A 52,184-nucleotide genomic window follows, 5' to 3' on the forward strand; every position below is an offset into this window, starting at 1 on the left:
TTCCGATTTCCAGTGGATTTCGTCTTCCCGTTCCGTCCTCTTCGGGCCGGTCACCGGGGCAACTCGATCGACTGTACGCGACCGTGGCCGCAGATCCAAATCAGCGCCCGGCCAGCGCGTCGAGCGCCTTGCGGTCGAGGCCCGCGGCCTTCTCGACCTCGGCGGCGTCGACCGCGCCGCAGTCGAGCCCGCGCAGCAGGTAGCCGCTGAGGGCCTTCGCGGTCGCGGGCTCGTCCATGACGTCGCCCGCGGTACGGGCGACGTACGCGGCGAGGCGGGCGGCCGCCGCGTCGAGGCCCTCGCGGTAGAAGGCGTAGACGGCGGCGTACCGGGTGGGCAGATGGCCGGGGTGCATGTCCCAGCCCTGGTAGTACGCGCGCTCCAGCGAGCGGCGGACGAGACGGTGGTGCAGTTGCCACGCGGCGTGGACCTGCTCGGTCGGGCCGGTGGGGATGACGTTCGTCGACCCGTCGGACAGGCGGACGCCGGTGCCGGCCGCCGCGACCTGCATGACGGCCTTCGCGTGGTCGGCGACGGGGTGTTCCATGCTCTGGTACGCCGCGCTCACGCCGCACGAGGCGCTGTAGTCGAACGTGCCGTAGTGCAGGCTGGTCGCGCGGCCGCCGGCGGCCTCGATCATGCGGGCCACGGTGGCCCGGCCGTCCGCGCCGAGGATGGCCTGGGTGGTCTCGATCTGGATCTCGAACCCGATCCTGCCCTCCGGAAGGTCGGTGGCCTGCTCGAAGCCGTCGAGGAGTCGCGCCATCGCGGCGACCTGCTCCGGGTAGGTCACCTTGGGGAGGGTGAGCACCAGGCCCTCGGGCAGGGCGCCGTCGCCCGCGTCGAGCAGTCCGGTGAGGAAGAGGTCGAGGGTGCGCACGCCGCGGGCGCGCACGGCGGACTCCATGCACTTCATGCGGATGCCGACGAACGGGGGCGCGGTCCCGTCGGCGACGGCCTCGGCGACGAGGCGGGCGGCGCGCTCGGCCGCGGCGTCCTCCTCGGCGTCGGGGCGCGGGCCGTAGCCGTCCTCGAAGTCGATGCGCAGGTCCTCGACGGGCTCGCGCTGGAGCTTGGCGCGGACGCGGTCGTGGACGTCGGCCGCGAGCGCGGCATCGGTCTGGCCGACCACGGCGGCGAGGGAGGCGGCGTCGGGGGCGTGCCGGTCGAGGAGGTCGAGGGCCTGGCCGCCCCAGTCGCGGACCAGGTCGCCGACGCCGCGCTCGGCGAGCGCGTCGGCGGGGACGTAGACCGTGTGGACGGGCTGCCGGGTGCCGGGGTCGCCCGGGTAGCGGGCGGCGAGGTCGGCGTCGACGCCGGCGAGGTCGGCTTCGATGCCCTCCCGCAGCGTGCTGGAGAACGTGGTTCGCGCGGCCATGACTTCCCCTTCGCCCGACCTCGGATGAGTACCTCGGCGGAGTCAACAGATTGTTGACGTGACGCTATCCCCGCGCCACACCCGCGTCAACAGTTTGTTGCAACGGTCGGGAGTCGCCGCGGTAAACGGATTGCTGTGCGATCACCCACCTCGATGGGGATGCCCGGTGACCACAGCCCTCGCACCCCTCCGACTCGCGGCGCCGGGCTGGGCGGCGTCGTGGTCGGCGTGTTCGGGCCCGGCTGGGGCCTCGCGATCGACGCCGCCGCGTTCGCCTGCGCGGGCCTGCTCTTCGCGCTGGTCCGCGTCCCCACCGCGACCACCCGACATGCCGTCAACGCGTCGGGCGGTTCTCCTTGCGCCATACGAAGGCGAGGCCGGACCAGTCCTCTCCGACCGCCGCGACCTTCACGTCCACGACGCCCAACGGCAGCATCAGCTCGCGCAGGTCGTTGTCGGTGATGTCGCTCGTGTGCCCCGCCGCCCGGCGCGGCCACAGCAGCCAGAGGCAGGACTGCGGCAGCAGCCGGGCGACCAGCCCGTCCATGTCGGCCCGCAGGTCGGCCGCCGTCCGGTAGAAGGCGAGGACCACGTCCGCCTCCTCCGGTCGCGCGTCCAGGCGCACGCCCTCGGGCACGGCGGGCGTCGGCCAGTCCGCGGGGGCGCGCCACAGCGCGACGCGTGAGCCGGGCTTGATGCGCAGCTTCTTGGCCAGCGGGGTGCCGGAGTAGCCGGAGTCCGTCATGGCTCAGATCATGGCGCAGATCCTGGCGCGGTTCCTCGCATTCGGTCCCTCCCGGGGGCCGGCGGTGCGCCGCCGAACGCGCGCTGTCACCCGTCCAGGTGCGTGAGGACCTCGGTGAGGAACGCCTCCGGCTCCTCGTGCCAGAGCCGGTGACCGGCGTCGGGGAGCACCACGAGGCGGCTTTCCGGGTGCAGTTCGGCGGCGAGGCGGGCCGGTGCGGTGCCGGCGATGCCGTCCCGGCCGCCGGCCAGGACGAGCGGACGGGCTCCGGACGCGGCCAGCCGCTCGAGCCGGGCGGCCCGGTCGGCAGGGGCCGGGGAACCGGAGTAGAAGACGTCGCGGTACCAGTCGGGCGCGTCCTGCGTCGGCTCGCGGTAGAGGGCGAGGTACTCCTCGCGCCACCGGCCCCAGACGAACGGCACGGTGCGCAGCGTCAAGTCGTCCGCCCGCTCCGGCTCGACGCCTCCGGCGGCGAGTTCCCGCTGGGCGGCGACGGCCGCCGGGTACCAGGGTTCGTCGGCGCGTGCGGCGCGGATCGCGGCGACCTCGTCCTCGTCGGGTTCGCGCGCGACGACGCCCGCGGGCGTCACCAGGACGAGTCGGCGGACCCGCCCGGGGTAGGCGGCGGCGTACTCCTGTGCGGTCAGGCAGGCGGCCGAGTGGGCCAGCACGTCGACGGTCTCCAGGCCGAGGTGGCGCCGCAGCGCCTCCAGGTCGTGGGCCTGGGCGGGGTACGTGCAGCGGGACCGGTCGTCAGGGACGGGTGAGCGGCCCGTCGCCCGCTGGTCGACGAGGACGAGGGTGCGGTGCTCGTCGAGGCCGCCCAGTCCGCCGAGGTAGCGCACGTCGGCGCCCGGGCCGCCGGGCAGGCAGATGATCCGGCTCCCGGACCCGCGCTCCAGGTACCCGAGTTCGGCGCCGTCGTCGGCGGTGTAACGGTGTTCGGTGCTCGCGTGAGGCATCCCCGCATCCTCACACGACGTCGGCCGTCGGGTCGCGCGAAATCCCGTGCGGGCGTGTGCTCAGGCGGCTCTAGGGTGACGGGGTGACAACTCAGGTGATCGTGCTCAACGGCGGCTCCAGCTCCGGCAAGTCGAGCATCGTCCGGTCGCTTCAGACGGTCCTGCCCGATCCGTGGCTGGCCGTCGCGGTCGACGCGTTCGTGGAGATGCTGCCGCCCTCCCTGCTGGCGTCCGATGCCGGCTTCGCGGTGGCGGCGGACGGCGCGGTGAGCGTCGGGCCCGAGTTCCGGGCGCTGGAGGCGGCGTGGAGGGAGGCCGTCGCCGCGATGGTGCGCGCGGGCGCACGGGTCGTCGTCGACGACGTCTTCCTCGGCGGCGCGGCCTCGCAACAGCGGTGGCAGCAGGCGCTCGCCGGACTGGGCGTGCTGTGGGTCGGTGTGCGCTGCGACAGCGCGGTCGCCGCACGGCGCGAGGCGGCGCGGGGCGACCGCGCCGAGGGGATGGCCGCCTCGCAGGCGGAGGTGGTCCACGTGGGCGTCAGCTACGACACGCAGGTGGACACCACCCGCGCCGATCCCCTGACGTGCGCGCGGACGATCGCCGCGCGTCTCCGCTGAGACGGGGCGGCCTCCCCATGCTCGGGGCGGCCTCGCCTTGCCCGGGCGGTCTGGCCCTGCTCGGGGCGCTCTGGCCCGGCTCGGGCCGGCCTCACCCGGCCGGCGCGGAGCGCCGGTAGCCCTCCCACAGCGGACCGCCCGCCCGCTGAAGCGCCTCCCCCACGGCGGCCGCCAGATGCTCCGTGCCGTCCGCCGCGCCGCGGACGACGGCCGCGACGCCCTCGGCGAGACGGCCGTGGAGGCCCGGATCGGCCTCGGCGAGGCGTCGCGAGAGCCACTTGCCGGCGCCGAGCCAACGCCCGTCGGCGAGCAGCACCAGCTCGGCCGCCCGTTCCAGCAGGTGGGCGGCGAGGAAGATCCGCTCCTGCGGGTCGGTGCAGCCGCGCAGATCGTCGAGGGTGTCGGTCAACGCGTAGCGGGCGCTTTCCAGTTGAGGAATCGGGACGGGTGGGGGTCCGTCAGCGAGCCGCCGGCGGGCCTCGGCCTGGAGCCGGACGCCGAGCCCGTCCGCGTCGATGAGCAGACGCCCTGCGGCGGTCATGTGCAGCAGCGGGGAGCGACGGGCGGCGGCCTCGCTCGCGACGAACCCGTGCCAGTCCTGCTCGCTCTGCACGAACAGCTCCACGGGCCAGCCCGCGTGACGAAGGCTCTCGCGGAAGCGCGGCGCCTCCTCGCCCACCAGCACGAGGATGTCCAGGTCGGACGTGGGGGTGCGGCGCGGCGTCAGCACGCTCCCGGTGAGGAGGGCGGCGCGGGCGGCGGGGAACCGGTCGGTGACCAGTTCCGCCGCCGCGGCCTCCGGTTCGGGACGCGTCATCGTCACTCCTCCGGCCAGTCCGCGCCGGCCTCCGCCGCCAGGCGGCGCAGCAGGGCCGGGAGGCTGGTGCCGGTGGGCTCACGGACGACCTCGGCGGCCATGTCGTCGTAGGGGGTCGGGTCGGCGTTGACGATGACGACGCGGGCGCCGCCCGCGAGGGCGATGTCGACGAGGCCGGCGGCGGGGTGCACCTGGAGCGTGGTGCCGACGGCGAGCAGGATGTCGCAGGCGGCGGCGATGGCCCGGGCCTGGCCGAGGACCTCGGGGTCGAGGTGCTCGCCGAAGAAGACGGTGGCCGGCTTGAGCACGCCGCCGCACACGCCGCAGGGCGGATCGGCCTCGCCCGCACGGACGCGGTCGAGCGCCTCGGCGAGGTCGCCGCGCGCGTGGCAGCGGACGCACTCGGTGCGGCGGGCGGTGCCGTGCAGCTCCAGCACCTTGCGCGGGGTGACGCCGCCGAGCTGGTGGAGCCCGTCGACGTTCTGGGTCAGCACGCGCAGCGGCAGGCCGGTGCGCTCGTAGGCGGCGAGGGCGCGGTGGGCGGCGTTCGGACGGACGTCGAGGACGCCGGTGTCGAGCCGCATCCGCCAGCTGCGGACGCGGACGTCAGGGTCGGCGAGGTAGCTGCCGATGGTGACGAGGCGTTCGTTGTCGGGGTCGTCGCGCCACAGCCCCTGGGGGCCGCGGTAGTCGCGCAGGCCGGAGTCGGTGGAGACGCCGGCGCCCGTGAGCGCGGCGACGAGGGGGCGGGCGGTGTCGCTCATGGGAGGAAACGTAGCGAGAGCACGGTCCGTGGGCGACCGGGTTTTCCGTGCTGACGGCCGTCCGAGGGAGCCCCGGAAAACTCCGCGCCGACACCTGTTGCGCCGACCTGACCGAGCAGTATGTTGACACCATGTCTAATAAGCAGCCGGCCTGGGCGCCGGAGGATCTGGACCGCTTCCGCGCCGTCCAGCAGCTCGCCTACCGCTGCGCGGAGGCCGTCGCTGCGACCCTGGAACCCGGCGTGACAGAGAAGCAGGCGGCGCAGCGGATGCGGCACTGGCTGATGGAGAACGGCGCCGACGACTGGTTCCACGTGCCGTTCGCCTGGTTCGGCGACCGCACCACCTTCCACCGGTTCCGCACGCCGCTGCAGTTCTTCCCCACCGACAAGCGGCTGGAGGAGGGCATGCCGTTCATCCTCGACTGCGCGCCCGTGGCCGACGGCTACACCGCCGACATCGGCTACGCGGGCAGCCTCGGCGGCAACGCCGTGCAGGCGCAGATCCTGGAGGACCTTCAGGAGTACCGCGCGCTGATCCTCGCCGAGGTCCGCGAGCGCAAGCCGCTCAACGAGATCTACCGCTCGGTCGACGCGCTGATCGCCCGGCACGGCTACGACAACCGCCACCGCGTCTACCCCGGCCGGGTCCTCGCGCACCAGGTCACCCGCCTGAAGGTGCGCGGGCCGCGCGCCATCGTCGCCGGATTCGGCGTGCGCAGCCTCCAGACGCTCGGCCGCGAGCTGGTCGCCGAGCGCATCGTGGGCCGCTCGCCGCTGTGGGCCGACGGCAAGTCCTCCGGCCACGCACCCACCCCGGGCCTGTGGGCCGTCGAGCCGCACCTCGGGCTGCGCCGGGTCGGCGCGAAGTTCGAGGAGCTGCTCGTCGTCACCGAGGACGACGCGTACTGGCTGGACGACGACCTGCCGCACGTGCGCGCCTGGGGCGCCGGCGCGGCGGGCGCGACGGAGCCCGAGACGCAGCCCGAGGCCCAGGCCGGGACCGACGAGACCGGCGTGGCCGACACCGCGACCCCGGGCAAGGCCCGGACCAGGAGCCGTACCAGGACGACGAGCAAGGAGAGCGCCGCGTGAAGGAGTTGCAGTCCTACGTCACCGCGCCCGACGGCGTGCGGCTCGCGGTGTTCGAGTGGGGCGAGCGCTCCGCCGCCACCACCGTCGTGCTGGTGCACGGGTACCCGGACACCCACGCCGTGTGGCGGCCCATCGCCGAACAGCTGGCCGAACGCCACCACGTCGTCGCCTACGACGTGCGCGGGGCCGGGCACTCCGACGCGCCGCGCCGTGTGCGCTCCTACACGCTCGCCACGCTGGAGGCGGACCTCGGCGCGGTGCTGGCGGAGGTCAGTCCGGACAAGCCGGTGCACCTGGTCGGGCACGACTGGGGGTCGATCCAGTCCTGGGAGTCGGTGACCGGCACCGCCCTCGCCGACCGCATCGCCTCGTTCACCTCCGTCTCCGGCCCGTGCCTGGACCACGTCGGACAGTGGTTCCGCAGCAGACTGCGCCGGCCGAGCCCGCGCGCGCTCGGCCAACTGGCCTGGCAGGGCGTGCACTCCTGGTACATCGGCTACTTCCATCTGCCGCTGCTGCCGCCGCTGCTGTGGCGCACCGCCATGGTCAAGGCCTGGCCCGCGCTGCTGCACGCGATCGAGGGCGTGCCGCACGGCAGCGGCGCGCCGACGTTCCCCACCGACGCGGTGCGCGGCCTCGCGCTCTACCGGGCCAACATGATCCCCCGGCTCACCCGGCCCCGGAAGCGGCCCACCGAGATCCCGGTGCAGGTCGTGCTGCCGCAGAAGGACCTCTACGTCACCCCGGCGATGGCCGGGCAGGCGCCGCAGCCGTTCGTCGGGCGGCTCTGGCGGCGTCCGCTGCGCGCCGGGCACTGGGCTCCGCTGACGCACGAGACGGTGCTGGCGGGCTGGATCGACGAGTTCGTCGACCACATCGAGGGAGCTCCGGCCGCGCCGGCACTGGACCGCGCCCAGGTGCGCCGGGGCAACGACGACGGGGCCGAATCCTCGCCGCACGCGGGCAGGTTGGTGGTGGTGACCGGTGCCGGCAGCGGCATCGGCCGGGCCACCGCGCTGGCCTTCGCGGACGCGGGAGCCAGCGTGGTCGCCGCCGACCTGAACGCCGCGTCGGCGGCACGCACCGCCCAGTTGGCCTCGCTGCTCGGCTCGCCGCGGACCGGCTGGCACGCGGTCGACGTCTCCGACCCGGCCGCGATGGAGGAGTTCGCCAAGGCGGTGCACGCCGAGCACGGCGTGCCGGACGTCGTCGTCAACAACGCCGGGATCGGCCTCGGCGGCGCGTTCCTGGACACCACGACCTCCGACTGGGACGCGGTGCTGGGGGTCAACCTGATGGGCGTCGTCCACGGGTGCCGCCTCTTCGGCGCCATGATGAAGGAGCGCGGCGAGGGCGGTCACCTCGTCAACATCGCCTCGGCCGCCGCCTATCTGCCCTCGCGCACGCTGTCCGCCTACGCGACCAGCAAGGCGGCGGTGCTGATGCTCACCGAGTGCCTGCGGGCCGAACTGGCCGACCAGGGCATCGGCGTCAGCGCCGTCTGCCCCGGCTTCGTCAACACCGCCATCGCCAAGGCCACCCGCTACGTCGGCGTGAGCGCGAGCGAGCAGGAGCAGTTGCGCGGCAAGGCCGACCGCCTCTACCGGCTGCGCAACCTGCCGCCGGAGCGCGTCGCCGAAGCGGTGCTGCGCGCGGTGCGGGAGAACCGGCCGGTGGTACTGGTGGCCGCCGAGGCGCGAATCGGTCGGGCGCTCAGCCGCCTCTCCCCCGGCACGCTGCGCTTCGTCGCCCGCCGCGACCTGACCCCGCGCTGAGCGCGACCGTCCCTCGAACGACCGTGAACCACGAGGAGCCCCCACCGTGACCGCACTCGAGGTCAGCACCGAGCACGCGCCGCTGCAGGCGCGCCGCGTCAGCTTCGACTGGGCCCAGACGCCGCTGCACTGGGTTCCGAACGACCCCTTCGCCACCCACATGATCAACGTCCTGCACCTGCTGCTGCCGGCCGGCGAGCGCTGGTTCGTGGACGTCTACAAGCAGGCCCTGCCGCTGGTCCGCGACCCGGGACTGCGCGAGGACATGATCGGGTTCATCGGCCAGGAGGCCGTGCACTCCCAGGCGCACTCCACCGTCCTGGACCACATGATCGCCCAGGGGCTGGACCCGTCCCCCTACACCGCCCAGATGGACTGGTTCTTCGAGCACCTCCTCGGCGACCACACCGCGCCCCCGGCCGCGACGGCCTGGTGGCTGAAGGAGCGGGTCGCGTTCATCGCGGCCATCGAGCACTTCACGGCCGTGCTCGGCAAGTGGGTGCTGGACGCCGAGGGCTTCGAGCGCTTCGGCGCGGACCCGGTGATGGTGGACCTGCTGCGCTGGCACGGGGCGGAGGAGGTCGAGCACCGCTCCGTCGCGTTCGACGTCTTCCAGCACCTCGACGGCCGCTACGGCCGCCGGATGCGGGCGATGACGACGGTCTTCCCGACCATGGCATGGCTGTGGATCCGCGGCGTGAAGTTCTTCATCGCCAACGACCCGGAGCTGACGCCGGCTCAGCGCCGCGCGCTGGAGCCGAAGATGAAGGACTGGGTGCGCGCCGCCAAGGCCGACCTGGTGCCGACGCCGAAGGACATCTTCAGCGCGGTGCCGCGGTTCATGCGCAAGCGCTACCACCCGACGCAGGAGGGTTCGACCGCCAAGGCGCTGGCCTACCTGGCGGGTTCGCCCGCCGCGCGGGCCGCGGCCGAGCAGGCGGAGGCGGCGACACGGCCGCTGGAACTCGTCGTCGCGGAGCGGCGCGAACCCGCCGAGGGCGTGGCGGAACTGGTGCTCTCGTCCGCGAGCGGCGCTCCGCTGCCGGTCTGGGAGCCGGGCGCGCACCTGGACCTGCTGCTGCCCTCGGGCCTGGTCCGCCAGTACTCGCTGTGCGGGGACCCGGCCGACCGCGCCTCCTACCGAATCGGCGTGCGCCTGACGCAGGACACCCGCGGCGGCTCGAAGGAGGTGCACGAGACGCTGACCGCCGGCGCTCGCGTGCAGGCGCACCGCCCGCGCAACCGCTTCCCGCTCGCTCCCGGCGGCGGCCCGCGCTCCTTCGTGGCGGGCGGCATCGGGATCACCCCGATCCTCCCGATGGTCCGCGAGAGCGCTGCTCGCGGAAGTGACTGGCGTCTGCTGTACGTCGGGCGCTCGCGTGCGAGCATGCCGTTCCTCGACGAGATCAGTGCTCTCCCGGACGCGGAGACGCGCCTGACCGTCGTCGAGACGGACGTCGAGGGCCTGCCCGACCTGTCCGTGGCACTGGAGTCGGCACCACACGGGGCGATCGTCCACGTCTGCGGCCCGGAACCGCTGATGGACGCGGTGGTCGACACCCTCGGCGCGCTCCGCCCCGGCGTCGAGGCCCGCCTCGAGCGCTTCCATCCCGCCGACGGCGCGGCCCACGGCGACACCGTCGCGGTCGAACTGCGCCGCACCGGTGCGACCTTGACCGTCCCGGCGGACCGCAGCGTGCTGAGCGCGGTGCGCGAGCGGGTGCCGGACGTCGCCTACAGCTGCGAACAGGGCTTCTGCGGCACCTGCAAGGTCCGCGTCCTCGGCGGCACCCCGGAGCACCGCGACGACCTGCTGACCGTCGAGGAGCGCGCCGACTCGATGCTCATCTGCGTCTCCCGCAGCCAGGACGGGAAGCTCGTGCTGGATCTCTGATCCGCGCCTGTTCCGCCGTAATGGCCCTGACATGTCGTCAACTGTGTGAAACTGACTGAAATTCGATGGAGGCCCAACAGATCCGACATCCCAGGGACAGGCTGTGGACACCGAATCGCTGACCGACTCGGCCGTCGACGACATGACGACGGCCACCCGCTACCTCTGCGCGGGCGCCCACCTCAACGAGGGCTTCGCCCACGCGGTGATCCGCGAGATCGAGGAGGAGCACCATCGCGCACCGGCCCCGAGCCACGGGGTCAACATCATGATCGTGCACCAGCACGCCCGCCGCGCCGCGCAGCGCCTGAGCCTGCGCAACCGCAGACTCGCGACGTGCCTGCTGGTGTCGCTGCTACTGCAGCCGGCCGCCACCCTGGTGTTCTGGCCGATCGCGGCGATGGCCGGGGGCGACGGGGTGCGCTCGCTCGACCCCCGGTCCTCGCGGATCGCCGCCGGCACCGGTCGGCGCCCCGGCTCCGCGCGGCGCGGGGTCATCGTGGGCGCGGTCACGCGCGCGCTCGTGATGCTGGCGGTCGCCTGGGTCCTGACCGGCATCCTGCAGATCCTCCCGGCGCCGCTGGTCTATCTCCGCAGCGAGGCGGTCGACACCCTGCTGCTCGTCGTCGCGCTGGTGCTCGCGCCGTGGCTGGTGTGCTGGCAGGAGCGCACCGAGGCCTGGCAGACCATCAGCCGCGAGTTGACCGCGGAGGGGTTCTCGGCCAAGTACCCGGACGCCTCCGACGGGGCCCCGCTGACCGACGGCAACATCACCGTCTACAGCGGCTACTCGCCCTTCGTCGGCACCGGCGTGGAACGCCAGACCTGGTCGCTGACCATGCACCTCGCCCCCGCCCGCGGCCTGACCGGAACGGTTCCGCCGCAGCGTGAGCCGTGGTCGGTGCCGATCGACGCCGACGACCTCGTCGAGGGCCTCGCCGCACGGCTCGCCGCCCTCGGTGCGGCAGCCCCGGGCGCGGCGGACGGCATCGCGAACCTCGAGGTGACCGAGAAACTCTTCGTCAACGGCGCCGAGTTGAGGCAGCGAGGGGTCCGTGGCAGCGGCCTGACGGCCGCGGTGCTCCCGGACGAGAAGCGCCCGCCCGTCACCGAGGTGCCCGAGCAACTGGTGCACGCCCACCGCGGACGCGACCACGGTCCGGTCCGGCACTGCCTGCGGGTGGAGGTCGCCGCCTGGGGCTCCGACCTGGTGCTCTCCCTGTTCGTGCAGGTCGTGCTGAGCGGCGGGCTGCTCTCGCTGTCCACCACGACGCTGCTGCTGCCCCCGGTCCGGGCCGCCTACCGGGTCGCCGACTCCGTTCTCGAACGCGGCGCGCGCGGCGCGTCGTCCGGCGGCGCGTCGGGCGCGCTGCCGTCCGGCGGGGACGACACGGAACCGGTGATCGCGGCGCAGTCGCTGAAGGCCGGGCTGAAGGACCTGGGCGCGGCTCCGGCCGCGGTCTACCGCGAGCTGCGGGAGCCGGGCCGCCGCGCCCGGCGCAACGCGGACCTGCTGCGCGCCATCGCGGAGGACCGGACCTTCGACTACGGCGCCCGGCTGAGCCTGCGGGAGCTCGCCGCCGACGCGGTCTACCGCAACTACTTCCAGCGCGCGGACGTCACCCGCATCTCCCAGCAGCTGGACATGCGCCTGGTCGACTACCTGGCGCAGATCCTCGAGGCGAACGGGCTGGACACCACCGAGCTGGACGACAGCCGGGCCCAGCTGCTCAACGCCGGCGTCATCATCACCGGCGGCTCCATGAGCGGCACCATCGTCGCCGGCCAGGGCAACACCGTGAGCACCCCGTCCGCGAAGCGCGGCTGACGAAAGGCGACAACGACCGTGTCCAGGCACGACAGCGGCAGCGGCCACCAGGGCAGTCCGGGGAGTCGGGGCAGTCAGGGAAGTCAGGGAAGTCCGGGCAACAAGGGCATCATCATCAGCGGCGGCACGGTGAGCGACTCGGCGCTCGTGGCCGGCGAGAACAACCGGGTGACCATCCGCCAGCGGCACGACGACGCCGGGGCCGGCCAGGCCCTGGCGCAGGCGCGGGCGGACACGGCCCGGCTCGTCGAGCTGCTCGCCTCGGCCCGCTACGACGTCCCCGACGCGCCGACCGCGCACGCCGCGGCGCTCGGTCTGAAGGACGAGCTCGACGAGGAGGAGCCCGACCAGTCCCGGCTGCGCAAGTGGCTGGGCAGGCTGCGCGGCCTGGTCGCCGGCGTCGCGCCGCTGGCGGAGCTCGTCGTGGCCGTCGAGGAGAGCGTGCGCATGCTCGCCGGCGGCTGACCCCGAACCGCTCCCCGCGTGGTGGTCAGCGCTTTCAGAGCGCTTCCCGCTTCTGCAGGTACAGGAAGGAGAGCCAGCCCGGGATCAGCGGAAGCCAGAAGGTGCACAGGCGGTAGACCAGCACCACCGGCACCCAGGTTGCCACGGCGACGCCGGTGGTGACCTGGAGGGAGTACGCCTGGGCGGCGTCGGAGGAGCCGATGCCGCCCGGCATGGGGATCGCGGAGCCGACCGCCGAGCCGACGAGCTGGGCGAAGCCGACCTCCGGGAAGCTCGCCGCCTGGCCGAAGGCCCGGGAGCAGAAGTACAGGCTCGCCACGGCCATCAGCGTGACCGACAGCTGACCGAGGACGCCGACGGTGAGCTTGCCGGGCTGCGCCATCAGCTCCCGCAGCCGCGGTCCCGCCTCGCGCAGGCGGGCCGCGAGCCAGCGGCGCAGACGCGGCACGCCGACGCAGACACCGACGCAGGCGGCCAGGGAGCCGGCCGTGATGAGCAGGGTGGCCCCGGTCGGCAGCGAGGCGGCGTAGTTCGCGCCGATCCAGGTGCCGAAGGCGACGAGCAGCGCCAGGTGGAGCACGAAGCCGACGATCTGGCCGAGCGCGACGCTGGCCAGGGCCTGCGTCTGGCGGATGCCGGAGCGGGTGAGGAAGCGGGTGTTCACGGCGGCGCTGCCGAGTCCGCCGGGGGTGGCGAGGTTGACGAAGAAGCCGGAGAGCTGCGCGAGCAGTGCTCTCCTCAGTGACACCCGCTCCGGAACGAAACCGATGATCGCGAAGGTCGCCCCGAGCGAGCCGAGCGCCGCGGTGGCCAGCGCCGGCACGAGCCAGACCGCGTTCGCGCGTTCCAGCGCCGGGAGGGGGTTCGCGTCGTGCCGCAGCACCTGCAACAGCACGACGTAGACGACGATCGCGCAGAGCACGAGCGTCACCACGCGCCGCATCCGCAGCCGCTTCGGCGGGCCTCCCGCCCCCGCGAGGCTCCCCGTCGCCCCAGCGAGTTCCGCGTCGGCGCCGTCCGTGCTCTCCGCCTCCGCGCCACCCGCGCCACCCGCGCCTGCGGCGGACGCCTCCTCCTCGGGTGCGAGCTCAGGCCCGGAGGTCATGACGCAGCACGCTCCGCTTCCTCCCCGGTGGGGTGACGTCGACGAACCCCTCCCGCTCGAAGAGGCCACGCGGCCCCATGTGCGAGTAGGAGCCGTTCCCGACCGCAGGCTCTCCTTGCCTGCTCCTGCCTCCGGCAGGGTATGCCTCCACGACTGCTGCCCCCTCCTCCCGGGCGTAGGCCAGCGCGCCGCGCAGCAGCGTGCCCGTCACCCCGCGGCGACGCCAGGCGCCCGGGACGTAGAAGCAGACCAGGGACCACACGGGCACGTCGTCGACCGGCGCGAGGACGCGGGAGCGCGCCAGCGCGCGGTAACACGCGCGGGGCGCGACCGAGCACCAGCCGACCGGCTCGTCGTCCGCGAAGGCGAGCACGCCGACCGGTCCGCCGCCCTGCGCCTCGTCCGCGAGGGCCTTGACGCGGCCGGGAACGTCGCTCGCCCGGAACTCCGCGCTCGTCATCCGCCAGCGCTGGCAGGAGCACCAGCGAAAGGTTCCGTGCGCCGCGGAGAAGCGGTCGAGGGCCTGCCTCCCGGCGTCGTCGGCGCGCACCGGACGTACCGAGAGCTCCGCCCGTGACATGCTTTTCCCGTTCCCGAGCGGTCACCCGACAAACCTCAAACTTCTCGAGCCGCACACCTCCCGGCAACACGCGCCGGAAAGACTCACAGTGGAGCTGCACACGCGGTGACCACCGCGAAAGCAGCGCAGAGCAAAGCAGCGCGGGAGCGCCCACGGGCGCACCGCGCACGGCACCGCAGCAAGACCGTAGAGGGGACGCCCATGACACCCAGGCTCAGCCCGTTGGACCACGCCTTCTGGAGCCTGGAGTCACCCGATGCCCCGATGCACATCGGCGCCCTCGCCGTCTTCGGCAGCGGACCGGCCGGACCGGTCGACGCCTACGCCGTCGCCGCGCTGCTGGCCCAGCGGGCGCAGCGGATCCCGCGGCTGCGCCGGCGCGTGCGGCCCTCGCGCAACCCGCTCGAAGGCCCGGTCTGGGAGGACCAGCCGGACTTCGACGCCGCCGCGCAGATCGTGCGGCACGAACTGCCCGCCGAGGTGACCGCGGACCCGTCCGACGCGCGGCTGTGCCGGATCGTGGGCGAGCTGATGGCGCGCCCGGTCCCCCGCGAGGCGCCGCCGTGGGAGATGCACCTGCTCGGCCCCACGGCAGGCGGGGCGGACGACGAGCCCGTGCTCTTCCTGCTGCTGAAGGTGCACCACGCCGTCGTCGACGGTCTGCGCGCGCTGGAACTCGGCATCCGCCTGCTCGACGGCCACTCCGACGCGGACGCGCAGGCGCCGCGGGCTCCGGAGACCCCGGCCGCGCCGACGCCGCGCGCCACCGCGCAGCGCAGCGTCGTCGAACTGGCGGCGGCGACGGGACCGGCCTCGCTGCGGCTGCTGCGTTCGCTGCCGGTCGAGGCGCGCCGGACCCTGCGCGCGACCGAGATCGCGGGCAGCGCGCTGGTGGCCGCCGTCGACGGCGTGGAGCGGGCGCTGCTGCATCCGTCGCCGATGCGGCCCTCCCTGCTCCGTGCCGCGGCGCAGCGCCCGGCGTCCGCCGCGTCCGGTCTCGGGCTGGCGCTGCCGACGGTCGCGGTGGACGACGTCCGCCTCATCCGCAAGGCCCACGGCGGCACGGCCAACGACGTGGTGCTGGCCGTCCTCGCGGGCGCGCTGCGGGGCGCGGGTGAGCGCGCGGACGTGCGGGTGATGGTGCCGGTGAGCCAGCGCGGACGCCGCTCGGCGGCGGGCGTGCCGGCCCCCGGGAACCGGCTCTCGGGCTTCCTGGTGGACCTGCCCGTCTCCGAGCCCGACCCCGTCTCCCGCCTGCACCGCGTTCGCGAGGCGATGGACGCGCGCAAGGCCGCGGGCCCGCGCCGGGGCGCGGGCGCGGTCGCCCTGCTTGCCGACCTGGTCCCGGCGGCGGCCCACCCGTTCGCCGCACCGCTGCTGCGCCCGTCGGCGGGCCTGCTGTTCGACGCCCTGGTCACCAACGTGCCGCTGCCGGACCGTCCCTTCACCCTGGCCGGGATGCCGCTGACGGGTCTCCACCCGTTGGCCCCGCTCGCCCGCCACCAGGCCCTCTCCGTCGCGGTCAGCTCCTTCCGCGGCCGCCTCCACCTCGGCCTCCGCGGCCGCTTCGCCACCGCGGACCTCTCCGCCGCGGTCGACGCCTCAGCGGCGGAGCTCCTCGCCACCTGCTGAGCCCCACCGGACCCCGCGCCGCAGCCCGGCCTCCTCACCCCCGACCCCGAGCCGTGCCCTCGCCTCGGACCAGTCGACCCTCCGCCAGCCCGCCACCCCCAGGGCGGTCCCCTGCCGAAGACCCCGGCCTCGACCCACGCCCCCGGGCACTGCCCCACACCGCCCGGCCTCAGACACGCCCGCCACGCCCCCCCGGGGCCAGGCGCGGGTCGGGAAGTGCCGTGCGCGACCGCGTCCGCGAAGCGCTCCGGCCCGTGGCGTCCGCAGGATCCGGTCCCGGTGTGCGCGGCCGCGTACCGGTGGCGGCTTGTGGGAGCCCGGGTCGGGGGACCCGGGAAGCACTAGGCTGCCGTGCATGACCGCTGTCACGGGGACCAACGGGGCCGCCGCGGCGCGGCCGCGGCGTCGGCTGAGCGTCGAACAGCGGCGGGAGCAGCTGATCGCCGTCGCGCTGGACATGTTCGCGCGGCACCCGCCTGAGGAGGTGTCGATCGACGACATCGCCGCGGCGGCCGGCGCCTCACGGCCGCTGGTGTACCACTACTTCCCCGGCAAGCAGGCCCTGTACGAGGAGGCGATCCGGCGGGCCGGCGAGCAGTTGGCCGCGTTGTTCGAGGAGCCGCAGGAGGGGCCGCTCTCCGATCGCCTGTACCGGGTGATGGGCCGCTACCTGGACTTCGTCCAGCACCACGGCCCCGGCTTCGCCGCCCTGCTGCGCAACGCGTCCCCGGCCGCGAGCCCGGGGACGGGCGCGGTCGTGGACCAGGTCCGACACACCGCCGAGCGGTGCGTGCTGGACCATCTGGAGCTGGCCGAGCCGAGCCCGCGGATGCGGCTCGCCGTGCGCACCTGGATCGGCAACGCCGAGATCACCGCGCTGGCCTGGCTCGCCGACCAGGAGCGCGAGCGACGTCTGCACCGCGACGAGCTGCAGCTGAAGCTGGTGCAGGAGTTCGTGGTGCAGTTGCTGGTGGCGCAGATCCACGAGCCGGGGCTGCGGCCGCGGCTGCGCGGCTATCTGGCGCAGGAGCGTCCGGACGGTCCCGCGGGGCAGCTGTTGCAGCAGCTGACGGCGCTGCTGTCGGACGGGGAGCTGGCCGACGAGGTGCTGCGACTGGCCTCGGGCGGTCATGAGATATGAATGATTGTTCATTCGTTCCGGTATAGTTCCCTCTGGGAGCGCCGTTCGGCGCGCCCACGACCACCGAGCGCGAGGAGCGAACCGTGAGCCACGACCACGAGCACGGCCACGCTCACGACGACCACAGCAGCGAGCACGCCCACGACCACGGTCACGACGGCGCGCACGGCCCGCACGGCGGGCACGCGGGCCACAGCCACGGCGTCTCCGCCGACGCCGACCGCCGGTACCTCATCGGGGCGCTCTCGCTGATCGCCGCCTTCATGGTCGGCGAGGTCGCGGTCGGCCTGCTGGCCCACTCCCTCGCACTGATCTCCGACGCCGGCCACATGCTGACCGACGCGGCCTCGATCGTGCTGGCGCTGATCGCCATGCGCCTGGCCGCCCGCCCGGCCAAGGGCTCGCTGACCTACGGCCTCAAACGCGCCGAGATCCTCTCCGCCCAGGCGAACGGGATCACCCTGCTCGCGCTGGCCGCGCTCTTCTTCTACGAGGCGATCCGCCGCCTGATCTCGCCGCCGGACGTCGAGGGCGGCGTGGTCCTGGTGACCGCCCTGGTCGGCATCGTCGTCAACGTGGTGGCGGCGTGGCTGATCTCCCGGGCCAACCGGACCAGTCTCAATGTCGAGGGCGCCTACCAGCACATCCTCAACGACGCCTGGGCCTTCATCGCCACGGCCATCTCCGGCCTGGTCGTGCTGCTGACCGGCTTCAACCGGGCGGACGCCCTCGCGACGCTGGTCGTCGCGGGGCTGATGCTGAAGGCCGGCTACGGCCTGGTCCGCGAGTCCGGCCGGATCTTCCTGGAGGCGGCGCCCACGGGCCTCGACCCGGACACCGTCGGCGCCCGCCTCGCCGCCGTGACGGGCGTGGTGGAGATCCACGACCTGCACATCTGGACCATCACCTCCGGCTATCCGGCGCTCTCCGCCCACGTCCTGGTCCGCGACGACCTCGACTGCCACGCCGTCCGGCTCAACCTGGAGCACGAGCTGCGCGAGCGCTACGGGATCGACCACACCACGCTCCAGGTCGACCACGCCTCCCCTGAGACGCTCCAGCTCGGCAGCGCCCCGGCGCGGGCGGAGGACGCGGCCCACTGCCGCGACCCGCACGGCAGCCCGCACCGCGCCGCACACGGAGCAGGCGCCCCGTCCGGGGAGTCCCGAACTGAGCGGTCACTGGGGACCCACTGAGCGGTCACTGAGCGATCAGCCACCCCTCCGGGTGGCCGTTATCAAGCTGTGACGCTCTGATTTGCCTCAAACCGGACAAACCCTGATCGCTGCTCTCCCCAGCCAGCCCGATCTTACGAAACGCTTAGCCGACCGCGCACTAACGTGACGCACGCGGAGGCGCGACGCGCCCTCGCCACCGAGCAGCAACCGAGGACCGATGACCCAGAACAAGCCGTCGCAGGCCGAGCGCCGCCGCATAGCCCAGGAGAAGATCGCCGCCCAGCGCGCCGCCGAGGCCCGGCGCCAGCGGACGATCAACATCTCCATGATCGTCGGCGGTGCCGTCCTGCTCGCCGGTGTCGGCGTCCTGGCCACCTGGGCCATCAACAGCACGAACAAGTCCAATGCGAAGGCCGCGGCCAACGCGGCCGCGAGCGCCGCCGCCAACGACCCGGCCCTCGACAAGAGCGCCAACCTGCTCGCGTCCACCGTCCACCAGGCCGACGGCCAGGACATCGACGGCATCGTCAAGAGCAACGAGATGGAGCAGACGGTCTACCACATCCACACGCACCTCCAGGTGTTCGTGGACGGCAAGCAGATGACCATCCCCTACGGCATCGGCATCGTCTCGCCCCTCCAGCTCCAGCAGGCCCAGGACGGCACCGCGTTCGTCGCCGGCGGCAGCAAGTTCTACTTCCTGCACACGCACGACGAGACCGGCATCATCCACGTCGAGTCGCCGAGCCAGCAGCAGTACAACCTGGGCAACCTCTTCGACCTGTGGAAGCAGCCGCTGACCAGCGGCAACGTCGCCGGCCACCAGGGCAAGCTCACCATCTTCGTCGACGGCAAGCCGTACACCGGCGACCCGCGCGCCATCATGTTCAAGAACCTGGAGAAGGTCCAGATCGACGTGGGCACGGTCGTCCCTTACAAGGACTGGACCTGGCCCTCGGGCTACTAGGCCGACACCGTGGAGCGGACCGACGACTCGCTGGAGTCCCTTGAGGCGCTCGAGGCCGAGGCCGCCGCGCTGGAGGCTGCCGCCGCCGGTCGCGGCGGCCTCCCCGGGGCGCGGCGCGCCCTGCTGATCCAGGGCCCGCTCGTGGCCCTGCTCGCGGTGGTCCTGATGCTCGCCGGGCACGGCGGGTCCGGGGCCGCCGCTTCCGCGGCGACCCCGTCCGCGCCCCCGGCGAAGCTGGCGCTGCTCTCCGCGCACCTGGACCCGCCCGCGCAGCCGTCGGGCCCGGTCGAGGCGTACGTGACCATCCGCAACGGCGGCGGCTCGGCGGACCGCCTGCTGGACGTGACGACGCCCTGGGCGACGACGGTCCGGCTGGTCGACGCGGCGGGCCGTACCCAGCCCTGGATCAGCGTCCCGGCCGGATCCTCGGTCACGCTCCGCCCCGGCGGACTCCACCTGGAGCTCACGGGCCTGCGGCGCACCCCGAAGCTGCACGACGTGATCCAGCTCGACCTGACCTTCGCGCAGTCCGGCACGGTCCACTCGTGGGCCCCGGTCGGCCCGGCGAACACCCTCACGGTCGAGGACGTCATGCACGCCATGGACTCCATGGACCGCCTGCCGCCCGAGACACCCGCGGCACCCGAAACACCCACGACGCCCGCGGCGCCTGCCAAGTAGACCCGGTCACACGCGGCGTCGCGGTCCCGCGAGGCCCAGGGCCTGTCTTCAGACCCCCGCCGGGCCCGGTCCGCCTCCAGTGCCCCCGCTGCGTTGTCGGCACGCCCGAGTACATCCAGGGCTGATCCCGCGCGAGTTCGACGGCAGGCGAGCGCTCACCGCGTCGGCAGGGCCTGCTCAGCCCAGATGGTCTTGCCGTCCGCGCTGTGGCGGGTGCCCCAGCGGGTCGCGCACTGGGCGACGAGCATGAGGCCGCGGCCGCCCTCCTCCATCGTGCGGGCCCGCCGCAGGTGCGGCGCGGTGCTGCTGGAGTCCGAGACCTCGCAGGTCAGCGCCGAGTCGCGGATCAGGCGCAGCCGGATCGGCGGGCGACCGTGCCGGATCGCGTTGGTGACCAGCTCGCTGACCACGAGTTCCGTCACGAACACCAGCTCGTCCAGGCCCCACCGGGCCAGCTGCCGCGCCGCGAGGCGACGCGCGTCGGCGACGTACGCGGGATCGGGGCTGATCTCCCAGTCGGCGACCTGGTCGCCGCCCAGGGCGCGGGTGCGGGCCAGCAGGAGGGCGACGTCGTCCTCGGGGCGGTGCCGGGTGAGCGCGCCGAGGACGCGCTCGCTCACGGCGAGCAGGTCGGGGCCCGCCTCGGCCAGCGCGGCGGCCAGCAGGCGCAGGCTCTCGTCCAGGTCGCGGTGGCGCGACTCGATCAGTCCGTCCGTGAAGAGAGCCAGCAGGCTGTCCGCGGGCAGTTCCACCTCCACGGTCTCGAAGGCCAGGCCGCCGAGGCCCAGCGGCGGTCCGGCCGGGACCTCGAGGAACTCCACGGTGCCGTCCGGCAGCCGCACGGCCGGGACGGGGTGACCGGCGCGGGCGAGCGCGGCACGGCAGGCGATCGGGTCGTAGACGACGTACAGGCAGGTGGCGCCGATGTCGCCGAAGACCTGTCCGTCGAAGAAGGCGGAGGGGCCGAGCACGGAGGCGCCGGGCGGCGGGTCCGTTCCGGGGCCCGCGCCGCCGAAGCCGCTGTCCTCCGGACCGTACGCGCCGGCCTCCGCGTTAAGGCTGATGACCAGGTCGTCGAGGTGGGAGAGGAGCTCGTCGGGGGGCAGGTCGACGTCGGCCAGGGTGCGCACGGCGGTGCGCAGGCGAGCCATCGTGACGGAGGCCTGCAGCCCGTGGCCGGTGACGTCGCCGACGACGAGGGCGACCCGGGTACCGGAGAGCGGGATCACGTCGTACCAGTCGCCGCCGACGCCCGCCTGGCCGCTGGCCGGGACGTAGCGGGTGGCGACGTCGACGGCGGCCTGCCGCGGGGGCCGCTGCTGGAGCAGGCTGTGCTGGAGGGTGAGGGCGGTGGTGCGCTCGCGGGTGTAGCGGCGGGCGTTGTCGAGGCAGATCGCGGCGTGCGCGACGAGCTCCTCGGCGATGGACTGCTCGTCGGCGGTGAAGGGCGCGGCGGCGGCTCCCAGGCGGCACAGGATGACCACCCCGAGCGTCGTCTCCCGTGCGGTGACGGGCACCGTCAGCAACGAGACCAGCCCGTGGCGGCGCGCCCAGGCCCCGCGCGCGGGGTCGGCGGCGAACCAGGAGTCCAGCTCGGGATCGCCGGCGACGTAGCGGCCGGAGTGGCCGGTGGCCAGGGAGCGCGCGGGCGGGGAGTCCAGCGGGTAGCTGCCGCGTTCGCCCTCCTCCACGACGCCGGGCGTGTAGCGCTCCCGCGTCGCGACCGTGTCGCCCGCCTGCGACGCCCGTGGATCGGCGCCGCTGCGCGCCTGGGCGGCGCGGCGCAGCAGGACCGGTCCCGGCAGCGGGCCCGCGGCCGGCTCCTCGCCGTGGAAGACGCCGTCGAGCAGGTCGACGCTGACGAAGTCCGCGAAGACCGGGACGGTGACGTCGACCAGGTCGCGCGCGGTTCGGGTGACGTCCAGGGAGGCGCCGATGCCGGTGGTGGCCGCGTTGAGCAGGCCGAGCCGCTGACGGGCGGCGAACTGCTCGGTGAAGTTGACGGCGGTGATGGCGACCGCCTCCAGCCCGCCGTCCGCGCCCCGCACGGGCGTGTAGCGGACCTCCCAGGCCCGGGTCTCCACCTCGCCGGGGGCCCGTACGTACGTCTCCAGGGTCTGCGGGACGCCGGTGGAGGCGACCTCCCGGATCAGGCGGGTGGACTCCTCGAAGACAGAGGAGTCCACGCGGTCGATCGGCGCGTCGTCCCCCTGCGCGAGTTCGGTCGGGAAGCGCCCGCTCAGTTCCCGGTCCCAGAGGCCCGCGAGCTCCTTCATCGCCTCGTTGATCCGCAGCAGCCGTCCGTCGGGCGCGCAGAGCATCCACGGCACCGGTGACTGCTCGAAGGCTCGCTCGCTCAGCGAGCCCGGCCAGGACGGACCGTCGCCGGGGGGCTCCTCGGAGCGCGCTGCGGACATGATCCGATCATCACGCGGGCGGACGCCGGACGCCACTGTTCGGCGGCCCCGTCACTCCAGGGCCGAAACCGTCCACCGCAGCCGCACCGATCACCCGCCGCGACACCGCCCGATTCGTACGCCGGTTCCCGCACCGATCACCCGACCGGGGACTTGCGCTCCCGCTTCGTGACGCCCCTGGCAGGCACGGGCTCCCTCGTTCAGCGGCCCCGGGATGCAGCGGCGGCGCGCGGGCCGCTGGATGGAGGAGGGACGCCGATCTGACGGTTGCTCAGCTGGCCCGCCGACGGCCGTCCCCGTGGGCCGTTCCGATGGCGGCCGACGTCCCGTCCCACGCCGTAGCAGCCGTAGAGGCACGAACGCAGATGCAAGAAGAGGGGTCGTTGTGAGCAATGCCGTCAGCCGCGCCGTGGCCGACCGTCTGATCGCCCTTGACCTTGGCACCTCCCGGGTGCGTGTGTGGCGGCCCCGCCAGGGCGTCGTCTTCGACGAGCCGTCCGTGGTCGCCTACGACCTGAACCGCGGTGTCGCCTTCGCCTTCGGCGAGAACGCCCAGAAGATGACCGGCCGCACCCCGCCGGGCATGAATACCGTCAGCCCGATCCACTCCGGTGCGGTCACCGACTTCGAGGCGGCCCGGGTGCTGGCCCGGCACGCCATCGACACCGCCCGGCCGAGCCGCTTCGCGCTGCGCCCGACGGTGGCGACGGCCGTGCCCGTGGAGAGCCACGGCATCCATCTGAAGGCGCTGGAGCAGGCGGTGGTGCAGGCGGGCGCCGCCCGGACCGTCACCGTCCCCGCGCCGCTGGCGGCGGCGGTCGGCGCGGGCGTCGAGATCGGGCGGGAGAGCGGCAGCATGGTCGTCGACCTCGGCGCCGGCACCACCGACATGGCCGTCTTCGCGTTCGGACGGATCGTCAGCGCCCTCTCGCTCCCGGTCGCCGGCCTGGCCCTGGACCGCGCGCTGACCAACTGGGCACGCCGGAACCGGCGGGTCGACCTCGGCCCGGTGGCCGCCGAGCAGTTGCGGATCGCGGCCGGGCACCCCGAGGCCGACTCGGTCGAGGTCAAGGGACGGCGCACCGAGTTCGGGACGCCGGTGCTGGCTCGGTTCAGCGCCGCCGAGGTGCACGGGGCCGTCATGCCGGTGGTCGAGGCGATCGTGCAGGGCATGGGCAGCCTGCTGACCCGCTGCCCCACGGAGCTGAGCGCGGACATCACCGACCAGGGCGTGGTGCTGACCGGCGGGGCGGCCCGGGACCTGTGGCTGCGCGCCCAGCTGGAGGAGTTGCTCGGGCTCCCGGTCCAGGCGGCGGACTCCCCGGAGAACTGCACCGCCCGAGGGCTCGGCGAGCTCGCGATGTCGGCGCGCGGCAGCGGCCACGTCGAGGCGCTCAGCCTGGTGTGACCCCGCCCCGGACGTAGTCCGGAACCAGTCCTTTCATATCCCTCTGTCACGTTCCGGCTGTGGGAGACTGTTCCGTCCCCTTCAAACTGGAAAGTGAGTGAGTCGACCGTGGGCGGGAACTGGCGGCCGATATCGGATGATGTGCGCGGCAACTCCCGGCGGCTGACCGAGGAGTTGCGCGCCATCAAGGACCGCAGCGGGCTGTCGCTCACTCAGATCGGGGCGCGCACGCACTACAGCAAGGCGTCCTGGGAGCGCTGGTTCAACGGCAAGCGGCTCATCACCGAACAGGCGCTGGAGAGCCTGGCCGTCGCGGTCGACGAGAACGCGCGCCTGCTCAAGCCGCTGCTGGAACAGGCACTGCGCGAGGCGGAGTCCGACGCGCCCATCGACGCCGAGGAGCCGGAGCCGGAGCTGGAGCCGGCCCCGACTGCGCCGCAGGCCGCCTCGCCGACGGGCGACGAGGCCGCCCCCGAGCCGGTGCGCGCCGTGGTGTCCGCACCGGCCGACCCCGCCGTGGTGACCGCGCGCAAGCCTGTTCCGGCCCGCGCCGCTGGGTGGCGGCGTCACCTGCGCACCGCGCTCGTCTCCGCCTCCTCGGCACTGATCGGCGCGGCCGTCGGCACCTACCTCATCGCACCGGACGCGTCGGGCGCGCACTCACCGGCCGCGTCCTCCACCCTGGCCCCGTGCACGGGATCCGGCTGCTCCGGCAAGGACCCGCAGTCGACGGGCTGTGTGAAGGACGACAGGACGCTGATCACCGGCCATGTCGGGACGATCATCATCTATCTCCACTACAGCGCGCGCTGCCGTGCCGCCTGGGGAGCCCTGACCAACGCCGAGCCGACCGACTTCGCCACCATCATCACGACCACCGGGGAGAAGCAGCAGGCGCTGGTCCACTGGGGTTACGACAACTACTCGATGATGGTCGACGCCAGCGACCCGACGATCGGCCTCAAGGTCTGCGGCACCGCGGGAGCCCACCTCGGTGTCGCCGTCTGCACGCCGGAGTTCAACGCGCCCACGTCGTGAGAAGCGGGCGCCGTGAAGCGCGGCGCCCGGGCAGTACCCCCGTGCTGCCCGGACGTCTCGCGTCGGGGACCACTCTGCACGAGTTTCGAGGCCGCTCCCGCCGCCGAAGGCCGAATGAGACGGCCAGGCGACCGTCTCACGCCTGTGACCTGCGGTTTGAGACATCGATCGGAAACAGGAGGGGACGCTCCGCGGCGCTCAGCGACCAGCCAGCGCGCGAAGCGCCCGGGTGAAGGCGTCCGGGGCGCCGTCACCCTGCTCCCCCAGCACGGCGAAGAACTCCGCGTCGCAGGCCTCGACCGCCGCGACGGCCCGGTTGGCGAGCGCACGGCCTTCGTCGGTGACCTCCAGGGCGCGCGCCCGCTTGTCGTGGGGGTGGGGCAGTCGGCGCACGAGCCCCTGCCCCTCCAGGGCGCGGAGCACCTGCGAGGTCATCATCGGGTCGGTCGCGGCCTGGTCCGCCAGCGCCTTCTGGGTCACCGGCCCCTCGGCCGCCAGGTAGGTCAGCGCCGCCAGCAGCACGAACTGCACGTGCGTGAGTCCGTAGGGCTTGAGCGCCGCGCGCTGGGCCGCCTGCCACCGGTTGGTCACCTGCCACAGCAGCAGCCCGGGGCTCTCCTCCGCCGATCCGAACCGAGTCTGGAGGCGCTCGCGGCTCACGCCGCGTCCACCCGGCGGGCCCCTGCGCTCTCCGCGGCGCGGGCGAGCGCGGCGAGGTCCCGGTCGAGGGACTGCGCGATGCCCTTGCCGAGGACCAGGTTCCACACCCGGGCCAACGGCCCGGACAGGGTCACCGTCACGCTGACCTCGCTGCCTCCGTCGCGCGTGGGCTCGATCGCGTGACGGAAGGTCAGCCGCGCCCCGACCAGCAGCGAGACGTCGACGAAGACGCGGTCGGTCAGCTCGGTGATGACGAACTTCGTCCTCGGCCCGCCCTTGGGCTTGAGCACGCCCGTGCCGCCGGGCGCGAACGGCCCGTCGAGGCGGACCCACTCCGTGTCGGCGTTCCACTCGGGCCAGGTGGCCATGTCGGCCCAGCGGCCGAAGAAAGCGGCCGGAGCCGCGCTCGACACCTGCTTCGCGTTCCCAAGATTCAGCATGCATTTAGTATGCGCGCTTAGTTGTTGGCCGTCAACGTCTCCCGCCGGTAGACCCCGGGGGCCCGTCCGAACTCCCGCTTGAACGCCTTGCCGAAGGCGAACTCGCTGCCGTACCCGGTCCGCGCCGCCACCGCGCTGAGCGGCAGGTCGCCCTCCCGCAGCAGGGCGGCCGCGCGGGTCATCCGCCAGCGGGTCAGGTACGCGAGCGGCGGCTCGCCGACCAGGGTGGTGAAACGGCGGGCGAAGGCGGCCCGGGAGAGCCCGGCGACCTCGGCGAGCGACGCGACCGTCCACCCCTCCGCCGGGTCGCCGTGCATCGCGGCGAGGACCGGGGCCACGCCGGGGTCGGAGAGCGCCGCGATCCAGCCGCGCGCCTCCGCCGGGGGCTGCTCGTCCAGCCAGGCCCGCAGGATGTAGAGCAGCAGCGAGTCGATCAGCGCGGGCACGATGCCGTCCGAGCCGATCCGCGGCTGCTCCAGCTCCGCCGAGAGCAGCTGCACGGCGGCGGCCAACTCCCGGTGGCGACCCGGCCTGGCCGGCAGGTGGATCACCTCGGGGAAGTGCGCGAGCATCGGGTGCGGCCGTACCTGGTCCAGGTGGTAGTTGCCGCACAACAGGCTGGCCTCAGCCCCGTCCCCGCCGAGCCGCACCCTCCCGATGGGTGTGGACTCCTCGACCTGCGCCGGTGTCGGGGTGACGGGCGCCGTCGCGGGGTCGTCCGCGAGCACGTGCGCGCGCCCGTCCCGCAGGAAGATAACATCCCCCGGGCCGAGCGGGACCGGCGGGTACGCGCTGCGGCTGTCGTCGGCCGGCAGCAGCCAGCAGGTGCCGTGCAGCACCACGTGGAAACCGGCCCCGGCCACGGGCGGCAGACGCAGCGCCCAGGGCGCCCGGCCGTCCGTCCGCACGGACGCGGGGCTCGCGGTCCGCATGGAGGCGAGCGCCTCGGTGAGGATGTCCATCGGGTTGCTCCTGGTTCGAGGTCGCAGCGCCGCAGGTCGCACGGTCCAGGACGTCGGGCTCCGTCGGCCCGCGGGCGTCCGGCGTCCCTGGGAGCGGCGCGGCTCAGACCGTCAGGACGATCTTGCCCTGGACGTGTCCGGTGGCGACAGCCTCGTGCGCCTTGGCCGCCTCCTCGAGTGGGAACGTCTGCTGGACGAACGGCCGCAGGCGCCCGGCGTCCACCAGGGCGGCGACGGCCTCCAGCGAGGCGTAGTCCGGCTCCACCGAGACGCCCTTGAAGCGGTATCCGGCCGCCTTGACCCGCTCGGCCAGAGCGGCGTCGCCGTGCTCCAGGATGCTGACCAGCGTGCCGCCGGGACGCAGCACGGCCAGCGAGCGCTCGCCCTGCGCGGTGGAGTCGAAGACCACGTCCACGTCGCGGACCGCCTCGGTGAAGTCGACCGAGCGGTAGTCGACCACCTCGTCCGCGCCCAGCCCGGTCAGGAACTCCCGCCGCTCCTCGCTGCCGAGGGCGATGACGTGCGCGCCGCGCGCCTTGGCGATCTGGACCGCGAGATGCCCGACGCCGCCCGCCGCGCGGTGGATCAGGACCCGGTCGCCCTGCGCCAACCCGGCGCCGTCGACCAGGCCCTGCCAGGCCGTCAGCACGGCCAGCGGCAGGGCTGCCGCGTGGACGTGGTCGACGGTGGCCGGCTTGCGGGCGAAGTGCCGGGAGGGGGCGGCGACGTACTCGGCGTAGCCGGTCGCGGCGCGGGGGAAGTACGGCATCCCGTAGACCTCCTCGCCCACCTCGTAGCGGGCGCCGGGTCCGGCCTCGACGACCTCGCCGGAGATGTCCCAGCCGACGCCGAACGGCGGCTCGCCGAGCAGCGGGAAGGCCCCCGAGCGGACCGCGAGGTCGACGGGGTTGACGGCGCTGGCCCGTACCCGCACCAGGACCTCGCCCGATCGCGGCTTCGGGCGCTCGGTCTCCACCACCCGGAGCACCTCGGGACCGCCGAAGGACCGCTGGATCACTGCACGCATCGTTCTCTCCCCAGGAGTCGGTCGACGGTCCGTTCCGTCGACGGGATCCACGCTAGGGAGCCGAGGGGAGACTCTGAATGATCCAGAGTCTCCCCTCCATGTCCGTGCGTCCACGCGGATGCGCGTGGGGTGGGTCAGCCCTTGGTCACGCAGGCGTTGGCCTTGTTCGACCACAGGCCCTGGAGGTCGAAGCTGCCGGTGCTGAGCGGGACGAAGGCGTCCATGTTCTCGCACTCGTCGCCGACCTCGCCGTTCCGGCCGTTCCAGCCGATGCTGGGCCAGAAGTCGGTCACGGTCTCCGCGTACTCGTGGGTCTCGGTCGACTCGATGCCCGAGAGCATGCGGCCGTCGGTGAGCGTGGTGCACGCGTCGACGCCCAGGTCGGGCACGTAGGGGAGGTTGGTGTAGGCGAGGTTGCCGTAGCTGCTGGACGTCTTGTCGTGCCAGGCGCAGAAGCCGGAGTTCGGGAAGCCGTCCGGGTGCGTCCCGGTCGGCGAGACGACGACGTACTGCGCGTTGAGGTTCGGCGTCTGCGTCGTGTTGCCGAAGTGCGCGGCGGCCTTGGCGGCCTCGGCGGCGATCTGCGTGGCGGTCGCGCTGGACGGCTCGGCGCTCGCGTTGTCGAACCAGACGCCCGCGAGCGGGCTGGTCGCGGGGTGGGTGATGTGCGTGCCGCTGCTGCCGCAGGTGGCGGTGCCCCTGGCGACGCCCTCGCAGTACTGGGTGAGGATCGTCCCCCAGGTGTCGGCGCTCCCGTAGAGGCCCTTGAACATCGCCTGGAGGTCCGGCGCGACGCCCGCCGGGTCGCTGGCCCACTGGGAACCCCAGAAGACCAGGTACACCTGCGGCGTCGGGGAGACCACGCCCTGGGTGCCGGCGGAGCGCACGGTGAGGGTGTTCGAGCTGCTCGCCTTGGCGGCGAGGTGCACGGATCCCTTGGCGATGGGCTTCATGCCGAGGTGCGGAGCGACGACGGAGGCCGCCGGGGCGGGCGCGGCGTCGGCCCCGGTCGCGAGACCGGCAGCGCCGAGTGCGGCGAGCGAGACGGCGACGAGGGTGCGGGCGACGTTTCCGGGCATGCGTATGTGCACAGTGATCCCCTCGGGGGTCAGTCACCTGGAGTTCAGCCACGACGTGGCCAAACGGGAAACTAACGGCCCGACAGGTGTCATGTCTACGGCACAGACGGCCTTCCACCGGAGATTCTGCGGCTGATGACGCCTCGTGAGAGAAAATCTGGCGGACTGTCAGCCGTCGACGCCGACTCCCCCGCTCCCCTTCCTCACTCCCCGCCCTGGTGCTCCCGCCCCGTGTCGAAGAAGGCGTCGAGGTACTGCTCGGGTCCGAGTTCGCTGTCCCGCAGCAGCGAGAAGACCTCGGCCCCGCTGGCGATCCGGTCCGCTGGGATCGCGTAGGCCTGCGCCAGCCCCAGAGGGACGAGGCCGTTCCCGCCCGCGTAGGCCGCCGCCTCCTCCTCGGCCAGGGCGATCGCCTCGCCCAGGGAGCCGGCGCGCCACAGGGTGATCCGCTCCTCGTACGGCGCACCCTCCCAGGACTCCCACCGGTAGACGCACCGGACGCCGTACCAGCTCTGTTCGATCCGCTCTTCGCTCATCGGACGGGTCCCCCCAGGTCGGCGATTACTCCAAACGGAGGAATCATGCCCCGTGTCCGGGCGTGTCCGGACGGGCCCTCGCGCGCGCGAGGCTTTGAATCGGAAGGCCGTACTGCGTTTTCGAATTCGATCCAGCAGTCCGTCCCAGGAAGGCCGTCACGTGAACAAGCACCCTCTTATGCGCGCCGCCACCGCGACCGCTGCCGTCTCGCTGGTCCTGGCCGCGGCAGCGTGCGGAAAGGCGGGGAGTTCCTCCTCTTCCTCCTCCGCGTCCGCGAGCGGCGGGGGCTCGGCGGCCAGCGCGACCGGAAGCATCGGCCTGCTGCTGCCGGAGAACACCACGACCCGCTACGAGCAGTTCGACAAGCCGCTGTTCGAGGCGGAGGTCAAGGCCCTCGCGCCCAACGTCACCGTCAAGTACGCCAACGCGGGCGGCAGCGCCCAGACCCAGGCGCAGCAGGCCACCACCATGATCAACTCTGGCATCAAGGTGCTCGTCGTCGACGCGCAGGACTCCGCGCAGATCAAGTCGTCCGTCGACGCCGCCAAGGCCAAGGGCATCAAGGTCGTCGCCTACGACCGCCTGGCGCAGGGCCCGGTCGACGCCTACGTGTCGTTCGACAACGTCGCGGTCGGCCACCTCCAGGGCACCGGCCTGCTCGCCGTCATGGGCTCCAAGGCCACGCCGTCCGCGAAGATCGTCGAGATCGACGGCGACTCGGCCGACCCGAACGCCGCCGACTTCAAGGCCGGCTTCCAGAACGCGGTCAAGGGCCATGTCGACATCGCCTACGACGCCTCGGGCCTGTGGAAGCCGGACGTCGCCGCCCAGAAGGCCACCGCCGCGATCAACCAACTCGGCGCGTCGAACATCACGGCCTTCTACTCCGCCAACGACGGCATGGCCGCCGGTATCGCGACCTCGATGAAGAACGCCGGGCTCAGCCACCTGCCGCTCACCGGCCAGGACGCCCAGCTCGACGCGATCCAGCGGATCGTGGCCGGCACCCAGTCCTTCACGATCTACAAGGCCTACAAGCCCGAGGCCGACGCCGCGGCCCAGATCGCCGTCAACCTGCTCACCGGGCAGCCGGTCACGACGATCGCGAAGTCGACCAAGGTGAACGGCTCCGGCAACACCGTCTCGTCCGACCTGCTGACCCCGGTCCTGGTCAACACGAGCAACATCAAGCAGACCGTCGTCGCCGACGGCCTCTACACGGTCGCGCAGATCTGCACCCCGCAGTACGAGGCGGCCTGCAAGTCCGCGGGGCTGACGTGACCGACCCAGTCTCCGGTTCCTACGCCCCGGCCCTGGCCGACGGCGAACCGGTCCTGGCCCTGCGCGGCGTCTCCAAGCGATTCGGGGCCGTGCAGGCCCTGACCGACGTGGAGTTGGAGGTGCACACCGGCGAGGTGCTGGCCCTGGTCGGCGACAACGGCGCCGGCAAGTCCACCCTGGTCAAGTCCATCGCCGGCGTCCACACCATCGACGACGGCCAGATCGAGTGGGAGGGGCGGCCGGTCTCCATCCACCGGCCGCAGGACTCCCAGCACCTCGGCATCGCCACCGTCTACCAGGACCTCGCGCTCGCCGACAACCTCGACGTGGTCGCGAACCTCTTCCTCGGCCGCGAGCTGACGACGCACGGCACCCTCGACGAGGTGGCCATGGAGAAGCGCGCCCAGGAGCTGCTGGACACGCTCTCCATCCGCATCCCGAGCGTGCGGATCCCGGTGGCGAGCCTCTCGGGCGGTCAGCGGCAGGTCGTCGCCATCGCCCGCTCGCTGATCGGCGACCCGAAGGTCGTCATCCTGGACGAACCGACGGCCGCCCTCGGCGTCGAGCAGACCGCGCAGGTCCTGGACCTGGTCGAGCGGCTGCGCGCCCGCGACCTCGGCGTCATCCTGATCAGTCACAACATGGTCGACGTGGCAGCGGTGGCCGACACGGTCGCGGTGCTGCGGCTCGGACGGAACAACGGCACGTTCCCGATGCGCGGCACCACACAGGAGACCATCATCGCCGCGATCACCGGCGCCACCGACAACGCGGTGACCCGGCGCGCGGCGCGCGCCACCGGGCCGCGTCCGGAAGGAGAGGCGTGAGCACACCCCCCACGAATCCCTCCGGCTCCCCGGACCCGTCCGATCCGCTCAGCGGGTTCAACCCGCTGGAGCCGCCGCCGGGCCTGGACCCGATGCCCTCGGCCGCCATCGCGCCGCCCGTCGACCCGCGCCTGCTGGTCCGCCAGGAGGGCCTGCGGGGGTACGTCGACGAGTTCAAGCGCAAGGTGCGCGGCGGCGAGCTGGGCTCGCTCCCGGTCGTCATCGGCCTGATCATCATCTGGCTGATCTTCAGTCTCCAGAACAGCCAGTACTTCAGCGCCGCCAACGCCGAGTTCATCGTCTACTACATGGTGGGCCTCGGCATGCTCGCCACCGGCCTGGTCTTCGTGCTGCTGCTCGGCGAGATCGACCTGTCGGTCGGTTCGGTCAGCGGCCTGGCGGCGGCGATCTACGCGGTGCTGTCGGTCGAGCACAACTGGAACGCCTGGCTGGCGGTCATCGTCACCCTGCTCGCCGGCGCGGCGATCGGGGGCACGCAGGGCTGGATCTTCGCCAAGATCGGCGTGCCGGCTTTCGTGGTCACCCTGGCCGGCTTCCTGGCCTGGCAGGGCGTCATGCTGTGGCTGCTCGGCTCGACCGGCACCATCAACCTCGAACCCAAGGCGCTGAACGCGCTCTTCTCGGGCAACTCGTACTTCCTGGGCGGCGACATCGCCGGCGCGTACATCCTGGCCGGCATCGCGGTGGTCGGCTTCGGAGCCAGCGGCTTCCTGGAGCAGCGCCGGCGCAAGGCCGCCGGCGTCCCGGCCCGCCCCACCGGCGAGCTGGTCGCGCGGACGGTGGTGCTGGCCATCGGCGCGTTCCTGGTGGCCTGGATCCTCAACCGGGCCTCCGGCGTGCCGAACAACGCGGTCATCTTCCTGGCGCTGCTGGTGATCTGCGACTTCGTGCTGCGCCGCACCACCTACGGCCGCAAGGTGTTCGCGGTCGGCGGCAACATCGAGGCGAGCCGGCGTGCCGGTATCAGCGTCCCGATGGTGCGGATCTCGGTGTACGCGATCTCCGGGACCTTCGCCGCGCTCGGCGGTCTGGCCATCGCGGCCACCACCAACGCCGCAGGGCAGGCGGGCGCGGACCCGAACAACCTGATGATGGCCATCGCCGCCGCCGTCATCGGCGGCACCTCGCTGTTCGGCGGTCGCGGCCGGGTCTGGTCCGCCCTCCTCGGCATCCTGGTCATCGAGTCGATCAACGCCGGGCTGTTCATGCTCGGCCTGACGCTGGACATCCAGTACATGATCACCGGTGGTGTCCTGCTGGCCGCCGTGGTCGTCGACTCGCTGTCCCGCCGCACGCAGAAGTCCTCCGGACGCGCCTGACGGCGGCCCGGTGCTCTGGCCCGGTTCTGTGCGGGGATCACATGATTCCCACAAAGAACCGGGCCAGCATCGCGTCGTGGACACCCTGCAGCCTCCCGCGCTCGGCGACCGTTACCTGCTGTGCGAACTGCTCGGCAGCGGCGGCATGGCCGAGGTCTACCGAGCCCGCGACCTGCGCCTTGACCGCGCCGTAGCGGTCAAGGTGCTGCGGCCCGAGCTGGCCGCCGACCCGGTGCAGCGCGTGCGCTTCGGCCGCGAGGCGCGCGCCGCCGCCTCGCTCAACCATCCCGGCATCGTCGCCGTCTTCGACTCGGGCGAGGGCGCGGGACCGCACCTCGACCTGCCGTACCTGGTGATGGAGTACCTGCCCGGGCGGACCCTCGCGCAGGTCCTCGCCGACGACGGCCCGCTGCCGCCGCGTCAGGCGCTGCGGATCGTCGCGGAGATCCTGGACGCGCTCGAGCACGCGCACCGCGGCGGCATGGTCCACCGCGACGTCAAGCCGGCCAACGTGATGGTGGTCGAGGACGGCACGGTCGCGGTCAAGCTCATGGACTTCGGCATCGCCCGCAGCTTCGGCCGCGGCCCGGCCGCCGCCGAGCAGGCGCTGACGGCGGCCGGCCTGGTCATCGGCACCGCCGACTACCTCTCCCCCGAGCAGGCGCGCGGCGAGGCGGCCGACGCGCGCAGCGACCTGTACGCGGTGGGCTGCCTGCTGCACGAAGTGCTGACGGGCGTCCTGCCGCTGACGGCCGACACCCCGCTGAACACGGTCTGGCGGCGACTGCACGAGGATCCCGAGCCGCCGTCGCTGCTCGTACCGTCGCTCGCGCCCGCGGTGGACGCGGTGGTGCTGCGGGCGCTGTCCCGCGAGCCCGCCGAGCGCTACCCGGACGCCGCCGCGATGGGCACGGCGGTGCGCGACGTCCTGGACGCCGAGTCGGCCGCGGCGACGCCGCACCCGGCGGCAGGTCACGCGCCCACGGTCGCCGAACTGCCCGCCGCCTCCTGGCCGGGTGGGGACGCGACCATGCCGTTGCGCTCCCCTGCGGGCACGTGGCCCGGCGCAGCCCTTCCGGCCGCCGACGACGACGCGACCCACGCCCAGGACGAGGAGGGGGCCGCGCGCGACGCCGACGCCGAACAGGGCCGGCTCTCGCACGAGCGTCCGCGTCGTCGGGGGCGGCGACGGATCGTGGGGGCCACGGTCGTGACCGTCGCGGTGGCCGCCGTGGTATCGGTCGGCGGCTGGATCGCCTCCGGCGACGGCAAGGCCGCCCCGGCCGCCACCAGCGCCCACGCGCTGCCGGAGCTGACCGGCCAGGGCCTCGCCCACGCCCGGCGCGAACTGCAGGCCCTCGGCCTGCGGATCGGCCACCTGAGCGTCGGCTCCTGCGCCGGGACCGCCGCCGCGCCGCGCACCGTCTGCTCCCAGGCCCCCGCGGCCGGAACGGAGCTGCAACGCGGCGCGACGGTGGATCTGTCCGTCTCCCGCGCCTCCGGGATTGCCGCCGGGGCCGGGGCACCGTAGCGTCGAGACGTGATCAATGGTGCGCACGTGGTCATCTACAGCAGCGACGCCGAGGCCGACCGGGCCTTCTTCCGTGACGTGCTCGGTCTGCCGAGCGTCGACGCCGGCCGCGGCTGGCTGATCTTCCAGGCGCCGCCCGCGGAGATCGCCTTCCACCCGGCCACGTCCGTCCACTCGCACGAGCTGATGCTGATGTGCGACGACCTGCTGGGGACCATGGCCGAGCTCCAGGCGAAGGGCGTGGAGTTCACCCGCCCCGTGGAGCAGCTCACCTGGGGGCTGCTGACCGGGTTGCGCCTGCCCGGCGGGGGCGACCTGGCCCTCTACGAGCCGAGCCACCCCCGCGCGAACGGGTGATCCATGGGCCCGACCTGCGCCCGACGGCGCCCACCCGGTGTGGATCACCCATCCGGTCCTGAGTAGGACAACCCTGGTACAGCCCGGTCGCCGACTCCAGGATCGAGGCATGGGTGCATTCCTGGGGATCGTCGTGGTCGGCGCCGCCGCCCTCGGCACGCTGCTCCACTTCGTCGCGCACGTGTCGACGTCGGTGCTGCTGGCCTTCGGCGCGGGCGCGGCCTGCCTGATCTGGCTTGCGGTGCTGCTGACGGTTCCGTGGAACCTGTACTTCCAGGCGCGGACGGCGCGTCAGGAGATCGCGGAGGGCCGGACCGCCGGGCTCGACATCGCCGAGGGCCGCGAGCGGGACGCGGAGAGGATCGCCGCCCGCCTGCTGCGGGCGGCGATCGGCGCACACCTGGTCTCGGCCGTGGTGATCGGGGTGGTCGCGGCGGTGTCGGGGCAGGCCGTCGGCTACTGGTTCTGCGCCTTCTACCTCGTCGCCACGGCGCTGCGCCCGGTCGAGGCGTGGCTGCGCCACCTGCGCACCCGCATCGGCGGCCTGCGCGAGGAGGCGACCTTCCCGCGCGACGACATCCGCGCCCTCAAGGCACGTCTCGACGCCGCGGAGGCCGGCGTCGCGGGCCTCGACACAGACACCCGCCGCCTGACCCAGGAGCTCGACCGCCTCGCCGTGCTGGCCCGCCGGCGCGACGACCAACTGGAGGCGCGCATCCACGCCCTGGGGCGCAAGTTCGAGGACACCCTCGGCAGCCTGACCGACAACCAGGAAGTCATCAACGGCATCCGGGCGTTCCTGCGGCTGCTGCGCGAGGAGGGCGCGCCGCAGGCGTGACCCCGCCCTGGATCCGCTCTGGTCCCGCCTCGACCGCGCCGCGTGTCACCCGTAGGCGGTCTCGTCAGGGCGGGTGGCACGTGCTTGAGTGAGTGCCATGACGACTCTGGATCCCGGCACGACGGCGCTGCTCCTGATCGAGTTTCAGAACGAGTTCGTCTCCGACGGCGGAGTGCTGCACGAGGCCGTGCGCCCGGTCATGGAGGCCACCGGCATGCTGGACAACACCCGGCAGCTGGTCGCCTCCGCGCGCCGGGCCGGGGTCACGGTCGTGCACGCCCCGATCTCCTTCGCGCCGGGCTACCACGAGATCACCCGCCACCCGTACGGGATCCTCAAGGGCGTCGTGGACGGCAACGCCTTCGTCAAGGGCACCTGGGGCGCGGAGATCGTCGACGTGCTGGCGCCGCAGGCGGGCGACATCGTGGTGGAGGGCAAGCGCGGGCTGGACACCTTCGCCAGCACCAACCTGGACTTCATCCTGCGCAGCAAGGGCATCACCACCCTCGTCATCGCCGGGTTCCTCACCAACTGCTGTGTGGAGTCGACGATGCGCACGGGCTACGAGAACGGCTACCAGGTGGTCACCCTGACGGACTGCACGGCGGCGGTCTCCAAGGAGGAGCACGAGAACGCGATCACCTACGACTTCCCGATGTTCTCCACCCCGCAGACCTCGACGGAGCTGATCGCCCGCCTGCCGTGAGCCCTGTCCGGCGGGCGAGGGATCGTCAGCTGCGGTGGCTGGCGGCGTAGAAGAGCAGCATCGCGAAGCCCGCGAAGACGTGCAGGCCGATCACGTAGATGAAGACGCGGATGTTGACGCGGCGCGCGGTGCGCTTCGCTCCGTCCTCGACGGGGCCGGCCGGGATGTACTCGACCGGGGCGGGGACGGAGGTGAGCGGACCGGCGGGCAGGGGGTCGATGTGGTCAGCCAAGGCACAACTCCGAGGTCGGGCTCTGCAGCAGCGTGTGCAGGAAGAGCAGGTCGGTGCCGGTCGGCGTGTCCGCCGCCAGCCGGTGGGGGCGCATGGAGTCGAAGTGGGCGGAGTCGCCCGGCTCCAGCAGGTGGCGCTCGCGGTCGAGGGTGAGGACGAGGCGGCCGGAGAGCACGTAGAGCCACTCCTCGCCCGGGTGCACCCGCACGACGGCGTCCTGGATGCCGGGCGGCACGTGGACGCGCAGCGCCTGCATCGCCCGACCGGGCGCGCCGGCGGGGCGGTAGGTCCAGCCGCCCGCGACGCTCGGCTCCGCGGCGCCGCCGCGGATCACCGCGGTCGGCGCCGCGGACGCCTCCCCGAGCAGGACGTCGAGAGGAACGGCGTAAGCTCGGGACAGGCCCAGCAGCACCGGCAAGGAGGGCTGCCGCTTGGCGGTCTCCAGCCGGGAGAGGTGGGCCGGGGAGAGACCGACGCGCGCGGCGGCGGCCTCCAGGGTCAGGCCGCTGCGCTGGCGGCGCTCGCGGAGGCGGGCTCCCAGGCCCGGGAGGTCCTCGGGCCGGAGCTCCGGCCCGGTGGCGTCGGAGGCGTCTGCGTCCATGACCCCAGTGCACACCCACCCGGCCAGGGAGGCAAGTTTCTTGCCCCAGAGGCAAAAGCGCCCCGGGTGATCTTGCCGGTCGCCGCGACCTGAGGAGGCATCGGGCCGTAGGGTGATCACATAAATCCGTAGTCGAAGGGGCCCTGCCGATGGCCAGCGCATCAGACCCGGTCGCGCGCTCAGCAGCCGCGCCTCCGGGAGCGCCGGCGGTCGCACCTCCGGCGGCGCAGTCCGCGGCGCAGTCCGCAGCGCATCCGGGCTCCTCCCCTTCGGCCGAACGCACCGCCCCTGACGGCGCCGCCGACCTCACCACCGGGTTCGCCGCAGCCGTCCTCGCGTCCGCCGGAATCGGCGTATGGCGCTGGAACCGCGCCGAAGGGATCGTCGAGGCCGACGCGCGGACCCGCGAACTCCTCGGCCTCCCCCTCGACGGGCCGATGCCGACCGCCGCCACGATCCGCGCCCGCCTGCACGGCGAGGACTTCGTGCGCCTCAGCGCGATCTCCCAACTGATCGCGAGCGAAGCCCGGCCGGGCGAGGTCCGGGTCCGCGTGGTCACCCCGGACGGCCGCCTGCTGCGCACCCTCCACCTCCAGATATCCCCCGGTCCGGCGCACACCCCCTACAGCCTTCAGGGCACCGTCCTCGACGGCCGCGCCCGCGTTCCCGGCCCCGACCCGAACGCCGCGCCGCACCCGCCGGTCGACGGGGGACACGACGAGGCGGCCGCACGGGAGCGGCACACGCGGCAGCCCGCCGACCCGGCCGCCTTCCGGCCCCGCGAGGATCCCGAGCGCCCCGAGGCCCCCGAGAACCCCGAGGCCCGGACAGCCCAGGCAGCCCCGGTGGCCGCCGGGGCCCCCGCTCCCGCCGCCGCCGACGCGGAGCGCGAACGCCGCCAGATCCACGAGCTCAACACCCTGCCCGCGACCGCGCCGCGCCTGCCCGCCGCCGACCTGCGCCGCTCGCGCGAGGCGTTCCTGCTGGACGCGGGCCGCGCCCTGGCGGAGGCGGGCACCACCAGCGAGGTGCTGCGCGTCGCCGCGACCCTGGCCATGCCGGGCTTCTCCCCCGACGCGCAGGCCGTCTTCGGCGTCAAGGGCACGATGCTCACCGTCGTCGGCCAGCACGGCCACTCCTCCGCCCAGACCAGCCCCTTCGAGATGCCGCTCGACACCGAGTACCCGGCGGCGCAGGTGGTGCGGACCGGTCGGCCGATCTATCTGTCCTCCCCGGCCGAGTACCAGCAGCGCTTCCCCGCGACCTGGCCGCTGGCCGAGCCCTTCGACCGGCAGTCGTGGGCCTTCCTGCCGCTGGTGACCGCCGGCCGCACCACCGGCGCCTGGCTGGCCGCCTTCGAGACGGCCGTCGCGTTCACCCCGGACGAGCGGGCCGTGCTCTCCACTGTGGCCCGGATGCTCTCCCAGGCTCTGGAGCGCGCCCACACCAACGAGGCGGAGCGCGCCCTCTCCCGCGGCCTGCGCCGCAGCATGGGCGACTCCGCACGCGAGATCGACGGCCTGACGGTGACCGCCCGCTACGTCCCCACCGGCGGCGGCCTGCTCGTCGGCGGCGACTGGTACGACGTCATCGACCTGCCCGGGGGCCGGATCGCGATGGTCGTCGGCGACGTGCAGGGCCACGACGTGCACGCCGCCGGGGTGATGTCCCGGCTGCGCACGGCCGTGCACGCCTACGCCGTCGAGGGACACCGGCCCGACGCCGTGCTGGCCCGCGCCTCCCGCTTTCTCGCCAGCCTCGACGAGGACCGCTTCGCCACCTGCCTGTACATCGAGGCCGATCCGGCGAGCGGACGTCTCGAGATCGCCCGCGCCGGGCACCCCCACCCGGTGCTGCGGATGACCGACGGCACCACCGTCATCCGCCATGTCGACGGCGGCCTGCCGCTCGGCCTCGCCCCCGAGGGCGAGGACTATCCCGTCACCGAACTGGAGCTCCAGGTCGGTGAGGTGCTGATGGTCTGCACCGACGGCCTGATCGAGACCGGCGGACACGACATGTTCAGCGGCTGGGTGCGGGTCCGCGACGTGGTGGCCCCCAGCCCCGCCTCCGACCTGGAGGGCATGGCCGACGCGCTGATCCGCGCCGTGCACGGACCCGGCTCGCACCACGGCGCCGGGCGGCTGGCCGACCGCCGCGAGGACGACATCGCCCTGCTGCTGCTCCGCCGCGACCCGATCGACGGCGCGCCCAAGCCCGTCGGCCGCCGCCTGGTGGTGACCGTGGGCCAGGGCCAGCCCGCCCGCGTCGCCGCCGCCCGACGCGAGCTGCGCGGCATCCTCCAGGACTGGAACAGCCCCGACGACGCCGACGCCGCCGTTCTGCTCGTCTCCGAACTCCTCACCAACGTGCTGCTCCACACCGAGCAGGAGGGCGCGCTGCTGGCCGAGCTCTCCGGCACGTCCGGCGAGCGCCGCCTGCGCATCGAGGTCGCCGACGGCAGCGACGAAATGCCACACCTCCGCTCCCCGGGCGAGATGGCCTCCTCCGGGCGCGGCCTGGTCCTGCTCGACCTGCTTGCCGACCGCTGGGGCGTGCGCCCGAGCGGGGAGGGCAAGGTCGTCTGGTTCGAGATGAACGAGAAGCGGTCGCCCGCCGGGGCTCAGCCGAGCGTGTAGTCGAGCCAGATCCGGTGCGTGCCGTCGGCCTCGACCGTCAGACCGCCCGTGCCCGCTATGCCCGCGAGCTCCCCCGTGCCGCTACCGGGCACCAGGACGAAGAACTCGTCACGCCGGTTGTCGCCGTCCGTCGTCGCCGAGTGCGCGAAATTGAACGTGCCGGAGCGGCCGTCGACCGCGCCCTCGAAGGACTCCATGGCGACGTAGGTGCCGACTCCGCGCCCGATGTCGTAGGCGGACGTGAAGAGCGTCTCGGAGCGGCCCTCGACGGCCCCGGCGAAGTGCTTCTCCATGGTCGCGACGCCCGTGGACAGGGCCGTCGCCACCTTGCCGGAGAGCTCCTGGGCCGGGACGGGCTGCATGCTGACGACGGAGAAGGTGCCGTTGGTTCGCATGGCCACACGCTAGCCACCACGACTGACAACCGCGCCGGAAGCGCACAAGCGATCGAAACCGATCGGAAACCGCTGGCCTCGCGCAACGCGCCGGTGCCATGCTGGCGGCGTGGACGGACCGGAGATCATCATCAGCTTCGACCCCGACCTGCACGTCTTCGTCGCCGCGGCGCGCCGCGTCGAACAGGGCGCGCGTGTGCGCACCGACGGCGCGTCCACGCTGGGTCACGTCGTCGAGTCGCTCGGCGTGCCGCTGACGGAGGTCGGCGGCCTGACCGTCGACGGACGCCCGTGCCACGTCTCGCACATCCCCGCGGCCGGCGAGCGCGTCCATGTCTCACCCGTCACCCGGCCCCAGTCACTGCCCGGCCCGCCGCGCTTCCTGCTCGACGTGCACCTCGGCACGCTCGCCCGGCGCCTGCGGCTGCTCGGCGTGGACGCGGCCTACGAGCGGCTGGACATCGGCGACGCCGCGCTCGCCGCGCAGTCCGCGCGCGAGCAGCGCGTCATGCTGTCGCGCGACCGCGGCCTGCTGCACCGCCGCGAGCTGTGGGCGGGCGCGTACGTCTACAGCCACCGCCCCGAGGAGCAGCTGACCGACGTGCTCGAGCGCTTCGCGCCGCCGCTCGCGCCGTGGACCCGCTGCACCGCCTGCAACGGAGAGCTGCGCCCGGCGACGCTGGAGGAGGTCCGGCCGCAGCTGCGCGCCGGGACCGAGCGTTCCTACGACACGTTCGCCCTGTGCACCGCCTGCGGCCGGGCCTACTGGCGCGGCGCCCACCAGGAGGGGCTCAACGACATCGTCGCGGACGCCCTGCGCCAGGCGGAGGCGCGCGGCGGCGGCCTGCGGGGATCCGTCGCGCCGGGGTGACGGCGTGCCCTGAACGGCGGTCCGTGCGGTGCGACGCCGGGTGGGCGGGTGTTCGCTGGAGGGCATGACGATTGCCACCGCGAAACTCTCCGACCCCGTCGTCCGCCGCGTCGTCGAGGCGATCAACGCCCACGACCGCGCCGCCTTCGTCGGCCTGCTGACCTCGGACGCGACCATGTCGGACGACGGCTCGGACCGGAACCTCCAGGAGTGGATCGACCGCGAGATCTTCGACGCGGGCGGCCGTATGGACGTCCAGAAGGAGTCCAACGGGGGCCAGACCCTGCTGGCGAGGTTCCGCAACGACACCTGGGGGGAGATGAGCACCGTCTGGCGCTTCGACGTCGAGGACGGGCACGTCCGCCGCTTCGAGACGGGCCAGGCCTGAGCGGCCGTCAGCGCTTCTCGCCGTCGGAGCGGACGATCAGCACCGAGCACGGCGCGTACTGCGCCAGGTGCTGGCTGACCGACCCGAGCATGATCCCCTTGAACCCGCCGTAGCCGCGGCTGCCGACGACCAGCAGCACGGCGTCCTGCGCGGCGTCCAGCAGCACCTGCGTGGGGCTCCCCTGCACCAGCCGCTTCCGGATCCGCGGCTGCGGCCCCGGCCCCGCGACGTCCTCGACCGCCGCGTCGAGCCGGCGCTGGGCCTGCTCCTCGAAGGTGAGGCCTTCCTGCCCCGGCAGAGGCTCGGGCACGGAGAAGATGCTCGGCCACTCCCAGGCGAGCACGGCGTGCACCAGGCCGTCCGTGAGCTCCGCCTGCCGGATCGCGGCCCGCAGCGCGTCGGCGGCGTGCCGCGAACCGTCGACGCCGACCACGATGACGTCGGGCGCCCGCTCGCCGTTCCGGACCATGAGCCTTCCTCCTTGTTCGTCCACGCAGTTCGTCCGCGCATCGGCCACGCTCTCACCCCCTCGCGCGCCCGACCGTCCGCAACACGCTGGCACCGGCGGAGAACCCCGCTGAGCGGCGGGGAAGTGCGGACGGCATGCAGATGTTTCATGGTCGTGAGTGTTGAATCAGCAACAGAGGTCGGCGTGGTCGTCATCGGCGCCGGACAGGCGGGCCTGTCCACCGCGTACCACCTGCGGCGGCGCGGGCTGCGGCCGTTCGAGGACTTCGTCGTGCTGGACGGCGACGCCGCACCGGGCGGCGCGTGGCAGCACCGGCCGTCGTCCCTGACCATGGCCATGGTCCACGGCTTCCACGAGCTGCCCGGCGCCCCGCTGCCTCCGCTCGCACCCCTGCTCCCCGCACGCGACGTACTGCCCGGCTACTTCGCGGCCTACGAGCGCGACAACGAGCTGCCCGTACTGCGCCCGGTCGCCGTCACCTCCGTCCGGTCCGAGTCACCGGCCCCTGACGCGCGGCTGCTGGTGCAGAGTGGCAGCGGGCGGGAATGGTCCGCGCGGGCGCTGGTCAACGCGACCGGGACGTGGACCCGCCCGTTCGTCCCCCGCTACCCCGGCGCGGAGCGCTTCCGCGGCCGGATGCTGCACAGCTCCGCCTACCGCGGCCCCGAGGAGTTCCGGGGCATGGGAACGGTCCTGGTCGTGGGCGGCGGGGCCTCCGCCGTCCAGATCCTCGCGGAGACGGCCGCCGTCGCCCGCACGCTCTGGGTGACCCGGACACCTCCGGTCTTCCGCGACGACCCCTTCGTCCCGCAGGAGTTGGGCCGCGCCGCCGTCGCCATGGTGGAGGAACGGGTGCGCGCGGGCCTGCCGCCCAGGAGCGTGGTCTCGGTGACCGGCCTGCCGCCCTCCCCCGCGCTGCTGCTCGCGCGCGAACGCGGCGCGCTGCACCGACTGCCGATGTTCGAACGGATCACCGAGGACGGCGTGGTCTGGCTCGACGGGCACGCGGAGCACGTCGACGCGATCGTCTGGGCCACGGGCTTCCGGGCCGCGGTCGGCCACCTCGCCCTACTCGGCCTGCGCGAGCCCGGCGGCGGCATCCGCATGGACGGCACCCGGGCCGCCCGGGACCCCCGCGTCCATCTCGTCGGCTACGGCCCCTCGGCCAGCACGATCGGCGCCAACCGCGCCGGCCGCGCGGCGGCTGTCGCCGTCGACCGCTACCTCAAGACCACCGCCGCCCCGTCCGCGCCCGCCCTCGCCGCACTCCCAAGCTGAGACCACCGCGCGCGGCTGTGCCCCAGCGCGCCGCGGCGACGGCCAGGCCCCCACGGGGCCGGGCCGCAGCCCCACCGGCGTCGGAACCCGGCACGCGAACCCGGCCGCTCTAGGCCGCGCCTCACGCGTTCGGTGCCGCCGCCGTGGCGGCCGACAGCGTGACCGGACCCGAACCTGCACCCGGCCCCCGCTCGCCCCTCACCCCTGCGACGGGGCCGCCGACCATCCGACCGGCACCATCACCGGGGCCGAGCTCCCAACCCGCGCCCGGCTGCCGAGCGCGGCGCCCGTCCGCGCCTCAGCCCTTGGGCGGGGCCGCCGTACGCGCGGGGGAGCCGCCGTGGCGGCCGCCTTCGCTGGGGCGGAAGCGGGAGCTCGGGCTCGCGCCGGAGCCAGGCACCGGGTCCTGGCCGCCGTTCCTGCCCTGCGCGTCCCCCTCCTGAGGCTGCATCTGGAGCCGCGAGAGCCCGATCGCGCCGAGCGCGACCAGCAGCACGCCGATGATCTGCGGGATCAGCCACCAGCCGACCCGCACCGTCTCGTTGTAGAGCGTCACGCCCAACGAGAGGCTGACCAGCGCGTCGCCGAGGGTCAGTGCGGGCTGCGAGGCGACCAGCGGGCCGGCCTGCATCGCGTTCTCCAGCAGGAACAGCGCGCAGACGCCCACGGTGGCGAAGCCGTAGGTCTGCCAGGAGGTGAAGAACGCCTCGACGCCCTGGTGGTCCAGGGTGTCGGTCGCCGACTTCATCAGCGCCGCGGTCAGCGCGTAGCCGATCGCCGCCGCGAGGCCCAGGCAGACCGCGCGGGCGCCGCCGACCGGGCGGCGCAGCGCGGCGAGGCAGAGCACCACCATGGCACCGCCGCAACTGGCCAGGGCGAGCACCCACAGGCCCACGCCGGGCTGAAGCGATCCGCCTGTCGGCGCGGCCGCGACGAGTGCCATACCGAGGCCGCCTACGAGGCAGGCCACCCAGATCCAGGCGAGCGTCGGCATCCGGCGGTGGAAGACCATGCCGCCGATCATCAGCGCGGCCGGGAGCTCCAGCACGAAGATCGGCTGGACGACGGCGAGCGGCCCGGTGGCCAGCGCGAGGCCCTGGAAGGCCGCGGCGAAGATGACTCCGAGTATCCCGAAGAGCCACACGGGCGTGCGCAGCAGATCCCACATCAGCCCGAGGCGGAAGCCCTGCGAGCGCGGCACGATCAGCGCGGCGCGCCGTTGCAGCACGGTGCCCATGGCGTTGCTGATCGCGGCGCACACCGCGAACACCACCGACAGCACCGCCGTCACAGACACGTCGCTCCCACGGTTCCGCCCCCGCCACCGGCTGGACGCCGGCCGAACCGATTGATCGGCTCCTGTGGGCATGCTACCCAGCGAAGCGCCGGAACTTCCGCTGCAAAAACGTCTCCGACGTTGTCAGGCCCGCTGCTTGGAGGCAGCGCCCGCCGATCCGCTGGCGGTGGAGCCGTTCGCGGCGCGCCTGAGCCCGCGGTTGGAGCCCTCGTCGCCGAGGTCGTCGCGAACGTCCGCGCCGTTCCCCGCCTCGGCCTCGGCCTCGACATCGGCCTCGACATCGCTCTCGACGTCCTCGTCGACCCTCGTGGCCGGATCGGCCTCGTCCGGGGACTCGTCCGCGGGCGGGTTGATCCGGGAGGCCCCGATGGGGTTCTCGGGGGCGGGCTTGTTGCGCGTCACGTAGAGGTACACCAGGCCGGCCAAGAAGAGCAGCAGCGCCGTCCAGTCGTTGAGGCGCAGGCCGAGGAAGCGGTTGGCGTGGTCGCTGCGCAGCGCCTCGATCCAGAAGCGGCCGAGGGTGTAGCCGGAGACGTAGAGGGCGAACAGGCGTCCGTTGTGCATGCTCCAGCGGCGGTCCGCGTAGAGCAGCACGAAGACCAGCATCAGGTCCCACAGCGACTCGTACAGGAAGGTCGGCTGGAAGACGCCGTGGACGACGCTGCCGTCCGCGTTGATCTTGTTGATCTCCAGGCCCCACGGCAGCTTGGTCGGGTTGCCGTAGAGCTCCTGGTTGAACCAGTTGCCCCAGCGGCCGATCGCCTGCGCCAGGATCAGGCCGGGGGCCAGCGCGTCGGCGAAGCCGGACAGCGGGATGCCCTTGCGGCGGCAGCCGATCCACGCGCCGACGGCGCCGAGCGCGACCGCGCCCCAGATGCCGAGACCGCCGTCCCAGATGTACAGGGCCCGGATGGGCTGCTCACCGGCCTTGAAGTACAGCTCCGGGTCGGTGATCACGTGGTAGAGCCGACCGCCGACGATGCCGAAGGGGACGGCCCACAGAGCGACGTCGAAGACGTCCTCCGGGTTGCCGCCGAGCTTGATCCACCGCTTGCGGGTCAGCCAGATGGCGGCCGCGATCCCGGCCAGGATGCACAGCGCGTACGCGCGGATCGGCACAGGGCCCAGGTGCCAGACACCCTGTGACGGGCTGGGAATGTACGCGAGTTCCATCGGGGCCGCTTCCCTCGAGACCGGGCGGGCGACCGCGCCCGAACGCACGGGGCCCGCAATGCTGCGGGCCCCACCCTACATGCGCACCGTGCGTTGACCGGTGCTGCACGACCAGTCGTTTTTCCGTTCCGCGACTTCCAGTCTGCGACTACTCGACGACGAGCTCGACGTCGATGTTGCCGCGCGTCGCGTTGGAGTACGGGCAGACCTGGTGCGCGCGCTCGACCAGGCCGCGGCCGGTCTCGTTCTGCAGCGCGTCCGGCAGCTCGACACGCAGGACGACGGCCAGGCCGTAGCCGCCGTCACCGTTGGCGCCGATGCTCACCTCGGCCGTCACCGACGCCTCGCTCGTGTCGACCTTCGCACCGCGGCCGACGACACCGAGCGCGCTCGCGAAGCAGGCGGCGTAGCCGGCGGCGAACAGCTGCTCCGGGTTGGTGCCGGCACCGCTGCCGCCGAGCGCGACCGGCGGGGCGAGGGTGACGTCCAGGAGGCCGTCCGAGCTGACGGCGCGGCCCTCGCGCCCGTTGGCGGTGGCGACAGCGGTGTAGAGAGCGTTCATGAGTGCGATGCCTCGTCTCGTTCGTTCCATTGGTCGTGAACTCCGACACGCAATATAAGAGCACACAACTCAGTTGCGCGCAACTTAATAGTAGACTTGCCTGCATGACCGCGACCCCGCCGCCGACCGACGCGCCGACCGACGCCGAGAACCTGCTCCGCCTGGAGCACCAGGTCTGCTTCGCCCTGCAGAACGCGAGCCGCGCCTTCGGCGCGATCTACCGCGACGCCCTGAAGGACCTGGGCCTCACCTATCCCCAGTACCTCGCGATGCTGGCCCTCTGGGAGCACGGCGAGCTCAGCGTCAAGCGCCTCGGCGAGCTGCTGCGCCTTGACTCGGGCACGCTCTCGCCGCTGCTGAAGCGCCTGGAGTCCGCGGGGCTGGTCAAGCGCGAGCGCAGTCCGCAGGACGAGCGCTCGGTCCTGGTCAGCGTGACGGCCACGGGGGCGGCGCTGCGCGAGCAGGCCACGCAGGTTCCGCTGGAGGTCGCCCGCCGGACCGGTTTCGACATCGCGGAGATGCGGGAACTGCGCGGGCTGCTGGGTCGCCTCACGGACCGGCTGGACGCGGCGGGGACGGCACAGGAATGCTGATCGCGGGGGCGGCCCGTGCCATGACAGACTGTCATCGCACCGAACACCCGATGGAGGCACCCATGGCGGACCAAGCCGCGTCCCCCGAAGGCGAGCCCGGCCAGTCGGCCGACGCCGAGCACAGCGGCCCCGAGGACGACCTCAAGCGCAAGTTCCGCGAGGCGCTGGCCCGCCGCCGCGGTCCCCAGTCCGACGCCGCCGGCGGCAGAGGGAACGACCCGTCCAAGATCCACGGGACCCACGGCAAGTCCGGCGGCCAGCGCAACTTCCGCCGCAAGAGCGGCTGACGCCGCAGGTCGAGCAGACCGGTCGTTGCACCACGCAAGGGGCGCGGGGAACTGCGCGACAAGCCACTGACCTGCGAATGGTCCTCATCGAACGGGGCCATCCGCACGGGGTGGTTTCTCGCGCCGTTCCCCGCGCCCCTTTTGGCGGTGCAACCGCAGGCAGGAGCGCACCCGACCCGACTCGCGCCCACGCGGCGGAGCCGCGCATCGGCACAGCCCCGCGCCCCTTTTGGCGGTGCAACCACAGGCAGGAGCGCATCCGACCCGACTCGCGCCCACGCGGCGGAGCCGCGCATCGGCACAGCCCCGCGCCCCTTGCGTGGTGCAACCACAGGCAGGAGCACATCCGACCCGACTCGCGCCCACGCGGCGGAGCCGCGCATCGGCAGAGCCCCGCGCCCCCGAGTGGGCTCAGGAGTCGAAGTCGAGGGTGACCCGCTCCGTGACCGGCTCGGACTGGCAGGTGAGGACGTAGCCGGCCTGGAGTTCCGAGTCCTCCAGGGCGAAGTTGCGGCGCATGCGGACCTCGCCGTCGCAGAGGAGGGCGCGGCAGGTGCCGCAGACGCCGCCCTTGCAGGCGAAGGGGAGGTCCGGGCGGGCGCGCTGCGCCGCGTCGAGGACGGTGGTGCCGGTCAGCGGCATGGTGAGGGTGGTCACGCGGCCGTCGAGCGTCAGCTCGACCTGCGCGCTGGGGCCCTCGACCGACGCGTCCGCGTGCGTGACGGGAGCGGGCGGCTCCTCGTCCTCGGCGTAGAACAGCTCGCGGTGCACCCGCTCCGCCGGGACCTCGAAGGAGGCCAGCACGGAGCGCGCGTCCTCCGTCATGCCCAGCGGTCCGCAGAGCCACCAGTGGTCGACGCTCGGCACGTCGACCAGCCCGCGCAGCACCGCGCGCAGATGCTCCGCGTCCAGGCGGCAGCTGAGCAGCTCGCTCTCACGCGGTTCGCGCGACAGCACGTGGACGAGGTGGAAGCGGTCCGGGTACCGGTCCTTCAGGTCCGCCAGCTCGTCGACGAACATGACGGAGTCACTCCTGCGGTTGCCGTACAGCAGCGTCACCCGCGCCTTGGGGTCGGCCAGCGCCGTCGCCGCGATGGACAGCAGCGGCGTGATGCCGGAGCCCGCGCCGATCAGGGCGTGGTGCGCGGGGGCGGAGAGGTCCGGCACGAAGGTGCCCAGCGGCGGGAGGGTCTCCACCACGTCGCCGGGGCGCAGGTCGCGGACCAGCCAGGAGGAGAAGATCCCGTCGGGGACCTCGCGGACGCCGATCCGCAGCGGGCCGCCCTCGGGGGCGCAGAGCGAGTACGAGCGGCGCTCGTCGCGGCCGTCGACCACCCGGCGCAGCGTCAGGGACTGCCCCGCGCGGAAGGCGTAGCGCTCCGCGAGCTCGTCCGGGACCGCGAAGGTGATCGCCGCGGCGTCGTCGCACAGCGGCTCGACGGCGGCCACCGTCAGCGGATGGAAGCTGGTGCGCAGCACTAGATCTCCTTGACCTGCTCGAAGGGTTCGCGGCAGGCGCGACAGCGGCGCAGCGCCTTGCAGGCGGTGGCGCCGAAGCGGCTCGTCTCCTCGGTGTCCGCGGAGCCGCAGTGCGGGCAGTGGACGACGGCGGCACGGGTCGGGCCGAGCGTCAGCGGGACGGGGCCCGCCGCGCGCTTCGGCGCGGCGCCGGGCGGGGCGATGCCGGCCTCGGCGAGCTTGCGGCGGCCCTCCGCGGTGATGTCGTCCGTGCTCCACGCGGGGCTGAGCTGCGTCTCGACGCGCGCCTCGGCGAAGCCCGCGTCGCGCAGCGCGGCGGCGACGTCGGCGCGCATCTCGGCGAGGGCCGGGCAGCCGGTGTAGGTGGGAGTCAGCACGGCGGTCGCGCTGCCGTCCTCGTCCACCCGCACCTCGCGCAGCACGCCGAGGTCGGCGAGGGTCAGCATGGGCAGTTCCGGGTCGCGCACGGCGGCCGCGGCGGCGTGCGCGGCGGTCAGCCGGGTGCCGAGAGCGGTGACGGCGCTCACCAGGTCGCCTCCGGGTCCGCGCGGGCGACGCTCTGCAGCTCCGCGAGCAGCTCGGCGAGGTGCTCGGTGTGCTGGCCGTCGCGGCCGCGTCCCATCGAGACGGGTGTCTCGGCCGGCGCGGCCAGCCGGGCGGCGCCGAGCACCTGCGTGAGCACGGCCTCGACCTCGTCGCGCGTCTCCGGGGCCGCCGCGTACAGCTCGGCGCGGTAGGGCCACAGCTCGGCGAGCGCCTCGCGCATGCGGCGGGCGGACTCCTCCGTGCCGTCGCCGAGGCGGATCGCCCACTGCGCGGCGTGGTCGCGGTGGTAGGTCAGCTCGCTGACGCCCTTGCGGGCGACGGCGGCGAGGACCGGGTCCGGGTGCTCGGCCAGCCCGGCCAGCTGCGCCAGCCGCCAGCTGGTGAGCAGCAGCAGCTTGACCATGCTGTGCGCGAAGTCGCCGTTGGGGAGCTCGGCGAGGATGACGTTGCGGAACTCCGACGGGTCGCGGAAGTACGCGAGCGCGTCCTCGTCACGGCCCGCGCCCTCGGCCTGGCCGGCGCGGGCGTAGAGCAGCCGGGCCTGGCCGAGCAGGTCGAGGCCGATGTTGGCGAGTGCGACCTCCTCCTCCAACTCCGGTGCCAGCGTGATCCACTGGGCCAGGCGCTGGGCCGCGACGAGCGCGTCGTCGGCGAGCGCGAGGCAGAACGCGGCGTGCGCCTCGGCGTCGACGCCCTCGGGCAGGGTCTGGTCGACGCCGTGCAGCGGGTCCTCGAAGCCGGTGCCGAAGGCCCAACGCGCGTCGTCGGCGTGCCCCTCGGCGAGCGAGAGGTAGACGTGGTCGTCGTCGCTGCTCATGGAAGTACCGGCTCCTACTGGATGCTAGATGTGCGGGACGTCGTCGGGGATGGCGTAGAAGGTCGGGTGGCGGTAGACCTTGTCGCCGCTCGGGGAGAAGAACGGGTCCTTCTCGTCCGGCGTGGAGGCGGTGATCGCGTCGGAGCGGACCACCCAGATGCTGACGCCCTCGTTGCGACGGGTGTACAGGTCACGGGCGTTGGTCAGCGCCATCCGCTCGTCGGCCGCGTGCAGCGAGCCGACGTGCACGTGGTTGAGGCCGCGCTTGCCGCGCACGAACACCTCGTACAGGGGCCAACCCGCGCTCCCGCGCGGTGCTTCGGTGCTCATGCCGCCGATCCTTCCTGCTGGTGTGCCGTCTGCTTGGCCGCGTGGGCCGCGGCGGCCTCGCGGACCCAGGCGCCGTCCTGGTGCGCCTTGGTGCGCCGCGCCATCCGCTGCGCGTTGCACGGACCGTCGCCCTTGATGACCCGCATCAGCTCGGTGAAGTCCGGCGTGCCGAAGTCGTGACGGCCGCGCTCCTCGTTCCAGCGCAGCTCCGGGTCGGGCAGCGTGACGCCCAGGCGCTCGGCCTGAGGCACCGTCATGTCGACGAAACGCTGCCGCAGTTCGTCGTTGCTGTGGCGCTTGATCTTCCAGGCCATGGACTGCGCGCTGTTGGGCGAGTCGTCGTCCGGCGGACCGAACATCATCAGCGACGGCCACCACCAGCGGTCCACGGCGTCCTGCACCTGGGCGCGCTGCTTCTGCGTGCCGCGCATCATCGTCAGCAGCAGCTCGTAGCCCTGGCGCTGGTGGAAGGACTCCTCCTTGCAGATCCGCACCATCGAGCGCGCGTACGGGCCGTAGCTGGAGCGGCAGAGCGGCACCTGGTTGCAGATGGCGGCGCCGTCGACGAACCACCCGATGACGCCGACGTCGGCGAAGCTGAGGGTCGGGTAGTTGAAGATCGAGGAGTACTTCTGCCGGCCCTCGAGCAGGCGCTCGGTCAGCTCGGCGCGGTCGATGCCGAGGGTCTCCGCGGCGGAGTAGAGGTAGAGCCCGTGGCCGGCCTCGTCCTGCACCTTGGCGAAGAGGATCGCCTTGCGGCGCAGCGAGGGGGCCTTGGTGATCCACTCCCCCTCCGGCTGCATACCGATGATCTCCGAGTGCGCGTGCTGGGCGATCTGCCGCACCAGCGTGGCGCGGTAGCCGTCAGGCATCCAGTCGCGCGGCTCGATGCGCTGGTCGTGCGCGATCGTCGCGTCGAAGTGCGCGGAGAGCTCGGGCAGCGCGGTCGCGCCGTCCGACCCGCCCGCGCCGTCGGTAACGGTCATGGCAGCCACCCCTCCGGGTCCGTGGTGACTCCAGGCTACCGAACGGTCGGTCGGCCGCACAAGAGCCGCAGCTCCGACCGCGCGGGCGCACCGAGCGGGCGCACCGAGCGGGCGCACCGAGCGGGCGCACCGCCCACGGCCCGGCACCCGGAGGCGGTGCGCTCCCTCAGACGCCGCGCGTCGACGAGGCGCGGCGCTGGAGGACGGCGGCGACGTCCGCCACGAGGCGCGGGCAGTCCGCCAGGTCCAGCGTGGAGACGGTGAGCCGCAGGCCGGGGCTGGTGTGCAGGCGGTAGCGCGCGCCCGGGGAGACGGCCCACCCGCGCTGGAGCAGGCCGGCCACGGCCGACGTCTCGTCCGCGACGGGGATCCAGACGTAGAGCCCGCTGCGGCCGTGCGCCGCGATGCCGTGGCGGGCCAGGCCGCTGAGCAGGGCCTCGCGCCGGGCGCGGTAGGACGCGGCGGTCGGGACCGGGTCGTACCCCTCCCACAGGGCGGCCGCCGTGCGCTGGAGCAGGTGGCTGACCCAGCCCGCGCCGAGCCGCTGACGTCCGCGCACGCGGTCGACCGTCTCCCGGTCCCCCGCGAAGACGGCGACGCGCAGGTCGGGGCCGAGGGATTTCGCCACCGACCGCACCACCGCCCAGTGCCGGACGATGGACGCCTCGCTGTCGCGCTCTGCGCGCAGCGCGGGGTAGGGCTGGTCGACGATCCCGTGCCCGTGGTCGTCCTCGACCAGCAGCACGTCGGGATGTTCCGCGAGCACCGCTCGCAACTGCGACGCCCGCTCCGCGCCGACCACCGCACCCGTCGGGTTCTGGGCGCGGACGGTGACGACGACCGCGCGGACGCCCGCGGCCAGCGCCGCGCGCAGGCCCTCCACCGTGGGGCCCTCGTCGTCGACCGGCATCGGCTGGGGCTTGAGACCGAGAGCCGGCAGCAGGTCGAAGAGGCTGCCCCAGCCCGGATCCTCCACGGCCACGGAGTCGCCCGGCCGCAGCCACGCCTGGAAAATCCGCTCCTGCGCGTCCAGTGCGCCCGAGGCGACGCCGAGTGCGTCGACGGGCACGCCGTCCTCCGCGAGGGAGCGGCGGGCGACGGCGAGCAGGCCCGGGGCGGTTCCGGCCCGCCGTACCGGCCCGCCGCCGGATCCGCGTCGCGACCCGCGGC

General features: G+C 73.5%; 53 protein-coding genes and 1 pseudogene. 27 read left to right on the top strand and 27 right to left on the bottom strand.

The genetic code is table 11. The features are described from left to right. Positions 1–100: 100 nt before the first annotated feature. The 3 genes from TR50_RS24420 to TR50_RS24430 all read right to left on the bottom strand — a co-directional run bounded on the left by TR50_RS24420 (position 101) and on the right by TR50_RS24430 (position 3,085). Positions 101–1,378 (bottom strand): DUF6986 family protein, encoded by a 1,278-nt coding sequence (locus TR50_RS24420; RefSeq protein WP_042425863.1) that lies wholly within the window; start codon positions 1,376–1,378, stop codon positions 101–103. A 334-nt stretch (positions 1,379–1,712) separates the two neighbouring features. Next, entirely contained in the window at positions 1,713–2,123 is a 411-nt protein-coding gene (locus TR50_RS24425) for a DUF3052 family protein (protein ID WP_042425865.1), read from the bottom strand. An 86-nt stretch (positions 2,124–2,209) separates the two neighbouring features. Further along, on the bottom strand, positions 2,210–3,085 hold the full coding sequence (locus tag TR50_RS24430; protein WP_042425867.1) for an alpha/beta fold hydrolase: 876 nt from the start codon (positions 3,083–3,085) through the stop codon (positions 2,210–2,212). 83 nt (positions 3,086–3,168) lie between these two features. Between TR50_RS24430 and cpt the strand changes: the two genes are divergently transcribed. Beyond that, positions 3,169–3,702, top strand: coding sequence for a chloramphenicol phosphotransferase CPT (cpt, locus tag TR50_RS24435; RefSeq protein ID WP_201776867.1), 534 nt, complete (start codon positions 3,169–3,171; stop codon positions 3,700–3,702). 91 nt (positions 3,703–3,793) lie between these two features. On the opposite strand, the gene TR50_RS24440 is transcribed toward cpt, so the two are convergent. Continuing rightward, on the bottom strand, positions 3,794–4,519 hold the full coding sequence (locus tag TR50_RS24440; RefSeq protein ID WP_042425871.1) for a nucleotidyltransferase domain-containing protein: 726 nt from the start codon (positions 4,517–4,519) through the stop codon (positions 3,794–3,796). 2 nt (positions 4,520–4,521) lie between these two features. Beyond that, positions 4,522–5,283 carry an SIR2 family NAD-dependent protein deacylase gene (locus tag TR50_RS24445; RefSeq protein ID WP_042425873.1) on the bottom strand — a complete coding sequence of 254 codons (762 nt, stop codon included), beginning with the start codon at positions 5,281–5,283 and terminating at the stop codon, positions 4,522–4,524. Between the two features lie 131 nt (positions 5,284–5,414). On the opposite strand from TR50_RS24445, the gene TR50_RS24450 reads away from it, so the two are divergent. The 6 genes and pseudogenes from TR50_RS24450 to TR50_RS24470 all read left to right on the top strand — a co-directional run bounded on the left by TR50_RS24450 (position 5,415) and on the right by TR50_RS24470 (position 12,339). Then, a complete protein-coding gene (locus TR50_RS24450; protein ID WP_084700917.1) occupies positions 5,415–6,377 on the top strand; it encodes a M24 family metallopeptidase in 963 nt (320 codons plus the stop codon). Then, positions 6,374–8,152: an SDR family oxidoreductase gene (locus TR50_RS24455; RefSeq protein WP_042425876.1), complete on the top strand. Its 1,779-nt coding sequence runs from the start codon at positions 6,374–6,376 to the stop codon at positions 8,150–8,152. Before TR50_RS24450 ends, TR50_RS24455 begins: the two co-directional genes overlap by 4 nt. Positions 8,153–8,198: 46 nt before the next feature. Next, positions 8,199–9,071: pseudogene (locus TR50_RS49125) on the top strand (metal-dependent hydrolase); the annotation flags it as partial. A gap of 621 nt (positions 9,072–9,692) precedes the next feature. Further along, on the top strand, positions 9,693–10,046 hold the full coding sequence (locus TR50_RS49130) for a 2Fe-2S iron-sulfur cluster-binding protein (protein ID WP_236654580.1): 354 nt from the start codon (positions 9,693–9,695) through the stop codon (positions 10,044–10,046). Positions 10,047–10,149: 103 nt separating this feature from the next. Continuing rightward, a complete protein-coding gene (locus TR50_RS24465; protein ID WP_042425879.1) occupies positions 10,150–11,874 on the top strand; it encodes an AbeC-like domain-containing protein in 1,725 nt (574 codons plus the stop codon). 18 nt (positions 11,875–11,892) lie between these two features. Next, positions 11,893–12,339 carry a hypothetical protein gene (locus tag TR50_RS24470; protein ID WP_042425882.1) on the top strand — a complete coding sequence of 149 codons (447 nt, stop codon included), beginning with the start codon at positions 11,893–11,895 and terminating at the stop codon, positions 12,337–12,339. Positions 12,340–12,373: 34 nt separating this feature from the next. Here TR50_RS24470 and TR50_RS24475 read toward each other — a convergent pair whose 3' ends face one another. Together TR50_RS24475 and TR50_RS24480 are read right to left on the bottom strand one after the other, a co-directional pair. Beyond that, positions 12,374–13,444: a lysylphosphatidylglycerol synthase transmembrane domain-containing protein gene (locus TR50_RS24475; protein WP_042425885.1), complete on the bottom strand. Its 1,071-nt coding sequence runs from the start codon at positions 13,442–13,444 to the stop codon at positions 12,374–12,376. Beyond that, positions 13,428–14,024, bottom strand: a complete 597-nt coding sequence (locus TR50_RS24480; RefSeq protein ID WP_052441296.1) for a GNAT family N-acetyltransferase — start codon at positions 14,022–14,024, stop codon at positions 13,428–13,430. Before TR50_RS24480 ends, TR50_RS24475 begins: the two co-directional genes overlap by 17 nt. Before the next feature lie 201 nt (positions 14,025–14,225). Between TR50_RS24480 and TR50_RS24485 the strand changes: the two genes are divergently transcribed. The 5 genes from TR50_RS24485 to TR50_RS24505 all read left to right on the top strand — a co-directional run bounded on the left by TR50_RS24485 (position 14,226) and on the right by TR50_RS24505 (position 19,623). After that, positions 14,226–15,656 (top strand): wax ester/triacylglycerol synthase domain-containing protein, encoded by a 1,431-nt coding sequence (locus TR50_RS24485; RefSeq protein ID WP_042425889.1) that lies wholly within the window; start codon positions 14,226–14,228, stop codon positions 15,654–15,656. A 355-nt stretch (positions 15,657–16,011) separates the two neighbouring features. Further along, entirely contained in the window at positions 16,012–16,797 is a 786-nt protein-coding gene (locus tag TR50_RS24490) for a TetR/AcrR family transcriptional regulator (RefSeq protein ID WP_042425892.1), read from the top strand. Between the two features lie 83 nt (positions 16,798–16,880). Beyond that, on the top strand, positions 16,881–17,993 hold the full coding sequence (locus tag TR50_RS24495; RefSeq protein ID WP_042425896.1) for a cation diffusion facilitator family transporter: 1,113 nt from the start codon (positions 16,881–16,883) through the stop codon (positions 17,991–17,993). A gap of 199 nt (positions 17,994–18,192) precedes the next feature. After that, on the top strand, positions 18,193–18,942 hold the full coding sequence (locus tag TR50_RS24500; RefSeq protein ID WP_042425899.1) for a hypothetical protein: 750 nt from the start codon (positions 18,193–18,195) through the stop codon (positions 18,940–18,942). Positions 18,943–18,951: 9 nt separating this feature from the next. Continuing rightward, complete coding sequence (locus TR50_RS24505; RefSeq protein WP_042425902.1) at positions 18,952–19,623, top strand: copper chaperone PCu(A)C; 672 nt, start codon at positions 18,952–18,954, stop codon at positions 19,621–19,623. 155 nt (positions 19,624–19,778) lie between these two features. On the opposite strand, the gene TR50_RS24510 is transcribed toward TR50_RS24505, so the two are convergent. Continuing rightward, entirely contained in the window at positions 19,779–22,040 is a 2,262-nt protein-coding gene (locus TR50_RS24510) for a SpoIIE family protein phosphatase (protein ID WP_042425905.1), read from the bottom strand. A 385-nt stretch (positions 22,041–22,425) separates the two neighbouring features. Between TR50_RS24510 and TR50_RS24515 the strand changes: the two genes are divergently transcribed. Both TR50_RS24515 and TR50_RS24520 read left to right on the top strand, forming a co-directional pair. Then, positions 22,426–23,448, top strand: coding sequence for a rod shape-determining protein (locus tag TR50_RS24515; protein ID WP_042425908.1), 1,023 nt, complete (start codon positions 22,426–22,428; stop codon positions 23,446–23,448). Between the two features lie 93 nt (positions 23,449–23,541). Then, positions 23,542–24,486 carry a helix-turn-helix domain-containing protein gene (locus tag TR50_RS24520; protein WP_084700921.1) on the top strand — a complete coding sequence of 315 codons (945 nt, stop codon included), beginning with the start codon at positions 23,542–23,544 and terminating at the stop codon, positions 24,484–24,486. Between the two features lie 198 nt (positions 24,487–24,684). Here the strand turns inward: TR50_RS24520 and TR50_RS24525 are convergent, their stop codons facing one another. From TR50_RS24525 to TR50_RS24550, 6 genes are all read right to left on the bottom strand, one after another. Next, positions 24,685–25,146, bottom strand: a complete 462-nt coding sequence (locus TR50_RS24525; protein WP_042425914.1) for a MarR family winged helix-turn-helix transcriptional regulator — start codon at positions 25,144–25,146, stop codon at positions 24,685–24,687. Next, a complete protein-coding gene (locus tag TR50_RS24530; RefSeq protein ID WP_042425917.1) occupies positions 25,143–25,586 on the bottom strand; it encodes an SRPBCC family protein in 444 nt (147 codons plus the stop codon). The genes TR50_RS24525 and TR50_RS24530 overlap by 4 nt, the downstream gene beginning before the upstream one ends. Before the next feature lie 17 nt (positions 25,587–25,603). Next, entirely contained in the window at positions 25,604–26,548 is a 945-nt protein-coding gene (locus tag TR50_RS24535; protein WP_042425919.1) for an AraC family transcriptional regulator, read from the bottom strand. 103 nt (positions 26,549–26,651) lie between these two features. Beyond that, on the bottom strand, positions 26,652–27,575 hold the full coding sequence (locus tag TR50_RS24540; RefSeq protein WP_042425923.1) for an NADP-dependent oxidoreductase: 924 nt from the start codon (positions 27,573–27,575) through the stop codon (positions 26,652–26,654). A gap of 134 nt (positions 27,576–27,709) precedes the next feature. Then, on the bottom strand, positions 27,710–28,654 hold the full coding sequence (locus TR50_RS24545; RefSeq protein ID WP_052441298.1) for a hypothetical protein: 945 nt from the start codon (positions 28,652–28,654) through the stop codon (positions 27,710–27,712). Between the two features lie 203 nt (positions 28,655–28,857). Then, positions 28,858–29,190: a hypothetical protein gene (locus TR50_RS24550; RefSeq protein ID WP_042425925.1), complete on the bottom strand. Its 333-nt coding sequence runs from the start codon at positions 29,188–29,190 to the stop codon at positions 28,858–28,860. A gap of 178 nt (positions 29,191–29,368) precedes the next feature. Between TR50_RS24550 and TR50_RS24555 the strand changes: the two genes are divergently transcribed. From TR50_RS24555 to TR50_RS24585, 7 genes are all read left to right on the top strand, one after another. Then, positions 29,369–30,472, top strand: coding sequence for a sugar ABC transporter substrate-binding protein (locus tag TR50_RS24555; protein WP_042425928.1), 1,104 nt, complete (start codon positions 29,369–29,371; stop codon positions 30,470–30,472). Further along, complete coding sequence (locus tag TR50_RS24560; RefSeq protein ID WP_236654576.1) at positions 30,469–31,299, top strand: ATP-binding cassette domain-containing protein; 831 nt, start codon at positions 30,469–30,471, stop codon at positions 31,297–31,299. The genes TR50_RS24555 and TR50_RS24560 overlap by 4 nt, the downstream gene beginning before the upstream one ends. Continuing rightward, positions 31,296–32,639, top strand: a complete 1,344-nt coding sequence (locus tag TR50_RS24565; protein WP_439654238.1) for a sugar ABC transporter permease — start codon at positions 31,296–31,298, stop codon at positions 32,637–32,639. The genes TR50_RS24560 and TR50_RS24565 overlap by 4 nt, the downstream gene beginning before the upstream one ends. 76 nt (positions 32,640–32,715) lie before the next feature. After that, on the top strand, positions 32,716–34,170 hold the full coding sequence (locus TR50_RS24570; protein ID WP_052441299.1) for a protein kinase domain-containing protein: 1,455 nt from the start codon (positions 32,716–32,718) through the stop codon (positions 34,168–34,170). 9 nt (positions 34,171–34,179) lie between these two features. Next, positions 34,180–34,527, top strand: coding sequence for a VOC family protein (locus TR50_RS24575; protein WP_042425931.1), 348 nt, complete (start codon positions 34,180–34,182; stop codon positions 34,525–34,527). Positions 34,528–34,636: 109 nt separating this feature from the next. Beyond that, on the top strand, positions 34,637–35,365 hold the full coding sequence (locus TR50_RS24580) for a hypothetical protein (RefSeq protein ID WP_042425934.1): 729 nt from the start codon (positions 34,637–34,639) through the stop codon (positions 35,363–35,365). A 97-nt stretch (positions 35,366–35,462) separates the two neighbouring features. Then, a complete protein-coding gene (locus tag TR50_RS24585; protein WP_174514855.1) occupies positions 35,463–36,071 on the top strand; it encodes a cysteine hydrolase family protein in 609 nt (202 codons plus the stop codon). 25 nt (positions 36,072–36,096) lie between these two features. On the opposite strand, the gene TR50_RS24590 is transcribed toward TR50_RS24585, so the two are convergent. Continuing rightward, positions 36,097–36,303 (bottom strand): DUF6126 family protein, encoded by a 207-nt coding sequence (locus TR50_RS24590; RefSeq protein ID WP_042425940.1) that lies wholly within the window; start codon positions 36,301–36,303, stop codon positions 36,097–36,099. Continuing rightward, positions 36,296–36,904: a helix-turn-helix domain-containing protein gene (locus TR50_RS24595; protein WP_042425943.1), complete on the bottom strand. Its 609-nt coding sequence runs from the start codon at positions 36,902–36,904 to the stop codon at positions 36,296–36,298. Before TR50_RS24595 ends, TR50_RS24590 begins: the two co-directional genes overlap by 8 nt. Before the next feature lie 149 nt (positions 36,905–37,053). Here TR50_RS24595 and TR50_RS24600 point away from each other — a divergent pair, with 149 nt between their 5' ends. Continuing rightward, on the top strand, positions 37,054–39,543 hold the full coding sequence (locus TR50_RS24600) for an ATP-binding SpoIIE family protein phosphatase (RefSeq protein ID WP_063775139.1): 2,490 nt from the start codon (positions 37,054–37,056) through the stop codon (positions 39,541–39,543). Here TR50_RS24600 and TR50_RS24605 read toward each other — a convergent pair. After that, positions 39,528–39,938: a DUF3224 domain-containing protein gene (locus tag TR50_RS24605; RefSeq protein WP_042426064.1), complete on the bottom strand. Its 411-nt coding sequence runs from the start codon at positions 39,936–39,938 to the stop codon at positions 39,528–39,530. The genes TR50_RS24600 and TR50_RS24605 overlap by 16 nt on opposite strands. A gap of 109 nt (positions 39,939–40,047) precedes the next feature. Here TR50_RS24605 and TR50_RS24610 point away from each other — a divergent pair, with 109 nt between their 5' ends. After that, a complete protein-coding gene (locus TR50_RS24610) occupies positions 40,048–40,809 on the top strand; it encodes a Mut7-C RNAse domain-containing protein (RefSeq protein WP_042425946.1) in 762 nt (253 codons plus the stop codon). A 64-nt stretch (positions 40,810–40,873) separates the two neighbouring features. Beyond that, complete coding sequence (locus TR50_RS24615) at positions 40,874–41,197, top strand: hypothetical protein (protein ID WP_042425949.1); 324 nt, start codon at positions 40,874–40,876, stop codon at positions 41,195–41,197. Positions 41,198–41,204: 7 nt separating this feature from the next. Here TR50_RS24615 and TR50_RS24620 read toward each other — a convergent pair whose 3' ends face one another. Beyond that, the gene (locus tag TR50_RS24620) at positions 41,205–41,666 is read right to left on the bottom strand and encodes a universal stress protein (protein WP_042425953.1); all 462 of its coding nucleotides are present in this window, start codon (positions 41,664–41,666) and stop codon (positions 41,205–41,207) included. A 147-nt stretch (positions 41,667–41,813) separates the two neighbouring features. On the opposite strand from TR50_RS24620, the gene TR50_RS24625 reads away from it, so the two are divergent. Next, a complete protein-coding gene (locus TR50_RS24625; protein WP_063775140.1) occupies positions 41,814–42,944 on the top strand; it encodes an FAD-dependent oxidoreductase in 1,131 nt (376 codons plus the stop codon). A gap of 298 nt (positions 42,945–43,242) precedes the next feature. Here the strand turns inward: TR50_RS24625 and TR50_RS24630 are convergent, their stop codons facing one another. The 3 genes from TR50_RS24630 to TR50_RS24640 form a co-directional block, all read right to left on the bottom strand. Continuing rightward, the gene (locus TR50_RS24630) at positions 43,243–44,235 is read right to left on the bottom strand and encodes a DMT family transporter (protein WP_063775141.1); all 993 of its coding nucleotides are present in this window, start codon (positions 44,233–44,235) and stop codon (positions 43,243–43,245) included. Between the two features lie 129 nt (positions 44,236–44,364). Beyond that, complete coding sequence (gene lgt / locus TR50_RS24635) at positions 44,365–45,414, bottom strand: prolipoprotein diacylglyceryl transferase (RefSeq protein WP_063775142.1); 1,050 nt, start codon at positions 45,412–45,414, stop codon at positions 44,365–44,367. 148 nt (positions 45,415–45,562) lie between these two features. Continuing rightward, the gene (locus TR50_RS24640) at positions 45,563–45,976 is read right to left on the bottom strand and encodes an organic hydroperoxide resistance protein (RefSeq protein ID WP_042425956.1); all 414 of its coding nucleotides are present in this window, start codon (positions 45,974–45,976) and stop codon (positions 45,563–45,565) included. A 104-nt stretch (positions 45,977–46,080) separates the two neighbouring features. Between TR50_RS24640 and TR50_RS24645 the strand changes: the two genes are divergently transcribed. Together TR50_RS24645 and TR50_RS24650 are read left to right on the top strand one after the other, a co-directional pair. Then, positions 46,081–46,569 carry a MarR family winged helix-turn-helix transcriptional regulator gene (locus TR50_RS24645; RefSeq protein ID WP_042425959.1) on the top strand — a complete coding sequence of 163 codons (489 nt, stop codon included), beginning with the start codon at positions 46,081–46,083 and terminating at the stop codon, positions 46,567–46,569. 62 nt (positions 46,570–46,631) lie between these two features. Beyond that, entirely contained in the window at positions 46,632–46,856 is a 225-nt protein-coding gene (locus tag TR50_RS24650) for a DUF5302 domain-containing protein (RefSeq protein WP_042425963.1), read from the top strand. 411 nt (positions 46,857–47,267) lie between these two features. Here TR50_RS24650 and paaE read toward each other — a convergent pair whose 3' ends face one another. The 6 genes from paaE to TR50_RS24680 form a co-directional block, all read right to left on the bottom strand. Beyond that, entirely contained in the window at positions 47,268–48,335 is a 1,068-nt protein-coding gene (gene paaE, locus TR50_RS24655; RefSeq protein WP_236654577.1) for a 1,2-phenylacetyl-CoA epoxidase subunit PaaE, read from the bottom strand. Beyond that, entirely contained in the window at positions 48,335–48,865 is a 531-nt protein-coding gene (gene paaD / locus TR50_RS24660) for a 1,2-phenylacetyl-CoA epoxidase subunit PaaD (RefSeq protein WP_042426079.1), read from the bottom strand. Before paaD ends, paaE begins: the two co-directional genes overlap by 1 nt. Next, positions 48,859–49,698 (bottom strand): 1,2-phenylacetyl-CoA epoxidase subunit PaaC, encoded by an 840-nt coding sequence (paaC, locus tag TR50_RS24665; RefSeq protein WP_042425965.1) that lies wholly within the window; start codon positions 49,696–49,698, stop codon positions 48,859–48,861. Before paaC ends, paaD begins: the two co-directional genes overlap by 7 nt. A gap of 24 nt (positions 49,699–49,722) precedes the next feature. Beyond that, complete coding sequence (gene paaB / locus TR50_RS24670) at positions 49,723–50,028, bottom strand: 1,2-phenylacetyl-CoA epoxidase subunit PaaB (protein ID WP_042386917.1); 306 nt, start codon at positions 50,026–50,028, stop codon at positions 49,723–49,725. Next, positions 50,025–51,014, bottom strand: coding sequence for a 1,2-phenylacetyl-CoA epoxidase subunit PaaA (paaA, locus tag TR50_RS24675; protein ID WP_042425968.1), 990 nt, complete (start codon positions 51,012–51,014; stop codon positions 50,025–50,027). The genes paaB and paaA overlap by 4 nt, the downstream gene beginning before the upstream one ends. A 166-nt stretch (positions 51,015–51,180) precedes the next feature. Further along, the coding region (locus TR50_RS24680) for an aminotransferase class I/II-fold pyridoxal phosphate-dependent enzyme (protein WP_052441300.1) at positions 51,181–52,184 on the bottom strand (1,004 nt) is incomplete at its 5' end.

It is taken from the genome of Streptacidiphilus anmyonensis, from assembly GCF_000787855.1.
Taxonomy (GTDB): domain Bacteria; phylum Actinomycetota; class Actinomycetes; order Streptomycetales; family Streptomycetaceae; genus Streptacidiphilus; species Streptacidiphilus anmyonensis.

Coding starts and splice junctions, on each gene's coding strand:
- TR50_RS24535 (WP_042425919.1), bottom strand. CDS start 26,548: ATGGACATCCTCACCGAGGCGCTCGCCTCCATGCGGACCGCGAGCCCC.
- TR50_RS24445 (WP_042425873.1), bottom strand. CDS start 5,283: ATGAGCGACACCGCCCGCCCCCTCGTCGCCGCGCTCACGGGCGCCGGC.
- TR50_RS24440 (WP_042425871.1), bottom strand. CDS start 4,519: ATGACGCGTCCCGAACCGGAGGCCGCGGCGGCGGAACTGGTCACCGAC.
- paaB (WP_042386917.1), bottom strand. CDS start 50,028: ATGAGCACCGAAGCACCGCGCGGGAGCGCGGGTTGGCCCCTGTACGAG.
- TR50_RS49130 (WP_236654580.1), top strand. CDS start 9,693: ATGGACGCGGTGGTCGACACCCTCGGCGCGCTCCGCCCCGGCGTCGAG.
- lgt (WP_063775142.1), bottom strand. CDS start 45,414: ATGGAACTCGCGTACATTCCCAGCCCGTCACAGGGTGTCTGGCACCTG.
- TR50_RS24450 (WP_084700917.1), top strand. CDS start 5,415: ATGTCTAATAAGCAGCCGGCCTGGGCGCCGGAGGATCTGGACCGCTTC.
- TR50_RS24615 (WP_042425949.1), top strand. CDS start 40,874: ATGACGATTGCCACCGCGAAACTCTCCGACCCCGTCGTCCGCCGCGTC.
- TR50_RS24510 (WP_042425905.1), bottom strand. CDS start 22,040: ATGTCCGCAGCGCGCTCCGAGGAGCCCCCCGGCGACGGTCCGTCCTGG.
- paaC (WP_042425965.1), bottom strand. CDS start 49,698: ATGAGCAGCGACGACGACCACGTCTACCTCTCGCTCGCCGAGGGGCAC.
- TR50_RS24430 (WP_042425867.1), bottom strand. CDS start 3,085: ATGCCTCACGCGAGCACCGAACACCGTTACACCGCCGACGACGGCGCC.
- TR50_RS24640 (WP_042425956.1), bottom strand. CDS start 45,976: ATGAACGCTCTCTACACCGCTGTCGCCACCGCCAACGGGCGCGAGGGC.
- TR50_RS24485 (WP_042425889.1), top strand. CDS start 14,226: ATGACACCCAGGCTCAGCCCGTTGGACCACGCCTTCTGGAGCCTGGAG.
- TR50_RS24605 (WP_042426064.1), bottom strand. CDS start 39,938: ATGCGAACCAACGGCACCTTCTCCGTCGTCAGCATGCAGCCCGTCCCG.
- TR50_RS24650 (WP_042425963.1), top strand. CDS start 46,632: ATGGCGGACCAAGCCGCGTCCCCCGAAGGCGAGCCCGGCCAGTCGGCC.
- TR50_RS24585 (WP_174514855.1), top strand. CDS start 35,463: ATGACGACTCTGGATCCCGGCACGACGGCGCTGCTCCTGATCGAGTTT.
- TR50_RS24425 (WP_042425865.1), bottom strand. CDS start 2,123: ATGACGGACTCCGGCTACTCCGGCACCCCGCTGGCCAAGAAGCTGCGC.
- TR50_RS24545 (WP_052441298.1), bottom strand. CDS start 28,654: ATGCCCGGAAACGTCGCCCGCACCCTCGTCGCCGTCTCGCTCGCCGCA.
- TR50_RS24500 (WP_042425899.1), top strand. CDS start 18,193: ATGACCCAGAACAAGCCGTCGCAGGCCGAGCGCCGCCGCATAGCCCAG.
- TR50_RS24625 (WP_063775140.1), top strand. CDS start 41,814: ATGGTCGTGAGTGTTGAATCAGCAACAGAGGTCGGCGTGGTCGTCATC.
- TR50_RS24580 (WP_042425934.1), top strand. CDS start 34,637: ATGGGTGCATTCCTGGGGATCGTCGTGGTCGGCGCCGCCGCCCTCGGC.
- TR50_RS24555 (WP_042425928.1), top strand. CDS start 29,369: ATGCGCGCCGCCACCGCGACCGCTGCCGTCTCGCTGGTCCTGGCCGCG.
- TR50_RS24540 (WP_042425923.1), bottom strand. CDS start 27,575: ATGCGTGCAGTGATCCAGCGGTCCTTCGGCGGTCCCGAGGTGCTCCGG.
- TR50_RS24620 (WP_042425953.1), bottom strand. CDS start 41,666: ATGGTCCGGAACGGCGAGCGGGCGCCCGACGTCATCGTGGTCGGCGTC.
- TR50_RS24530 (WP_042425917.1), bottom strand. CDS start 25,586: ATGCTGAATCTTGGGAACGCGAAGCAGGTGTCGAGCGCGGCTCCGGCC.
- TR50_RS24595 (WP_042425943.1), bottom strand. CDS start 36,904: ATGGACGCAGACGCCTCCGACGCCACCGGGCCGGAGCTCCGGCCCGAG.
- TR50_RS24490 (WP_042425892.1), top strand. CDS start 16,012: ATGACCGCTGTCACGGGGACCAACGGGGCCGCCGCGGCGCGGCCGCGG.
- TR50_RS24645 (WP_042425959.1), top strand. CDS start 46,081: ATGACCGCGACCCCGCCGCCGACCGACGCGCCGACCGACGCCGAGAAC.
- TR50_RS24550 (WP_042425925.1), bottom strand. CDS start 29,190: ATGAGCGAAGAGCGGATCGAACAGAGCTGGTACGGCGTCCGGTGCGTC.
- paaA (WP_042425968.1), bottom strand. CDS start 51,014: ATGACCGTTACCGACGGCGCGGGCGGGTCGGACGGCGCGACCGCGCTG.
- TR50_RS24600 (WP_063775139.1), top strand. CDS start 37,054: ATGGCCAGCGCATCAGACCCGGTCGCGCGCTCAGCAGCCGCGCCTCCG.
- TR50_RS24475 (WP_042425885.1), bottom strand. CDS start 13,444: ATGACCTCCGGGCCTGAGCTCGCACCCGAGGAGGAGGCGTCCGCCGCA.
- TR50_RS24420 (WP_042425863.1), bottom strand. CDS start 1,378: ATGGCCGCGCGAACCACGTTCTCCAGCACGCTGCGGGAGGGCATCGAA.
- TR50_RS24480 (WP_052441296.1), bottom strand. CDS start 14,024: ATGTCACGGGCGGAGCTCTCGGTACGTCCGGTGCGCGCCGACGACGCC.